The sequence below is a fragment of the Sphaerotilus sp. genome (assembly GCF_031429695.1).
GTDB lineage: Bacteria > Pseudomonadota > Gammaproteobacteria > Burkholderiales > Burkholderiaceae_C > Sphaerotilus.
Map to the genome: position 1 here is coordinate 1 of NZ_JANPAB010000030.1, position 55,930 is coordinate 55,930.

Annotated in this window: 53 protein-coding genes (1 of these 53 cut by a window edge); 23 read left to right on the forward strand and 30 right to left on the reverse strand. The window is 67.9% G+C overall.

What is annotated here, in order from left to right; all coding sequences use genetic code 11:
- Positions 1-385 precede the first annotated feature (385 nt).
- The 7 genes from RMP06_RS05645 to RMP06_RS05675 form a co-directional block, all read right to left on the reverse strand.
- Positions 386-2,479 carry a 3-hydroxyacyl-CoA dehydrogenase NAD-binding domain-containing protein gene (locus RMP06_RS05645; protein WP_310460796.1) on the reverse strand — a complete coding sequence of 698 codons (2,094 nt, stop codon included), beginning with the start codon at positions 2,477-2,479 and terminating at the stop codon, positions 386-388.
- Positions 2,480-2,617: 138 nt separating this feature from the next.
- Positions 2,618-3,313: an ABC transporter ATP-binding protein gene (locus RMP06_RS05650; RefSeq protein WP_310460797.1), complete on the reverse strand. Its 696-nt coding sequence runs from the start codon at positions 3,311-3,313 to the stop codon at positions 2,618-2,620.
- An 11-nt stretch (positions 3,314-3,324) separates the two neighbouring features.
- On the reverse strand, positions 3,325-4,083 hold the full coding sequence (locus tag RMP06_RS05655) for an ABC transporter ATP-binding protein (protein ID WP_310460798.1): 759 nt from the start codon (positions 4,081-4,083) through the stop codon (positions 3,325-3,327).
- 26 nt (positions 4,084-4,109) lie between these two features.
- Positions 4,110-5,435, reverse strand: a complete 1,326-nt coding sequence (locus tag RMP06_RS05660; protein ID WP_310460799.1) for a branched-chain amino acid ABC transporter permease — start codon at positions 5,433-5,435, stop codon at positions 4,110-4,112.
- Between the two features lie 3 nt (positions 5,436-5,438).
- Positions 5,439-6,416 (reverse strand): branched-chain amino acid ABC transporter permease, encoded by a 978-nt coding sequence (locus RMP06_RS05665; RefSeq protein WP_409050112.1) that lies wholly within the window; start codon positions 6,414-6,416, stop codon positions 5,439-5,441.
- Positions 6,417-6,492: 76 nt separating this feature from the next.
- Positions 6,493-7,728, reverse strand: a complete 1,236-nt coding sequence (locus tag RMP06_RS05670; RefSeq protein WP_310460886.1) for a branched-chain amino acid ABC transporter substrate-binding protein — start codon at positions 7,726-7,728, stop codon at positions 6,493-6,495.
- A 136-nt stretch (positions 7,729-7,864) separates the two neighbouring features.
- A complete protein-coding gene (locus tag RMP06_RS05675) occupies positions 7,865-9,517 on the reverse strand; it encodes a 3-(methylthio)propionyl-CoA ligase (RefSeq protein ID WP_310460801.1) in 1,653 nt (550 codons plus the stop codon).
- A 65-nt stretch (positions 9,518-9,582) separates the two neighbouring features.
- Here RMP06_RS05675 and RMP06_RS05680 point away from each other — a divergent pair, with 65 nt between their 5' ends.
- Genes RMP06_RS05680 through RMP06_RS05700 form a run of 5 tightly spaced genes read left to right on the forward strand, consistent with a single transcriptional unit; the run spans position 9,583 to position 13,291 of the window.
- Positions 9,583-11,139: a protein adenylyltransferase SelO gene (locus RMP06_RS05680; protein WP_409050109.1), complete on the forward strand. Its 1,557-nt coding sequence runs from the start codon at positions 9,583-9,585 to the stop codon at positions 11,137-11,139.
- A gap of 15 nt (positions 11,140-11,154) precedes the next feature.
- Positions 11,155-11,547 (forward strand): peptide-methionine (R)-S-oxide reductase MsrB, encoded by a 393-nt coding sequence (gene msrB / locus RMP06_RS05685; RefSeq protein WP_310460803.1) that lies wholly within the window; start codon positions 11,155-11,157, stop codon positions 11,545-11,547.
- A complete protein-coding gene (locus RMP06_RS05690) occupies positions 11,544-12,170 on the forward strand; it encodes a septation protein A (protein WP_310460804.1) in 627 nt (208 codons plus the stop codon). The genes msrB and RMP06_RS05690 overlap by 4 nt, the downstream gene beginning before the upstream one ends.
- A 2-nt stretch (positions 12,171-12,172) precedes the next feature.
- Positions 12,173-12,448, forward strand: coding sequence for a BolA family protein (locus tag RMP06_RS05695; protein WP_310460805.1), 276 nt, complete (start codon positions 12,173-12,175; stop codon positions 12,446-12,448).
- Between the two features lie 36 nt (positions 12,449-12,484).
- Entirely contained in the window at positions 12,485-13,291 is an 807-nt protein-coding gene (locus tag RMP06_RS05700) for a peptidylprolyl isomerase (RefSeq protein WP_310460806.1), read from the forward strand.
- Here the strand turns inward: RMP06_RS05700 and RMP06_RS05705 are convergent.
- Complete coding sequence (locus RMP06_RS05705) at positions 13,270-14,013, reverse strand: heparan-alpha-glucosaminide N-acetyltransferase (protein WP_310460807.1); 744 nt, start codon at positions 14,011-14,013, stop codon at positions 13,270-13,272. The two genes, RMP06_RS05700 and RMP06_RS05705, sit on opposite strands and share 22 nt — an antisense overlap.
- 48 nt (positions 14,014-14,061) lie before the next feature.
- Between RMP06_RS05705 and RMP06_RS05710 the strand changes: the two genes are divergently transcribed.
- The 4 genes from RMP06_RS05710 (at position 14,062) to RMP06_RS05725 (ending at position 17,697) form a co-directional block, all read left to right on the forward strand.
- Positions 14,062-14,562 carry a thioesterase family protein gene (locus tag RMP06_RS05710; protein ID WP_310460808.1) on the forward strand — a complete coding sequence of 167 codons (501 nt, stop codon included), beginning with the start codon at positions 14,062-14,064 and terminating at the stop codon, positions 14,560-14,562.
- Between the two features lie 11 nt (positions 14,563-14,573).
- Positions 14,574-15,575 (forward strand): 2-dehydropantoate 2-reductase, encoded by a 1,002-nt coding sequence (locus RMP06_RS05715; RefSeq protein WP_310460809.1) that lies wholly within the window; start codon positions 14,574-14,576, stop codon positions 15,573-15,575.
- Between the two features lie 92 nt (positions 15,576-15,667).
- Entirely contained in the window at positions 15,668-16,711 is a 1,044-nt protein-coding gene (locus tag RMP06_RS05720; RefSeq protein ID WP_310460810.1) for a glycosyltransferase family 2 protein, read from the forward strand.
- Entirely contained in the window at positions 16,711-17,697 is a 987-nt protein-coding gene (locus RMP06_RS05725) for an ATP-grasp fold amidoligase family protein (RefSeq protein ID WP_310460811.1), read from the forward strand. The genes RMP06_RS05720 and RMP06_RS05725 overlap by 1 nt, the downstream gene beginning before the upstream one ends.
- On the opposite strand, the gene RMP06_RS05730 is transcribed toward RMP06_RS05725, so the two are convergent.
- Together RMP06_RS05730 and alaS are read right to left on the reverse strand one after the other, a co-directional pair.
- Positions 17,633-18,139, reverse strand: a complete 507-nt coding sequence (locus tag RMP06_RS05730) for a hypothetical protein (RefSeq protein ID WP_310460812.1) — start codon at positions 18,137-18,139, stop codon at positions 17,633-17,635. The two genes, RMP06_RS05725 and RMP06_RS05730, sit on opposite strands and share 65 nt — an antisense overlap.
- 3 nt (positions 18,140-18,142) lie before the next feature.
- Complete coding sequence (gene alaS, locus RMP06_RS05735; RefSeq protein ID WP_310460813.1) at positions 18,143-20,797, reverse strand: alanine--tRNA ligase; 2,655 nt, start codon at positions 20,795-20,797, stop codon at positions 18,143-18,145.
- Positions 20,798-20,924: 127 nt separating this feature from the next.
- Between alaS and gabT the strand changes: the two genes are divergently transcribed.
- Complete coding sequence (gene gabT, locus RMP06_RS05740; RefSeq protein WP_310460814.1) at positions 20,925-22,229, forward strand: 4-aminobutyrate--2-oxoglutarate transaminase; 1,305 nt, start codon at positions 20,925-20,927, stop codon at positions 22,227-22,229.
- Positions 22,230-22,422: 193 nt separating this feature from the next.
- On the opposite strand, the gene RMP06_RS05745 is transcribed toward gabT, so the two are convergent.
- The 5 genes from RMP06_RS05745 to RMP06_RS05765 form a co-directional block, all read right to left on the reverse strand.
- Complete coding sequence (locus RMP06_RS05745) at positions 22,423-25,245, reverse strand: Hsp70 family protein (protein WP_310460815.1); 2,823 nt, start codon at positions 25,243-25,245, stop codon at positions 22,423-22,425.
- The gene (locus RMP06_RS05750) at positions 25,245-27,098 is read right to left on the reverse strand and encodes an Hsp70 family protein (RefSeq protein ID WP_310460816.1); all 1,854 of its coding nucleotides are present in this window, start codon (positions 27,096-27,098) and stop codon (positions 25,245-25,247) included. Before RMP06_RS05750 ends, RMP06_RS05745 begins: the two co-directional genes overlap by 1 nt.
- Positions 27,095-27,670, reverse strand: a complete 576-nt coding sequence (locus RMP06_RS05755; RefSeq protein WP_310460817.1) for a DUF2760 domain-containing protein — start codon at positions 27,668-27,670, stop codon at positions 27,095-27,097. The genes RMP06_RS05750 and RMP06_RS05755 overlap by 4 nt, the downstream gene beginning before the upstream one ends.
- Positions 27,671-27,858: 188 nt before the next feature.
- Entirely contained in the window at positions 27,859-28,077 is a 219-nt protein-coding gene (locus RMP06_RS05760) for a hypothetical protein (protein ID WP_310460818.1), read from the reverse strand.
- A 149-nt stretch (positions 28,078-28,226) separates the two neighbouring features.
- On the reverse strand, positions 28,227-28,826 hold the full coding sequence (locus RMP06_RS05765) for an IMPACT family protein (RefSeq protein ID WP_310460819.1): 600 nt from the start codon (positions 28,824-28,826) through the stop codon (positions 28,227-28,229).
- 186 nt (positions 28,827-29,012) lie between these two features.
- On the opposite strand from RMP06_RS05765, the gene RMP06_RS05770 reads away from it, so the two are divergent.
- Together RMP06_RS05770 and RMP06_RS05775 are read left to right on the forward strand one after the other, a co-directional pair.
- Entirely contained in the window at positions 29,013-29,675 is a 663-nt protein-coding gene (locus RMP06_RS05770) for a GNAT family N-acetyltransferase (RefSeq protein ID WP_310460820.1), read from the forward strand.
- An 82-nt stretch (positions 29,676-29,757) separates the two neighbouring features.
- On the forward strand, positions 29,758-32,022 hold the full coding sequence (locus RMP06_RS05775) for an SEL1-like repeat protein (RefSeq protein WP_310460821.1): 2,265 nt from the start codon (positions 29,758-29,760) through the stop codon (positions 32,020-32,022).
- 5 nt (positions 32,023-32,027) lie between these two features.
- Here the strand turns inward: RMP06_RS05775 and RMP06_RS05780 are convergent, their stop codons facing one another.
- Positions 32,028-33,035 (reverse strand): M14 family metallopeptidase, encoded by a 1,008-nt coding sequence (locus tag RMP06_RS05780; protein WP_310460822.1) that lies wholly within the window; start codon positions 33,033-33,035, stop codon positions 32,028-32,030.
- Between the two features lie 209 nt (positions 33,036-33,244).
- On the opposite strand from RMP06_RS05780, the gene RMP06_RS05785 reads away from it, so the two are divergent.
- Genes RMP06_RS05785 through otnK form a run of 4 tightly spaced genes read left to right on the forward strand, consistent with a single transcriptional unit; the run spans position 33,245 to position 37,638 of the window.
- Positions 33,245-34,639 (forward strand): ethanolamine ammonia-lyase subunit EutB, encoded by a 1,395-nt coding sequence (locus tag RMP06_RS05785; RefSeq protein WP_310460823.1) that lies wholly within the window; start codon positions 33,245-33,247, stop codon positions 34,637-34,639.
- Positions 34,636-35,436 (forward strand): ethanolamine ammonia-lyase subunit EutC, encoded by an 801-nt coding sequence (eutC, locus tag RMP06_RS05790; protein ID WP_310460824.1) that lies wholly within the window; start codon positions 34,636-34,638, stop codon positions 35,434-35,436. Before RMP06_RS05785 ends, eutC begins: the two co-directional genes overlap by 4 nt.
- A complete protein-coding gene (gene ltnD, locus RMP06_RS05795; protein ID WP_310460825.1) occupies positions 35,429-36,331 on the forward strand; it encodes an L-threonate dehydrogenase in 903 nt (300 codons plus the stop codon). Before eutC ends, ltnD begins: the two co-directional genes overlap by 8 nt.
- Before the next feature lie 8 nt (positions 36,332-36,339).
- Positions 36,340-37,638 (forward strand): 3-oxo-tetronate kinase, encoded by a 1,299-nt coding sequence (gene otnK / locus RMP06_RS05800; protein WP_310460826.1) that lies wholly within the window; start codon positions 36,340-36,342, stop codon positions 37,636-37,638.
- An 81-nt stretch (positions 37,639-37,719) separates the two neighbouring features.
- Here the strand turns inward: otnK and RMP06_RS05805 are convergent, their stop codons facing one another.
- From RMP06_RS05805 to RMP06_RS05820, 4 genes are all read right to left on the reverse strand, one after another.
- Positions 37,720-38,136: a type II toxin-antitoxin system VapC family toxin gene (locus RMP06_RS05805; protein WP_310460827.1), complete on the reverse strand. Its 417-nt coding sequence runs from the start codon at positions 38,134-38,136 to the stop codon at positions 37,720-37,722.
- On the reverse strand, positions 38,133-38,384 hold the full coding sequence (locus RMP06_RS05810; RefSeq protein ID WP_310460828.1) for an antitoxin: 252 nt from the start codon (positions 38,382-38,384) through the stop codon (positions 38,133-38,135). The genes RMP06_RS05805 and RMP06_RS05810 overlap by 4 nt, the downstream gene beginning before the upstream one ends.
- A 103-nt stretch (positions 38,385-38,487) precedes the next feature.
- The gene (locus tag RMP06_RS05815; RefSeq protein WP_310460829.1) at positions 38,488-38,970 is read right to left on the reverse strand and encodes an RES family NAD+ phosphorylase; all 483 of its coding nucleotides are present in this window, start codon (positions 38,968-38,970) and stop codon (positions 38,488-38,490) included.
- Entirely contained in the window at positions 38,967-39,278 is a 312-nt protein-coding gene (locus RMP06_RS05820; RefSeq protein ID WP_310460830.1) for an antitoxin Xre/MbcA/ParS toxin-binding domain-containing protein, read from the reverse strand. Before RMP06_RS05820 ends, RMP06_RS05815 begins: the two co-directional genes overlap by 4 nt.
- A gap of 36 nt (positions 39,279-39,314) precedes the next feature.
- Between RMP06_RS05820 and RMP06_RS05825 the strand changes: the two genes are divergently transcribed.
- The 3 genes from RMP06_RS05825 to otnI are packed head-to-tail and all read left to right on the forward strand — an operon-like array spanning position 39,315 to position 41,902.
- The gene (locus RMP06_RS05825; protein WP_310460831.1) at positions 39,315-39,971 is read left to right on the forward strand and encodes a class II aldolase/adducin family protein; all 657 of its coding nucleotides are present in this window, start codon (positions 39,315-39,317) and stop codon (positions 39,969-39,971) included.
- 2 nt (positions 39,972-39,973) lie between these two features.
- Positions 39,974-40,984 (forward strand): alpha/beta fold hydrolase, encoded by a 1,011-nt coding sequence (locus RMP06_RS05830; RefSeq protein WP_310460832.1) that lies wholly within the window; start codon positions 39,974-39,976, stop codon positions 40,982-40,984.
- 33 nt (positions 40,985-41,017) lie between these two features.
- The gene (otnI, locus tag RMP06_RS05835; RefSeq protein WP_310460833.1) at positions 41,018-41,902 is read left to right on the forward strand and encodes a 2-oxo-tetronate isomerase; all 885 of its coding nucleotides are present in this window, start codon (positions 41,018-41,020) and stop codon (positions 41,900-41,902) included.
- Here the strand turns inward: otnI and RMP06_RS05840 are convergent.
- Positions 41,815-42,414 (reverse strand): FMN-dependent NADH-azoreductase, encoded by a 600-nt coding sequence (locus RMP06_RS05840; protein WP_310460834.1) that lies wholly within the window; start codon positions 42,412-42,414, stop codon positions 41,815-41,817. The genes otnI and RMP06_RS05840 overlap by 88 nt on opposite strands.
- Positions 42,415-42,505: 91 nt before the next feature.
- Between RMP06_RS05840 and RMP06_RS05845 the strand changes: the two genes are divergently transcribed.
- Positions 42,506-43,468, forward strand: coding sequence for a LysR family transcriptional regulator (locus RMP06_RS05845; RefSeq protein ID WP_310460835.1), 963 nt, complete (start codon positions 42,506-42,508; stop codon positions 43,466-43,468).
- On the opposite strand, the gene RMP06_RS05850 is transcribed toward RMP06_RS05845, so the two are convergent.
- Complete coding sequence (locus tag RMP06_RS05850; protein ID WP_310460836.1) at positions 43,461-43,949, reverse strand: CreA family protein; 489 nt, start codon at positions 43,947-43,949, stop codon at positions 43,461-43,463. The genes RMP06_RS05845 and RMP06_RS05850 overlap by 8 nt on opposite strands.
- Before the next feature lie 32 nt (positions 43,950-43,981).
- Between RMP06_RS05850 and RMP06_RS05855 the strand changes: the two genes are divergently transcribed.
- Positions 43,982-44,953: a hydroxymethylglutaryl-CoA lyase gene (locus tag RMP06_RS05855; protein ID WP_310460887.1), complete on the forward strand. Its 972-nt coding sequence runs from the start codon at positions 43,982-43,984 to the stop codon at positions 44,951-44,953.
- On the opposite strand, the gene RMP06_RS05860 is transcribed toward RMP06_RS05855, so the two are convergent.
- From RMP06_RS05860 to RMP06_RS05875, 4 genes are read right to left on the reverse strand one after another with little or no spacing between them, the layout of a single operon-like run.
- Positions 44,954-46,951, reverse strand: coding sequence for a S9 family peptidase (locus RMP06_RS05860; protein ID WP_310460837.1), 1,998 nt, complete (start codon positions 46,949-46,951; stop codon positions 44,954-44,956).
- A 19-nt stretch (positions 46,952-46,970) separates the two neighbouring features.
- Positions 46,971-47,855, reverse strand: coding sequence for an S-formylglutathione hydrolase (gene fghA / locus RMP06_RS05865; RefSeq protein ID WP_310460838.1), 885 nt, complete (start codon positions 47,853-47,855; stop codon positions 46,971-46,973).
- Positions 47,856-47,857: 2 nt separating this feature from the next.
- Positions 47,858-48,976 carry an S-(hydroxymethyl)glutathione dehydrogenase/class III alcohol dehydrogenase gene (locus RMP06_RS05870; RefSeq protein WP_310460839.1) on the reverse strand — a complete coding sequence of 373 codons (1,119 nt, stop codon included), beginning with the start codon at positions 48,974-48,976 and terminating at the stop codon, positions 47,858-47,860.
- Positions 48,977-49,035: 59 nt separating this feature from the next.
- A complete protein-coding gene (locus RMP06_RS05875) occupies positions 49,036-50,460 on the reverse strand; it encodes a hypothetical protein (RefSeq protein WP_310460840.1) in 1,425 nt (474 codons plus the stop codon).
- Between the two features lie 88 nt (positions 50,461-50,548).
- On the opposite strand from RMP06_RS05875, the gene RMP06_RS05880 reads away from it, so the two are divergent.
- Positions 50,549-51,310 (forward strand): SDR family oxidoreductase, encoded by a 762-nt coding sequence (locus RMP06_RS05880; RefSeq protein ID WP_310460841.1) that lies wholly within the window; start codon positions 50,549-50,551, stop codon positions 51,308-51,310.
- 222 nt (positions 51,311-51,532) lie between these two features.
- On the opposite strand, the gene RMP06_RS05885 is transcribed toward RMP06_RS05880, so the two are convergent.
- The 3 genes from RMP06_RS05885 to RMP06_RS05895 form a co-directional block, all read right to left on the reverse strand.
- A complete protein-coding gene (locus RMP06_RS05885; RefSeq protein ID WP_310460842.1) occupies positions 51,533-52,603 on the reverse strand; it encodes a zinc-binding metallopeptidase family protein in 1,071 nt (356 codons plus the stop codon).
- 4 nt (positions 52,604-52,607) lie between these two features.
- Entirely contained in the window at positions 52,608-52,772 is a 165-nt protein-coding gene (locus RMP06_RS05890; RefSeq protein WP_310460843.1) for a DUF1328 domain-containing protein, read from the reverse strand.
- Positions 52,773-52,945: 173 nt separating this feature from the next.
- Positions 52,946-54,328, reverse strand: a complete 1,383-nt coding sequence (locus tag RMP06_RS05895; protein ID WP_310460844.1) for a CHASE3 domain-containing protein — start codon at positions 54,326-54,328, stop codon at positions 52,946-52,948.
- A 211-nt stretch (positions 54,329-54,539) separates the two neighbouring features.
- Here RMP06_RS05895 and RMP06_RS05900 point away from each other — a divergent pair, with 211 nt between their 5' ends.
- On the forward strand, positions 54,540-54,686 hold the full coding sequence (locus RMP06_RS05900) for a hypothetical protein (RefSeq protein ID WP_310460845.1): 147 nt from the start codon (positions 54,540-54,542) through the stop codon (positions 54,684-54,686).
- A gap of 34 nt (positions 54,687-54,720) precedes the next feature.
- On the opposite strand, the gene RMP06_RS05905 is transcribed toward RMP06_RS05900, so the two are convergent.
- A protein-coding gene (locus RMP06_RS05905) for a B12-binding domain-containing radical SAM protein (RefSeq protein ID WP_310460846.1) crosses the window boundary here: on the reverse strand, positions 54,721-55,930 show its 3' portion. The gene runs 716 nt beyond the window's last position; the window shows 1,210 of its 1,926 coding nt (coding positions 717-1,926); the start codon falls outside the window, past its right edge — the gene reads right to left on this strand; the stop codon is at positions 54,721-54,723.

Genomic DNA, 55,930 nt, shown 5'->3' on the forward strand with positions numbered 1-55,930 from the left:
GCGACCCCCTGGCTCTCAGCGCCTTCGTGTAGGGCGACCAGTTCTTCGTCGTGTACTTCTTCTTCGCCGGCTTGCTCATCCCGTCAGCCTACCTCACCGCTCGACCACCGGCCGGCTGGGTGGGTTGTGCAACAAAGCCGACGCTAAGCAAAAGAGGTTCCCGAGCAATTCTGCTGAGTGGGAAGCCCTCATCACGGCGGCTCCAGGTGAAGATCGCCCGCTGACCTCCAGCGAAGAGACCGCCATGTCTGGCACGGTGGTCGTCCAGGGCGGTGGGTATGCAGCGGTGAAGTCAGTGCTGACCGAAAAACGGCCTAGCACCGACGTTCAAATGCCTCCGGGCCTTGCGCCACAGAGGCCATGAGCTGACGGCCTGACCGCTCCCTCAGCTAAAACTCTTTCCCTCCGCCACCAACCGCGCCAGCAGCGGCGCCGGCTGCCAGAACTCCCCGTCATCGAGCGGATTGCGCCCGAAGCGTTTCATCTCCTCGACCACGTTGAACAGCCCCTGCGTGTCGGCGTAGCACATCGGCCCGCCCCGGTGCAGCGGGAAGCCGTAGCCGGTCAGGTAGACCATGTCCACGTCGCTGGCCTTGCTGGCGATGCCCTCCTCCAGCAGCCGCGCCGCCTCGTTGACCAGCGCGTACACCAGCCGATGCACGATCTCGTCGTCGCCGATCTTGCGCGGCGCGATGCCCAGCGTGGCGCGGTGGTCGGCGATCATCTGCTCGACCAGCGAGCTGGGGATCGCGTCCCGCTTGCCCGGCTTGTAGTCGTACCAGCCCGCCCCCGTCTTCTGCCCGAATCGCCCGAGTTCGCACAGCAGGTCCGCCGTCTTGCTGTAACGCAGGTTCGGCTTCTCGGTGTAGCGCCGCTTGCGGATGTACCAGCCCACGTCGTTGCCCGCCAGATCGCCCATGCGGAAAGGACCCATCGCGAAGCCGAATTTCTCGGCCGCCCGATCGACCTGCGCCGGCGTGCAGCCCTCTTCCAGCAGGAAACCGGCCTGCCGCGAATACTGCTCGATCATGCGGTTGCCGATGAAGCCGTCGCACACACCCGAGACCACGCAGGTCTTCTTGATCTTCTTGCCCAGCGCCATCACGGTGGCCAGCACGTCCTTGGCCGTCTCCGCGCCACGCACGACTTCGAGCAGCTTCATCACGTTGGCGGGGCTGAAGAAGTGCGTGCCGATCACGTCCTGCGGGCGCTTCGTGAACGAGGCAATCTTGTTCACGTCGAGCGTCGAGGTGTTGGACGCCAGGATCGCGCCGGGCTTCATCACCGCGTCGAGCTGCTCGAAGACCGCGCGCTTGACCTCGATGTCCTCGAACACCGCCTCGATCACCATGTCCGCATCGCCGATCTCGGCATAGTGCAGCGTAGTGGTCAGCAGGGCCATGCGCTGCTCGTACTTGTCTGCCTTGAGCTTGCCCTTCTTGACCTGCGCCTCGTAGTTCTTGCGGATCGTGGCCACGCCCCGGTCCAGCGCCTCCTGCTTCATCTCCAGCATCACCACCGGGATGCCGGCGTTGAGGAAGTTCATGCTGATGCCGCCGCCCATCGTGCCGGCGCCGATCACGGCGATCTTGTTCAGCGGGCGCAGCGGCGTGCTGTCGGGCACATCGGCGATCTTGCTGGCGGCGCGTTCGGCGAAGAAGGCGTGGCGCAGCGCCTTGCACTCGGGCGTCATCATCAGCGCAACGAAGGCTTCGCGCTCGTAGACCATGCCGGCGTCGAACTTGGCTTTCACCGCCTGCTCGACACAATCGACGCAGCGGGCCGGCGCGGGGAAATTCTTCGCCATCGCCTTGACGGTGTTGCGGGCGAACTGAAAGTAGGCGTCGGATTCCGGGTGGACCGCCTTCAGGTTGCGCACCAGCGGCAGCGGGCGCACGGCGGCGATTTCCTCGGCAAAGGCCAGCGCGCCCGCGAGCAGGTCGCCGTCGATCATCCGGTCGATCAGCTTCTGCCCCGGCACCTGGGCCAGCACTTCGCTCTTCACCGGATCGCCCGTGACGATCATGTTCAGCGCGGTTTCCACGCCGAGCGCACGCGGCAGCCGCTGCGTGCCGCCCGCGCCGGGGACGAGGCCGATCTTCACCTCGGGCAGCGCGATGTTCGCCCCCGGTGCGGCGACGCGGTAATGGCAGCCGAGCGACAGCTCCAGCCCGCCGCCCATGCAGACGCTGTGGATCGCGGCGATCGTGGGTTTGCCGCAGTGTTCCAGCAGGCGGATCAGGCTGAGCAGGTTCGGCTCGGCGGTCGCTTTCGGCGAACCGAATTCCTTGATGTCGGCGCCGCCGGAAAACGCCTTGCCGGCGCCGGTGATGACGATGGCGGTCACGGCGGGGTCGGCGTCGGCCGCTTGCACATGGTTGGCGAAGGCGCGCCGCGTGTCGTAGCCGAGGCCGTTGACGGGCGGGTTGTCGAGCGTGATGACGGCGACGCTGCCGTGTCGGGCGCTATGGGCGGTCATGGGGTTCTCCTCGTGAGCAGTCAGATCAGGCTGCGGGCAGTCTAGAAGCCGGCCTCGCCCGCCGCCTGTCCTTTTGGAGACAACCCCCGGGCAAGCCCCATCAACACCTCGCAGTGAACGTAGCAGGGGTGGGGTGGCTCAAACCTCCAGCCACTCCTTGCGGACATAGGCATTCGCCTTCAGCTCCGCCGGAGTGCCCTCGAACACGATCCGCCCGTGTCCCATCAGCAGGCAGCGCTGCGACACCTCCAGCGCGATCGTCAGCTTCTGCTCCACCAGCAGCACGCTGATCCCCCGCCGCTGCAGCTCCCGCAGGTACTCGCCCACCAGTTCGACAATCTTCGGCGCCAGCCCTTCGGTCGGCTCGTCGATCATGATCAGGTCCGGATCGCCCATCAGCGTGCGGCACAGCGTGAGCATCTGCTGCTCACCGCCGGAGAGCACGCCAGCCTCGGTGTGCTGGCGTTCCTTGAGCCGCGGGAACATGGTGTACATGTCGTCGAAGGACCAGCGGCCGGATTTTCCCGCCACCTTCTGGCCGAGCATCAGGTTCTGATGCACCGTCAGCCTGGGGAAGATGTCGCGGTTCTCGGGCACATAGCCGATGCCGCGGTGGGCGATCTCGTAGGCCTTGCGCCCCAGGAGTTCCTCACCCTTCCAGCGCACGGAGCCTTGCCCGTCCACCAGCCCCATGATGGTCTTGACCGTGGTCGAGCGCCCCGAACCATTGCGCCCGAGCAGCGCGACGATCTCGCCGGGTTCGATGCGCAGCGACACGCCGTGCAGGACGTGGCTCTTGCCGTAGTAGGCGTGGAGGTTGTCGAGTTCGAGCATCTTGTCTGTCGTCAATGTCCCTGGGCGAGCACGGAGCCGAGGTACGCCTCCTGCACCCGCGGATTGGCGCGCACTGCCTCGGGTGTGTCGAAGGCGATCACCTCGCCGTAGACCAGCACGGCAATCCGATCCGCCAATCCGAAGACCACGCCCATGTCGTGTTCCACCGTCAGCAGCGTGCGCCCCTCGGTCACCTGCCGGATGAGCTGGATGAAGCGCGTCGTCTCGCTGCGACTCATGCCGGCGGTCGGCTCGTCCAGCAGCACGACCTGCGAGCCGCCCGCGATCGTCAGGCCGATCTCCAGCGCCCGCTGCTCGGCATAGGTCAGGTTCATCGCCAGCACGTCACGGCGCTTGTCGAGGTGGAGCTGGTGCAGCAGCTGGTCGGTGCGGTCGTTGGCGTCCTTCAGCTCAGACAGGAACTTCCAGAACGCATACCGGTAGCCCAGGCTCCACAGCACCGCACAGCGGATGTTCTCGAACACGCTCAGCTTCGGAAACAGGTTGCTGACCTGGAAACTGCGCGCCAGCCCCTTGCGGTTGATTTCATAGGGCTGCTGGCCGTCGATGCGCTCGCCGAACAGACGGATCTGGCCACTGGTGGGCGCCAGCCTGCCGCTGATGAGGTTGAACAGCGTGGACTTGCCGGCGCCGTTCGGGCCGATGATCGCTACCCGCTCGCCCTTGCGGACCTGGAGTTGCGCGCCGCGGATGATCTGCGTCTTGCCGAAGGACTTGTGGACGTTGTCGAGTTCGACCGCAAAGGGCATGACGGGCGCGGTGGATGAAGCGGTGCTCAGAGGGCCTCCCGGCGTTTGATTTCCTTCTCGATCTCGCCCTGGGTGTCGCCCCATTGGCGAGAAAATTCGCGCCGCGTCAGCTCGAACAGCCCGATGCCGACCAGCATCACGAACACCGCGCCAACCCAGGTGTTGACGCTCTCGGTGTCCAGCGTGGCACCAAGGTAGCGCAGTTTCGGCCCGAGCGCAGCGTTGAGCTGGCGGTGGTAGACCATCTCCACCATCGCACCGATGCCGATGAGCGCTGCGGCTCCCGTGCCGAACAGGCCGAGGTAGGCCGTCCACAACTGACGCAGCTTGCCGAAGGCCGCTACGCGCAGGTTCATCATGATCAGACTGGCCAGCCCGCCCGGCGCATACATCACCATGAACAGGAAGGCCAGGCCCAGGTAGAGCAGCCACGCCGTCGTCAGCTCCGACAGCAGCACCAGCGCGATCACCATCAGGATCGCGCCCAGGATCGGCCCGAAGAAGAAGGTCGCGCCACCGAGGAACACGAACAGCAGATAGGCACCCGAGCGGTGCGCCCCGACGACTTCCGCCGTCACGATCTCGAAGTTCAACGCCCCCAGCCCGCCGCCGACACCCGCGAAGAAGCCAGCGATCATGAAGGCGATGTAGCGGATGCGCTGCGTGCTGTAGCCGATGAACTCGACCCGCTCAGGGTTGTCGCGCACGGCGTTGAGCATGCGGCCCAGCGGTGTGCGGGTGAAGGCGTACATCAGCGCGGTGCAGACGAAGCAGTAGACCGCGATGAGGTAGTAGAGCTGGACCTGCGGGCCGAAGGTGATGCCCATCACTGGCTGGCCGACCACGCGGTTCGATGACACGCCGCCTTCGCCGCCGAAGAACTCCGGCACCATCAGCGACATCGACCAGACCAGCTCGCCGACACCCATCGTGATCATGGCGAAGGTCGTGCCGGCTTTCTTGGTGGACACATAACCCAGCAGCACGGCGAAGGCCAGCCCGCCCAGACCGCCGGCCAGCGGCACCAGACTCACCGGCAGACCGAGCGTGCCGGCGCCGACCTGGTTGAGCGCGTGGATGGCGAGGTACGAACCCAGTCCGGCGTAGACCGCATGGCCGAAACTGAGCATCCCGCCCTGCCCCAGCAGCATGTTGTAGGACAGGCAGATGATGATCGCCACGCCCATCTGCGACAGCATCGTCAGCGCGAACCCGGAGGTCCATAGCTTCGGCGCCACCAGCAGGATCAGCGCGAAGCCACCCCAGATGAGCCAGCGCCCGACGTTCCAGGGCTTGAAATGGAAGACAGCAGAAGTAGACGTAGACGTAGAAGCGGCAGAAGTGGCTGACATGGTTCAGCCCTCCCGCGTTCCGAGCAGCCCCTTGGGGCGGAAGATGAGGATGAGCACGAGCAGCAGGTAAGGCTGGATCGGCGCGGCCTGCGCCATCGTGATGCGCAGCAATGGCCAGCCAGGGGTGGAAGGCCCGATGCCGGCGCCGAAGAGTTGATTGAGGAGCGTGGCGAGCGAGCCATCGACCGTCAGCGGCAGCGTCTGCAGCAGCCCGACCAGGATCGAGCCAACAAAGGCCCCCGCCAGCGAGCCGATCCCGCCGACCACGACCACCACGAAGATGATGGTGCCCACCACCGCCGCCATCGACGGCTCGGTGATGAAGGTGATGCCGCCGATCACCCCCGCGAGCCCCGCCAGCGCACAACCGCTGCCGAACACCAGCATCAGCACGCGCGGCACGTTGTGGCCCAGCGCCTCGGCCATCTCCGGATGCGTCAACGCCGCCTGGATGACCAGCCCGATCCGGGTGCGCGTCAGCAGCGCCCACAGCGCCACCAGCATCAGCAGAGCCACGCCCATCATGAACACCCGCGTCATCGGAAACCGCGAGCAGCTCATCACCGCTGCTGCCGTGTTCTGGCACAGCTCGGCCGGCGCCTGCCCCCACACCATCCGCAGCCCATCCACCGAGGACTGCACCAGCGTGAACGCAGAACCCTGCAACTGCGTCGGTGGCGAGAACGGCACCGAGGTACGACCCCACACCAGTTGCACGACTTCCAGCAGCACGTAGGACAGGCCGAAGGTGATCAACAGCTCCGGGACGTGCCCGAACTTGTGGACCCGCCGCAGTGCCCCCCGCTCGAACAGCGCCCCCAGCCCGCCCACCACCAGCGGCGCAAGCACCAGCGCCGGCCAGAAACCGACCACACCGGTGAGCGCGTAGCCAACGTAGGCGCCGACCATGTAGAAGCTGGCATGCGCGAAGTTCAGCACGCCCATCATGCTGAAGATCAGCGTCAAGCCGGAACTGAGCATGAACAGCAGCAGCCCGGAGCTGAAGCCGTTCAGGAGGTTGATGGTGAGCTGGTCCACAGGGCGCGCAACGACAGGGTCAGGACGGGCGCTTCATCTGGCACGAGGTCGGCGTGCTCGCGACATACGGCTCGTAGGTCGCCACCGGCACCAGCGTGTAGCCTGTCTTTTCGGGGCTGTAGTTGTACTTCTTGTCCGTCTTCTGCCAGCGCGTGATGTAGAGCGTCTGCTGCATCTGGTGGTCGGTCTTGCGCATCTCCACGTCGCCGTTGAAGCTCTTGAACTTCAGCCCCTCCAGCGTGGCCGCCACCTTGACCGGATCGGTCGATTTCGCCTTGGCCATGGCCTCGCCGAGCGCGGTGTAGATGTGGATCACGCTGCCGGTGTAGAAGTCGGCGTCGAACTTCTTCTGGAACTCGTCGCGCCACTTTTCCATCTGGCCGGGCAGGAAGTAGTGGTTGTAGGAGACCTGGAAGACGCGGCCATCGCCCTGGGCACCGAGCGCGGTCGGGGTGCCGGTGACACCGGTGTAGTAGGTGAAGAACTTGGCGGTGAGACCGGCTTCGTTGGCCGCCTTCAGCAGCAGCGACAGGTCGGACCCCCAGTTGCCCGTGATCACGGTGTCGGCGCCGCTGGCCTTGATCTTGGCCACATACGGAGCGAAGTCGCGCACCTGAGCCAGCGGGTGCAGGTCTTCACCGACGAACTGCACGTCGGGCCGCTTGCGCGCCATGATCTCCTTGGCGTACTTGGCGACCTGCTGGCCGTGCGAGTAGTTCTGGTTCAGCAGGTAGACCTTCTGGACATCCTTCTGGTCCTTCATGAAGGTGGTCAGCGCCTCCATCTTCATGGAGGTGTCGGCGTCCATGCGGAAGTGCCAGTAGCTGCACTTGCTGTTGGTCAGGTCCGGGTCCACCGCCGAGTGGTTCAGGTAGATGACTTCCTTGCCGGGGTTGCGCTCGTTGTGCTTGTTGACGGCGTCGATCAGCGCGGCGGCCGCACCCGAGCCGTTGCCCTGCGTGACGTAGCGGATGCCCTGGTCGATCGCGGCCTTCAATGCGGTCAGCGACTCGGCCGGGCTGAGCTTGTTGTCGAAGGGAACGACTTCGAAATTCACGCCCGCCGGGTTGCCCGCGCCGCTGAACTTCTCGGCGAAGAAGCGGAAGCTGTTCACCTGGTTCTGCCCGACCGGCCCCATCAGACCGGTGAGCGGGTCAATCCACGCGATCTTGACCGTTTCGCCCTTCTGGGCGAAGGCGGCAGACGCACACAAGGTCATCGCGGCCAGGACAACTACCTTGGTTTGAAAACGCATCGTCATGTGGAAGTCTCCTTGCATTGCGCCGGTCCATCCGGCAGGGTGGCGAGATGGTGATGCAGCCGCGCCAAAGCCGCGTCAGGGACTACCACTAACGCCTGTCGCGGTCGAGACAAAGGGGCGGATCAGGAACTCAGGTAGTGGGCAGGACGTGGCCCTTGAACTGCTCGCGCAGCTTGAGCTTCTGGAGCTTGCCGGTGGCGGTATGCGGCAGCTCCTCGACGAACACCACGTCGTCCGGGATCTGCCACTTGGCGATGCGGCCGTCGTAGAACGCCAGCAGATCCTCCCGCGTGACCGACTGTCCGGCCTTGCGCACAACGATCAGCAGCGGGCGCTCGTCCCACTTCGGATGCGCGCAGGCAATGGCCGCGGCCTCCATCACCGCCGGATGCGCCATGGCGATGTTCTCCAGGTCGATCGAGCTGATCCACTCGCCGCCGGACTTGATGACGTCCTTGCTGCGGTCGGTGATCTGCATGAAGCCATCGGCGTCGATCGAGGCGACGTCACCGGTGGGGAACCAGTCCTGGCCGCCCAGCGACTGCAGCGGCGAGTCCGTGCGGCCCAGATAGCCATTGACCACCCACTGACCGCGCACCACCAGATCGCCCGTGCTGCGGCCGTCCCAGGGCTGCTCGGTACCATCGTCGCCGACGATGGCCATGTCGATGCCGTAGATCACGCGGCCCTGCTTCTCCAGCAAGCGGTGCTGTGCCTCGGCCGGCAGCGCTTTCTGCTTGGCCTTGAGCTTGGACAGCGTACCCAGCGGCGACAGCTCGGTCATGCCCCAGGCGTGGATCACCTCCAGCCCGAAATCGTCCTCCAGCGTGCGCATCATCGACGGCGGACAAGCCGAGCCACCGATCACCGTGCGCTTCAGCGTGGAGAGCTTCAGGTTGTTCGCCTTCATGTAGTTGATCGCGCCCAGCCACACCGTCGGCACCCCAGCGCTGAACGTCACCTGCTCCGACTCGAACAGGTCGTGCAGCGACTTGCCATCCAGGTGCGGCCCCGGAAACACCAGCTTGGCCCCGACCATTGCCGCGCTGTACGGCAGCCCCCAGGCATTGACGTGGAACATCGGCACCACCGGCAGGATCACATCCGCCGAGGAGCAGCCCATCGCGTCCGGCATGACCGAGGCGAAGGCGTGCAGCAGGGTCGAGCGGTGGCTGTAGACGGCGCCCTTGGGGTTGCCGGTGGTGCCGGAGGTGTAGCAGATGCTCGACGCGGACAGCTCGTCGAAGACGGGCCAGGCGTAGTCGCCGTTTTCCGCCTCGACCAGTTCCTCGTAGCACAGCAGGTTCGGGAGGCCGGTCTGCGCGGGCATGTGGGCGCGGTCGGTCATGACGATGAAGTGCTGCACGGACGGCATGTGCGCCGCGAGCTTTTCCACCAGCGGCAGGAAGGTCAGGTCGAAGCACAGCACCTTGTCCGCCGCGTCGGCCGCGATCCAGGCGATCTGCTCGGGGAACAGGCGCGGGTTGATGGTGTGGCAGACGAGCTGCGAGCCGGAGACGCCGTAGTAGATCTCGAAGTGGCGGTAGCCGTTCCAGGCGAGTGTGGCCACGCGGTCGCCGGCCTCGCAGCCCAGTCGGGCCAAGGCCTGCGCCACCTTGCGGCTGCGCAGCTCGGCGTCGCGGTAGGTATAGCGGTGCAAGTCGCCTTCGACGCGCTTGGAGACGATCTCGGTGTCGGCCGCGTGCCGGGCAGCATGGACCAGCAGCGAGGAAATCATCAGCGGCATCGTCATCATCTGTGCCATCAGGGGGCGGGTACTCATGTCGTCAAGTCTCCTGAGTCGGTGGTGGAACGCGGGCGAGCATCGCGCCGCCGGGGTGGACAAGCATGTCCCTGAAGCGACAGCCACGCAAGCCGCTGGCTACACTGCCGGCCATGATTCCCACCCTGTTCCACCCGAGCGCCCTGCTCTGGCTCAACCGCTATGCCGCCTTGGGCCGGCCTTTCGCCCACCACCAGCCGGGTCAGGCGCTGCCCGATCCGCGCTGGGTCGCCACCAGCGACGCGGCGGCGGCCGATCTGGGCTGGCCCGCGGACTGGTGGACGCAACCCGGTGCGCTGGCCGCGTTCAGCGCCGGCACAGCGTGGCCAGGGATGCAGACCGCCGCCACCGTCTACAGCGGTCACCAGTTCGGCGTCTGGGCGGGTCAGTTGGGCGATGGCCGGGCGCTGCTGCTCGGCGAGGTGGACGGCCCGAACGGCCCGCGCGAACTCCAGCTCAAGGGCAGCGGCATGACGCCCTACTCGCGCCGCGCCGACGGCCGGGCCGTGCTGCGCTCGTCGATTCGCGAGTTCCTGTGCTCGGAGGCGATGCACGCGCTGGGCATTCCGACGACGCGGGCGCTGGCGCTGGTGGCGTCGGATCTGCCGGTACGCCGCGAGACGGTGGAAACGGCCTCAGTCGTGACGCGCACGGCACCGAGTTTCCTGCGCTTCGGGCACTTCGAGCATTTCTGTCACCACGTTCGCGACGGTGATTTCAGCGCGCTGCGGCAGCTCGCCGACTTCGTGATCGACCACCACTGTCCACAGTGCCGCGACGCCACACAGCCGGTTGCCGCGCTGCTGGCCGAAGTGGCCCAGCGCACAGCGGTGATGATCGCCGGGTGGCAGGCGGTCGGTTTCTGCCACGGCGTGATGAACACCGACAACCTGAGCGTGCTCGGGCTGACGATCGACTACGGGCCGTTCGGTTTCCTCGACGGCTTCGACCCGATGCACATCTGCAACCACTCGGACGACCAGGGCCGCTACGCCTATGCCCGCCAGCCGCAGGTGGCCTACTGGAATCTGCACGCGCTGGCGCAGGCGCTGGTGCCGCTGATCGAGGGCGATGACGAGCAGGTGAAGGACGTGCTCACCGAGGCGCTTTCGCACTACCCCGACGCATTCACCCATCAACTCGGCCAGCGCATGCGCGCCAAGCTCGGCTTGTCCACTGAACAGGACGGCGATCAGGCCCTCATCGACGATCTGATGCGCCTGATGGCCCGCCACCAGACCGACTACACGCTGACCTGGCGCCTGCTGGCCGACCACCGGATCGGCGTTTCCGGCCCTGTGGCACCGGAACCCGTGCGCGACCTGTTCCTCGACGGCGAAGGATTCGACGCCTGGGTCGAACGCTACGACATCCGCCTGCGCGCCGAAGCCAGCGTGGACGCGGAACGCCAGCAGCGCATGCGGGCGGTCAATCCGCGCTTTGTGCTGCGCAACCACCTCGCCGAAACGGCCATCCGGCAAGCCGAGGCCGGTGACTACAGCGAAGTGGTGCGCTTGCACCAGGTCCTGACTTACCCGTTCGACGAGCAGCCGGAGCACGCCGACTACGCCCGCCTGCCGCCTGCCTGGGCCAGCTCGCTCGAAATTTCCTGTTCGTCCTGATCCGCGGAGCCTTCCATGACCTACCCGATCACCAAGACCGACGCCGAGTGGCGCGCCCTGCTCGACAGCACCCAGTTCGCCGTCACCCGCCAGTCCGCCACCGAACGTGCCTTCAGCGGCAAATACTGGAACCACTGGGCCGACGGCACCTACCGCTGCGTCTGCTGCGAGGCGCTGCTGTTCGATGCCGGCACCAAGTTCGATGCTGGCTGCGGCTGGCCGAGCTTCAGCGCCGAGATCGCACAAGGGCGCATCGAGCGCGTCACGGACCGCAGCCACGGCATGGTGCGGGTGGAGGTCAGGTGCCAACAATGTGGCGCCCACCTCGGCCACGTCTTCGATGACGGGCCGCAACCCTCAGGCGAGCGGTACTGCATCAATTCGGCTTCGATAAACTTCAGTCCATGAAAATAATCCTCGATTTCCTGCCCATCGTCCTGTTCTTCCTGACTTACAACCAGGCAGAAAAACGCGCCGACGAGGCTGCCGCACTCGCCACCGACTGGTTTGGTTTCCTGGTGGCCGGGGGTGCGGTCGGCGCCAAGGAAGCGCCGGTGCTGCTGGCCACCGTGGTCGTCATCCTCGCCACCTTCGCGCAGGTGCTCTACCTGAAACTGCGCGGCCAGAAGGTCGACACGATGCTGTGGGTCAGCCTCGGGCTGGTCACGGTCATGGGCGGCGCCACCATCTATTTCCACAACGACACCTTCATCAAGTGGAAACCGAGCGTGCTGTACTGGGTCATGGCGGCGGCCTTCTGGCTCAGCCCGATCCTGGCCAACAAGAATCTGCTGAAGCTCATGATGGGCGAGCAAGTCGATCTGCCGGCATTTGCCTGGCGTAATCTGAACTTGGCGTGGATCGCGTTTTTCAGCTTCATGGGCGTGCTCAACCTCTGGGTCGCCTACCACTACGACACCAGCACCTGGGTCTCGTTCAAGTCGTTCGGCGGCATGGGCCTGATGTTCGTGTTCATGGTCGCTCAAGGTTTCTACCTGACGCGCCACCTAAAGTCACCGGACGGAGAGTGAACATGCACGCCAACCAAACCGCTGGCGTCACCGCCATCGCCGTCGAGCAGGCGATACAGCAGCGCCTGAACCCCGTTGGTCTGGAGGTCATTGACGAAAGTCACCTCCATGCCGGGCATGCCGGAGCGGCGTCCGGACGGCATTTCCGGGTCCGCATCCGCTCGGAACGGTTCGCCGGAATGACCCGAATTGCCCGACATCGGCTTGTGTATGATGCCGTCGCCGAGTTGATCCCCCAGGGCATCCATGCGTTGGCCATCGAAGCCGAAATCGCCTGAATGTCCTCCCACTGACGCTAAAAGGTCCCTTATTCCATGAAGAAGCTCTCGTTCGCCATGTCCGCCGTCGCCCTCGCGGCTGCCTTGCTGCCGGCGCTGGCCTCGGCCCAGAACATCGCCATCGTCAACGGCAAGGCGGTGCCCAAGGCGCGCTTCGAATCGTTCATGACCCAGGTCACCAAGCAAGGCAACCAGCCCCGCACGCCGGAGCTGGAACAGCAGGTCAAGGACGAACTCGTGCTGCGCGAAATCTTTGTGCAGGAAGCCGAAACCCGCGGCCTGCAGCGCAGCGAGGAATACCGCAGCCAGATGGACGTGGCCCGCCAGAGCCTGCTGATCCGCGAGCTGTTCAACGACTTCCAGAAGAAGAACGCTGTCTCCGACGCCGAACTGAAGACCGAGTACGACAAGCTCAAGGGCACCACGGGCGGCAGCGAATACCGCGCGCGCCACATCCTGGTCGAGAAGGAAGACGAGGCCAAGGCCCTGATCGCCCAGCTCAAGGCCGGCGCCAAGTTCGAGGACCTGGCCAAGGCCAACTCCAAGGATCCGGGTTCGGCACCGAACGGCGGTGACCTGGACTGGGCCGCCCCAGGCAACTTCGTCCCCGAGTTCTCGCAGGCCATGGTGAAGCTCGACAAGGGCAAGTTCACCGAAACCGCGGTGAAGAGCCAGTTCGGCTACCACATCATCCTGCTCGAAGACTCGCGTACCGCCACCTTCCCGAGCATGGAAGAGGTCAAGCCCCAGCTCTCGCAGCGCCTGCAACAGGCCAAGATGAACAAGTTCCGCGAAGACCTGAAGGCCAAGGCCAAGACCGACTACAAGTTCGGCGCGCAGTAAGTCCAGGCCAGCACCACGCCGATCAACACCGGCTGGTGCAGCATGTAATAACTCAGCGACCACCGCCCGAGCCGCGCCAGCGGCTGCAGTCCCGCCGGCAGGCGGCCCTGCAACACCACCGGGCGGTGTGTCAGCAGCCAGTGGCCCACCGCCAGCCCCTGGGCGACCACCCCCAGCCACGGTAGCAGCGGCACATAGTCCTCCGTGATCGGCTTGCGGGTCACCAGCCCCACCCAGTTGGTCCAGCGCGTGTCGAACACCGGATGCGCCACCCACTGCGACAGCCCGAGTGCAGCCGCCCCTACCAGCAGCCAGCCCCAAGCCGGTAGCCGCACGAAGCGCACGACCAGCAGCATCACCGCCACCGCGTGCAGCACACCAAAGCTGATCCAGCTTTGCGGAAACATCACCACCGACCCCACGCTCACCAGCACCGCGCAGCCCGCCACCCGCATCCATCGGCGCCAGAACCGACCGTCCTCCACCCCTTGCGTCTGCGCGACCGCCTGCGACAGCCCGACACAGCTCAGGAACAGGGTGACGATGGCCATGCGCTGCAGCGTCCAGAGCGGATCGGCGTAGAAATTCTGGTGCGGAATCAGGTGGAACTGGTTCAGGTCGAAACTGAAATGGAACACGGTCATCCAGACCATCGCCAGGCCGCGCAGGGCGTCGAGCCGGTCCAGGCGATCCGGTGGTGCAAGTCGAGCGGGGAACGTCATGCATGTGACGATAGCGCAGACCCTCTGCCCGCTACCATCCCGGGCACCATGATCCACACCTCTCACGCCCTGCCTTCCCGGCGCCGCAGCGCCGAAGAACAAGCCCGCTTCCACCAGGCCATCACCGAACTCTGGGAGCAGCGCATCACCTTCAACACCGTGCTCGGGCTGAAGATCGAATCGCTCGACCCGGCCACACCGCGTCTGCGATTCGAGATGCGCCCCGAGCTGGTCGGCCATTTCCTGTACGGCCGCCTGCACGGTGGCGTGATCTCCGCCGCGCTCGACGCGATGGGTGGCTTCGCTCTCACCACCGCCATCGGTGAAAAGCATCCCGACGAGTCCACCGACCAGGTCCTGCACCGCTTCGGCCGCATGGGCACGATCGACCTGCGCATCGACTACCTGCGTCAGGGCATCGGCAAGCACTTCATCGCCACTGCCGAGGTGACACGGCTGGGCGGACGGGTCGGCTCGACACAGATGCGTCTGCACAATGACGAGGGTGTGCTGATCGCCACCGGGGCGGCCGCCTACATCGTGAGTTGACTGGGGTTGACATGAAGAACATCTGCATCATCGGCGCCGGTTCGATCGGCGGTTTCATTGGCACCCGGCTGGCCGCTGCCGGCCAGACCACCGTGAGCGCCATGGCCCGCGGTGCCACGCTGGACGCGCTGCGGTCCCACGGATGGCGCTTGCGCCAGGGGGATTCGGTGGTGCAGGCACCCGTGGCGGCTGCGTCGGAGCACGCATCCGACCTCGGCGTTCAAGACCTGGTCATCATCGCCGTCAAGGGGCCTGCACTGTCCCAGGTCGCCCGCCAGATCAGCCCGCTGCTCGGGCCTGAAACGGTCGTGCTGCCCGCCATGAACGGCGTGCCATGGTGGTTCATCGAAGGCCAGACTGAGCTAGGCGATGCACCGCTGGACAGCGTCGATCCGGGCGGTGCCATCCGGGAGGCGATTCCGCTGTACCGCGTGCTGGGTTGCGTCGTGCACGCCAGCACGGCCTCACCCGAACCGGGTCTGGTCCAGCACCGCATGGGGCAAGGGCTGATCGTCGGTGAACCACTCGGCGGGCACTCCGAGCGGTCGGCATGGGTCGCGGAGCTGCTTGGCGCGGCGGGGTTCGAGGTCACGCACTCGGCTGATGTGCGGGCGGACATCTGGTACAAGCTCTGGGGCAATCTGACGATGAATCCCATCTCGGCCCTGACTGGCGCCACCATCGACCGCGTGCTGGCCGACCCGCTGACCCGCCAGTTCTGCACCGACGCGATGGCCGAAGCGGCACTGATCGGCGAACGCATTGGCTGCCACATCGCACAACGCCCCGAAGACCGGCACCTGATCACCGCCAGGCTCGGCGCGTTCAAGACCTCGATGCTCCAGGACGTCGAGGCGGGACGCCCGATCGAGCTGGACGCCATCGTCACCGCTGTGCGGGAAATCGGCCAGCGTGTCCAGTTGCCGACGCCGCAGATCGATGTGTTGCTGGGCTTGACCCGGCTCTTCGCACGTGGCCGCGGGCTGTATCCGGATGACAGCGCCGGCACCTGAACCCCTTCGTTCAGGCGCCCCCCTGTGCCCGAGACGCGGGAGCACCCTGCGCAGACCAAAACAGTATCCTTGTGTAACTACTGGTTTTTGGTATGCGCATCTCCATCCTCATCAACAACTTCAATTACGCCCGCTACCTCGGTGCCGCGATCGACAGCGCACTCGCCCAATCCGGTTCGGCGCTGGACGCAGAAGTCGAGGTGATCGTCTGCGATGACGCTTCCACCGATGGGTCCAGGGAGGTGATGGCGCGCTACGGATCACGCATCCAGACCTGGCACAGCCAGGAGAACCGTGGCCAAGCCTCCGCCATGAACGCCGGACTGGCGCTCAGCACAGGCGAGTGGGTGCTGTTCCTGGATTCCGATGACCTGCTGGAGCCGGACGCGCTGGCCACCTGCCTGCCGTTGATGGCCGAGGGGGTCGCCAAGATCCAGTTCCAGTTGCAGTGCATCACGCAGGATGGCAGCCCCATGGGACGCCAGATTCCCTACCTGCTGCACGATGGTGACGTACGACCATTGATCGAGCGCTTCGGCACCTATGGCGGCCCGCCGTCCAGCGGAAACCTCTACCGGCGCTCCGCGATCGAGCGCTACTTTCCGCTGGACGAGCCCGCCTGGCGCCGTGCAGCCGACACTCCGCCGTTCCTGCTGAGTGCCTTCAACGGCCGCATTGTCAGCGCGCCGCGCCCGCTGGGTTCCTACCGCATCCACTCGTCGGCGAACCGCGCGCGCGGCTGCTTCGGCAACATCTCCGCCCGCCATGGCGACATGCTGCGCATCGAAGCGCACCGCCGCGCCACGACGCTGGCGCTGCTGGCGCGCCAGGACGGCATCGACATGGCCAGCCCGCCACTGCACGCGCCGTGGAACCTGCGCAGCCGTGCCCTGTCCCTGCGCACCGAGCCGGAGCGTCATCCCTATCCAGGCGACACCCTCGCCTCGCTGATGCGGATGCAGGCCGACTCGCTCGCCGCCTGCCCCGGCTACACCTGGCACGAGCGCCGCGCCGCCCAGCTCTGGCTGCTGGCTGTACTGCTGGTGCCGACGTCGTGGGCGACCCGGATGGCCATTTCGAATACCTCCAGCCGCATCCGGCGCTGGTTCCGACAACTTCGTACCCACCTGGCCTGATGCCCACGATGCTGTCCCCTGCTCCGGTCCGCTTGCCGTCCCGGATACGGCATCTGGTGTCGCGCCTGCTGGGCATCCGCCGACCCGACCTGCTGCTGGCGCGGCGCTTCGGTGCGTGGCTGTCCGACCGGCGGTACCTGACCATCGGCTATCGCCTGTACTTCGGCGAATGGCCGGACTACGACCATCCCCGCACGGTCAACGAGCACATCCAGGCCTACATGCTGCGTTGCCGCTCGCCGCTGCTGCACATCGCCGCCGACAAGGCACTCACCCGCGAGCATGTGGCGCGCACCATCGGCCCACGGTACCTCGTGCCAGCGCTGGGCCTGTGGCCAGCTGTTGCCAGCATTCCGATCGAGACCTTGCCTCGCCCGTGCGTGCTCAAGCCGACGGTGGGCAGCGGCCAGGTGTTGTTTCTGCGATCGGGCGAGAAGGTCAACCTGTGCCAGACCCGCCTGACGTTGCAGCGCTGGCTGGACACCGAATACAGCCGCATGAACCGCGAATGGTGCTACGACCGACTGCACGGCAAGATCATCGCCGAGACCCTGCTGATGGATGAACACGGTGGCGTACCGGCGGACTACAAGCTGTATGTGATCGGCGGCGCGGTGCGCTTCATCCAGGTGGACCGCGGCCGTTTCTGCCACCACACGCGCAATCTGTACGACACGGACTGGCGGTTGCTGCCCGCCCGGCTGTCGCTGGAGAACCATGCACCGGACACGCGCCCGGACTGCCTCGCCGAGATGGTCGACATCACGCTGCAACTGGCGTGCTGTTTCGAGTTCCTGCGGGTGGACTGCTACGTCGTCGGCGGCCGGCTCTATGTGGGCGAGCTGACCAACTACCCCGGCGCCGGCTTCGAGCGCTTCATTCCCCACGCTTTCGCGCTGGAACTAGGCGCTCACTGGCCGATCAGCGGCCTGACGCAGGCGGAGAAAATTTCGCCTCGACCCAAGCCAGCGCCGAAGCCCCATTGAGCTTGAACGCTGGCGAAACGCGGACCTTGGCCAGCTCGCCCCCATCGGCATCAAAAGCGCTCAGCGTCGCGTTCGGTTCGAACTCGTCCGGCACGACGTCCAGCGTCACCAGCACCCGGCCGTTGTCCGTCGAGACGTAGGCGCTCTTGTGCAGCATCGCGTGGAGCTGCTGCTCGTGGCGGCGCAACACCTCCGAGGCCGTCTTCACCCAGGTGTTGAACGCCGCCATGTCCAGCGGTTTCGGGTTCTTCTTGTCGCGGCCCATGGTCCACGGGGCAACCAGTGCCGGCTCGGATTCGCCGTGGCGGGTCATCGCCACGGCCCAGCCCTCGTCGTCCTCGTTCTTCATGACGCGGGCGGTCCAGACCTCGTCGCGCCACAGGCGCGGTGACTGGATCGGCGCAAAGGGATCGACTTCTTCGGTGTCAGGCGCTTCAGTCATGCCTCAGACCCGCTCCGCCACCCAGCCGCGCACGCTCGCCAGCGCACCTGCCAGCTTGCTCGCCTCGGTACCGCCGGCCATCGCCATGTCTGGCTTGCCACCGCCCTTGCCTCCGACCTGCTGCGCCACGAAGTTGACCAGCTCGCCGGCCTTGACCTTGCCAATCGAGTCGGCGGTGACGCCGGCCGCGATCTGCACCTTGTTGCCATCGACCGCCGCCAGCACGATCGCCGCCGTCTTCAGCTTGTTCTTGAGCTGGTCCATCGTCGTGCGCAGCGTGGCCGCGTCCGCACCTTCGAGTACAGCGGCCAGCACCTTCAGTCCATTCAGGTCGATGGCCTGCGCGACCAGCGCGTCACCTTGGTTCGACGCCAGCTTGCCCTTGAGCGCAATGACTTCCTTCTCCAGCGCGCGCAGCTGGTCCTGCAGGCTGCCGATGCGGGCCGTGACCTCGCTCGGCGCCGCCTTGAGCGCACCTGCCACATTGTTCACCGTGGTTTCCAGGCTCTGCAGATAGGCCAGCGCGTTGTCGCCCGTCACCGCCTCGACCCGGCGGATGCCGGCCGCGACACCCGACTCGGCCACGATCTTGAACACGCCGATGTCGCCCGTGCGCCGCACATGCACACCGCCGCAGAGTTCCTTGCTGGAGCCGATGGTCTGCACGCGCACGGTCTCGCCGTACTTCTCGCCGAACAGCATCATCGCGCCGGATTTCTGTGCGTCGTCGAGCGCCATCACCTCGGCGTTGGCGGCAGCGTTGGCGAGGATTTCGGCGTTGACGAGCACCTCGACTTGCCGGATTTCCGCGTCGGTCATCGGGGCGTTGTGCGCAAAGTCGAAACGGGTGCGGTCGGCCGTGACCTGCGAGCCCTTCTGCTGCACATGCGTGCCGAGCACTTCGCGCAGCGCCTTGTGCATCAGATGGGTCGCGCTGTGGTTGCGCACGATCTTCACGCGCAGCTCGGCGTCCACCTTGGCGGCGAACGTGTCGCCGACCTTGACCGCGCCTTCGGCGATGCGGCCGTGGTGGCCGAACACATCGGCCTGGATCTTGAACGTGTCTTCGACGACCACACGGGTCGTGCCGTTGCGCAGCTCGCCCGTGTCACCGGCTTGGCCGCCGCTTTCGGCGTAGAACGGGGTGTGATCGAGCACGATCACGGCGTCATCGCCAGCGTCTGCCTGCTCGACCTGGCTGCCGTCCACATAGACCGCAACGACCTTGGACGTTTCGCAGGCGAGGTGTTCGTAGCCGTGGAACGCGGTCGGCACGCCGCTGTACGACAGGCCGGCCGCCATCTTGAACTTGCCGGCGGCGCGGGCCTGGTCGCGCTGGCGGTTCATCGCAGCCTCGAAACCCGCTTGGTCCACCGTCACGCCACGCTCACGGCACACGTCGGCGGTCAGGTCCACCGGGAAGCCGTAGGTGTCGTGCAGCTTGAAGGCGGTGTCACCATCGATCTGCTTCGCACCCGATGCCTCGACCGCGGCCAGCGCGCTGTCCAGGATTTCCATGCCGTTGGCGATGGTCTGGAAGAACCGCTCTTCCTCCTGCTTCAGCACGCTGAAGATGCGGTCGGCGTTCTGGCGCAGTTCCGGGTAGGCCTCGCCCATCTGCACGGCCAGCGGATGCACCAGCGTGTGGAAGAACGGGGCACGGGCGCCGAGCTTGTAGCCGTGGCGGATGGCGCGGCGAGCAATGCGGCGCAGCACGAAGCCGCGGCCGGCGTTGCCCGGGATGACGCCATCGGCCACCGTGAACGCGCAGGCGCGGATGTGGTCGGCGATGACCTTCAGGCTCGGGCTGCTCGCATCGCAGCCAGCGCTGCCATCGGTCACGCCTGCAGCGAAATCCACCGCGCTCTTGGCGGCGGCCAGCAGCGCGACGAACAGGTCGATCTCGTAGTTCGAATGCACGTGCTGCAGCACCGCGGTGATGCGCTCCAGGCCCATGCCGGTGTCCACCGAGGGCTTGGGCAGCTTGTGCATCACACCGTTTTCGGTGCGGTTGTACTGCATGAAGACGTTGTTCCAGATCTCGATGTAGCGGTCACCGTCTTCGTTCGGGCTGCCCGGAGGACCGCCCGCCACGTCTTCCCCGTGGTCAAAGAAAATCTCGGTGCAGGGTCCGCACGGGCCGGTGTCGCCCATCATCCAGAAGTTGTCGGACAGGTAGCGTCCGCCCTTGTTGTCACCGATCCGGACGATGCGCTCGGCCGGTACACCGACGACCTTGTTCCAGATGTCGTAAGCCTCGTCGTCCTCCGAGTAGACGGTGACCCAGAGCTTGTCCTTCGGCAGCTTGAAGCGCTCGGTCAGCAGCTCCCAGGCGTAGCTGATCGCGTCGTGCTTGAAGTAGTCGCCGAAGCTGAAGTTGCCCAGCATCTCGAAGAACGTGTGGTGGCGCGCGGTGTAGCCGACGTTGTCGAGATCGTTGTGCTTGCCGCCGGCGCGGATGCACTTCTGGCTGGTAGTGGCACGGCTGTACGGGCGCTTGTCGAAGCCCAGGAACACGTCCTTGAACTGGTTCATGCCCGCGTTGGTGAACAGCAGCGTCGGATCGTCGCCCGGCACGACCGGTGACGAGGCCACGATCTGGTGCCCCTTGGACTCGAAGAAGTTCAGGAAGGTGGCGCGAATCTCTGAGGCTTTCATTCCGGTGCTTTCGACTCTAAGTGCTTGATGCAGCAAAACTTTCGATTATAGGAGTGTGCAGGGGTGCTGCACTCGCAGGGGGAACTGACTAGAGTAGCGTTGCGACCCGCATGTTCCGGAGCCTCGAATGCCACACGATCCCGCCCGCACCAACGCCGCCCTGATGGCCCGCCGCCGCGCCGCTCTGCCCGCCGGGCTGGGGCAAGCGCATGAAATGTTCGTCGATCGGGCAGAAAACGCCGAGGTCTGGGATGTCGAGGGACGGCGGCTGATCGACTTCGCCGGGGGCATCGCCGTGCTGAACACCGGGCATCGCCACCCCGCCGTGATCGAGGCGGTCAAGGCGCAGCTCGACCGTGCGACGCACACCTGCTTCCAGGTGTTGGCCTACGAGTCGTATGTCGAGCTGGCCGAGCGGCTGAACGCGATGGCGCCGGGGAACTTTCCGAAGAAGAGCTTTTTCATGACCACGGGCGCCGAGGCGGTGGAGAACGCCGTGAAGGTCGCCCGGGCCTACACGAAGCGTTCGGCCGTGATCGCGTTCGGTGGTGGGTTCCACGGCCGCACGATGATGGGCATGGCGCTGACGGGCAAGGTCGCGCCGTACAAGGTCGGCTTCGGCCCCTTCCCTGCCGAGGTTTACCACGCCAAGTTTCCCTGTGCGCTGCACGGTGTGAGCGTGGCGGACGCGATGGCGTCGATCGAGGCGCTGTTCAAGTACGACGTGGAAGCCTTGCGGGTCGCGGCGATCATCATCGAGCCGGTGCAAGGCGAAGGCGGCTTCTACGTCGCGCCGATCGAGTTCGTGCAGGCGCTCCGGGCCTTGTGCGACCAGCACGGCATCCTGCTGATCGCCGACGAGGTGCAGACCGGCGCAGGCCGCACGGGCACCTGGCTGACGTGTGACCAGTGGTTCGCGCAGGCGGGTGTGGCGCCGGACATCATCACGATGGCGAAATCGCTCGCGGGCGGGTTCCCGTTGTCGGCGGTGATTGGCCGGGCCGAGGTGATGGATGCCGCCGCACCGGGCGGCCTGGGCGGCACCTACGCGGGCAGTCCGCTGGCATGTGCTGCGGCGCTGGCGGTGATGGACATTTTCGACACCGGCGGACTGATGGAGCGTGGTCGCGTGGTCGGCGAGCGCCTGATGAACGGTCTGCGCGAAATCGCGACCCGCCACGCCACGATCGGCGACGTGCGCGGCCTCGGGGCCATGGTGGCGGTCGAGCTGTTCAAGGGCGGTGATGTGCACCAGCCGGACGCGGACCGGGTGAAACGTGTGGTCACGGAAGCTGCTCGGCGTGGGCTCGTGCTGCTGTCGTGCGGCGTCTATGGCAATGTGATTCGGATCCTGGTTCCATTGACGGCGTCCGATGCCCTGCTTGATGAAGGGCTGGTGATCCTGTCTGCTTCGTTCGACGCAACGACCTGATCGGCTGCCAAGTTTTTTTTTCTAGACCTCCGGCTTGCCGGGGGGCTCACTTGTGGAGGTTCCTAGGGTGGGTGGAGCTTGATGGTTTTCTTTCCGATTAAACTAATGCTTTGCCGTTAGTATTTAAATTGCAGTTTTTAGACCTTGCCGTGCGCAAAGTGCAGCGCTGCCAGGGGCTGTGTGGGTCGCAGAGCTACTCCACCAGGACCAACCCCGCCGGCAACGACTCCCCGAACAGTGCCCGCTCATCCGCTGCATCGCGCTGCACCACCTCGCGCACCATCGCCGACCAGCTCGGCGCCGCGCCGCAGCCAGCCAGCCGCGCCAGCACCTGCGCACGGCGGTCTGGATCAAGGTCGCGCACGCGGTCGCCGGTCATGCAGGCGAGTTGGGCTGCGGCGAAGGCGGCCATGCGCTGGCGCTTCCAGTCGAGCGCGAGCAGCGCGTCTATCCAGCGCGCCGCGATCTCTGCCGGCACGACGCTGTGGGCGCTGCCGTGGAAGGGCTGGCGGACACCGAGGCGGCCGAGCGCCCACAGGCGCAGCCCGTCGCGCTCGGGAGTGGCTTGGGCGACGGCGGCACCGCCCACGGTGAAGGGCTGCAGCAGCCAGTCGCCGACCTCGGCCTTGTGTTCGGGCGGGATGCGCTCCAGCGCAGCGACCAGGTGGACCATGTCGTCGTGGCCACCCTTGACGAGGCCTGGCGGCTTGGGCGGCAGCGGCGCACCGGGGTGTTCCGCTGCTTGCAGGTTGTAGCCGAAATCGTCGAGCAGCCGCAGCTGCGCCGCCTCGGGCAGACCGCCTGCCACCCGCCGCCACAGCGTCCACCACTGCGCGGCGACCTGCGGATCGGTGCGGTGTTCAGCGCCAGCGTCGAAGATCGTCCAGACCTGCTCCACCCGCCACGCGTCCAGCGGATCGCCAAAACCCGGCCGCAGGCACCAGCCGGTCAAGTTGAGCCAGAGCCGCTCGTGGTCGGCGGAACGCCGGCGGCCGCGGGCGCGCTGCCACAGCACGTCGAACAGCCGGCGCGCCAGCGGGCGGGACCAGCGGTCCCGGTCGCCGAGCAGGTGGTCAAGCTGCACGCGCAGGCCCTTGATTTCCTTGGGCAACAGCTTCTGAGTCTTGGCGCCGAAAACGCGGTCGAGCAGCGCGATCGCCTCGGGCAGCCGTGGGGCGATCTGTGCGTCCGTCTGCACCGATGCAAGAACAGTCGTGCTACCTGCCGCACCCACCACGGAGCGGAGCTGGAATTCGAGCTGCCAGTGCTGCGCCGGGTTCTCGACACTGACGCAGCGCACGTCGAGCGTGCCGACTTCAGCGAGCGTGGCGTCCAGCCGGACGGGCAGGTCGCGGCGGCCCGCCGCAGCGCAGGTCGAAGGGATGACCGTGGCGATGGGCGGCAGGGCGTGCAGCGCATCGGCAGCGAGCATGCGCACCTCGCCTGCAGCGGGCGGCGCGCCGGTCTCGGTCGTCGAGGTCGCCAGATGGAAGCGCACGGGCTGGCCCAGGCGCAGCGAGAAGGTGCGTTCGGCCAGCGCCAGCGTGCGGCCTGGCTCGCTGCCGCGGGGCAACAGGCACACGGCACGGACCGGGGTGGCCTCATCAACGGTCGCCTCGTCCAGCAACAGGAACACGCTGCGCGCCGCCCCGCCGCCGATGCGCGGCGCCCGTCCCTGCCGCGCCAGCGCGTGCGCCACGGCGCCACGGGCGACCGCCACGTCCGGGTTGTCGTTGTGCAGCAGGCGCGGCGCATCGCCGCCACGCCAGTCGGCCAGCGTCTGCATCAGCCGCTCGGCCAACGCGTCGGCGCGGAACACACCGCCGTTGAGCAGCACCGCGTCCGGCAGCAACTCGCCCGGTGCCAGATGGTGCTGCAGAAAGCTGGCGAGCTGGCGCGTGATGGCCGCGTCGCTGGCATACGGCAGACCGAACTCGACCAGGCCACCCCGCGCCCGCCGCACGGTCTCGTGGCGCCCGACACGCGGGAAGAAGCCATCAACCAGCAGCGTCCGGACCTCGTCACGCTGCAGCACCGCCGACTGCGCCCGCCCGATCAGCTGAGTGCCACCGCCGAGCAGTGTCACCGTGGCCTGCTCGGGAGCGTCCGCGGCGAGCAACTGCTCCTTGGCAACACGGCAGCGGGCGATCAACTGCGACAGCCGGACGCTCGACAAGCGCACAGCATTGCCGCACGCCGCCTCGGCCATGCGCCGCTCGACGAGGTGCGCAAGCGCCAGGTCCATGTTGTCACCGCCCAGCATCAGGTGCTGGCCGACGGCGCTGCGGCGCAGGCTCGGCAAACCGCCCGGCCGGTCTGGCGGTCCCACGTCAATCAGCGAAAAGTCGGTCGTCCCGCCGCCCACGTCACACACCAGCACGCGCCGCACACCGTCCAGCGCCACGGCCAGCGTCTCGCGGTGGCGGAACAGCCAGTCCTGAAACGCGGCCTGCGGCTCCTCGACGAGTGTCAGCGTCGGCAGACCCGCCAGCCGCGCGGCCTGCAGCGTCAACGCCCGGGCCGCCTCGTCGAACGATGCCGGCACGGTGAGCACGACGGTCTGCGCTTCGAGCGGCGCGTCGGGGTGTTCACGGTTCCAGGCTGAGCGGACGTGGGCGAGGTAGGACGCACTGGCTTCGACCGGCGAGACCTTGCCGGCGCTGTCGTCCGCACCCCACGGCAGGATGGGCGCGAGCCGGTCGGCGTTCGGGTGCGACAGCCAGCTCTTGGCGCTGCTGACCAGCCGGCCGGGCACCTGCGCGCCAAGTTGGCGAGCGAGGTGGCCGACGATGGGAGCGGATGCAGCCGTGTGGTCCGGCAGCTCGCCCGGTGCCGGGTGGTAGCGCACGGAGGGCAGCAGCGGGCGGGCCGACCACTCACCGGGTGCCGTCCACTGGGCGATGTCGAACAACGTGATCTCGGTGCCGCCCGCGCCAGCGCTGGCCACCACGGTGTGGGTGGTGCCGAGGTCGATGCCGACGAGGTACAGACCCAGACCCTGGCGCTGGCCCGCCATCAACCGGCCGAGGACTGGCCCCGCATGTCAAACTCGACCTTCCAGCGCTCGGTGCCACCGATCGGGACGGCGGCGAGTTCGAGCGTGCCGGCCTCGGTGACGCCCGCATGCAGCGTCACCGCGACGACCTCGCCCGGCGTGCGGCCCTGAGCGGGCAGCGTGGCCTGGATCTCGCCGATGTCGTGGAGTTCGTCGGGCGACCAGACGTCGAGCAGTGTGCCCGCCACATCCTGGCGCCGCACGGACGAGCCGAGGAAACGGAACTGCACCGGTGTGCCGATCACCAGTCCGAACGGCTGCGCGTCGAGCGCGACGTCGCTGCCCTCCTCCATGCCGAACGGTGCGACGCACAGCGCCTGCATGGGCGCTTCCATACCGGGCACGGCCGGCATCGACGATTCGACCGTGACGTAATACGCCTGTGCCGTGCCGCCCCGGATCCGCACGCCGCGCCCGCGCCGCACGTGGCCGTAATACGCCGCGCCACGCGCCACGGCCAGATCGAGGTCGGCACCGTCGAGCTGGCGCGCAGCAGGCGCGCCTTCTTCGGCGAGCCAGGCGTTGAGCGTGTCCAGCGTGCGCTGCGCCAGCGGCCCAGCGCGGAAGACGCCACCGTTGAACAGCACGGCGGTCGGGTGCAGGAACGTGGCCTCCGCCGGTTGAGGCAACGCGAGGCCGTCCAGTTCCGCCAGTGCGCCGACCTGCCGTCCCAGGAACGCAGCGAGGTGGCGGCTGATCGCGGCGTCCTGCGCATACGGCAAGCCGAGCTGCGTCAGGCCGATGCGCGGTTTCTGCACTGGCCGCGCCGACGACCGCACCTGCGGGAAAAACCCCTCCAGGATGACCGCGCTGACCTCGGCTCGGGTCAGCTCGGTGCGGATCGAGCCGCCGATCAGTCTGGAGCCGCGGCTTGGCACGACGAGCGGTTGCGTCAGCGCGTCCGGGTCGGACAGCAGCACTTCCTTGGCAGCGCGGCAGGCCAGCGTCAGCGCCCGCATCTGCCACGGATCGAGCGCCTTGCCCTCGACGGCGAGCTTGCGCGCCACCGTGTGCGCCAGCGCGAGATCCATGTTGTCGCCGCCAAGCAGGATGTGGTCACCGACCGCCACGCGGGTCAGCTCCAGAGTGCCATCGCGCTCCAGCACCGCCATCAGCGAGAAATCACTCGTGCCGCCACCGACGTCCACCACCAGGATCACGTCACCCGGCTTGACCGCCTTGCGCCATCCACCTTGGCTGTTCTGGATCCAGCTATACAGCGCCGACTGCGGCTCTTCCAGCAGCGTGATCGCGCCGTAACCCGCGGCGCGGGCGGCCTCGGCGGTCAGCTCGCGGGCGGCGGGGTCGAACGACGCTGGGATCGTCACGGTGACGGTCTGCGCGTCGAACGGCGCCTCCGGATGCGCGTGGTTCCAGGCTTCCCGCAGATGCGCCAGGTAGCGCCGCGAGGCCTCCAGCGGCGACACCCGGGCGATCTCGGACGGTGCGTCGGCAGGCAGGAGGGCGCCACGTCGATCGACACCTGGGTGGCACAGCCAGCTCTTGGCGCTCGACACGAGGCGGATCGGCGTGGTGGCGCCGCGCTGGCGGGCCAGCGTGCCGACCGAGCCGCCCCGCTCCTCGCCCCACGGCAGGCTCAGGTCGCCCGCGGCGAGTTCGTCGCCATGCGGCAGGTACAGAAAGGACGGCAGCAGGTCGCGGGAGTCGACCGTGCCCGGCGCCGTCACCTGCGGCACCGACAGCACGCCGTGGACCGTCTCATCCCCGTCGCTGGTCGCCAGATCGACCCAGGCGAGCGCGCAGTGCGTGGTGCCCAGGTCGATGCCCAGGCTGTAGCGGGGGCCGGCGCTCACAGCTCGACCTCGGCCTGCGCGAGGATGGACGCGTCGTGGTGTTCGGCGCGCTGCGGCAGCCGCACCTCGGTGACACGCCAGCCGCGGTGGCTGAGCGTGCCAGTGAACGGGGCATGGCCGACGACGTTGCCGGTCATGCGGACCGCGCTGGCATCAAAGCCGGCGGGCAGCGTGATGCGGCGGCCTTCTTCTTCGGTGCGCACAGGGACCAGCGTGAAATGGGCGGCCAGCACCTTGCGACAGCCTTCGTGGACGAGGCGGGCCGCGGCGCCGACATCGGCGTCGGCGTGGCTGGTCAGGTCTTCCTGAACAAAATCGATCAGACGGGCTTCGCGCTGGAACAGGCCAAGCAACTGCAGCGCGGCGTCAGGCGTCGCCTCCTTCAAGGTGATGACCTGCGGCGACGGGGCCACGGGGACCGGTGCAGGCGCAGCGGCTGGCGCAGCGACCAAGGGCTCGTCAGCCGCGAGGCAACGCCGCGCCAGCTCGCCACTGAACAGCACGCTGAACGCCATCGACAGGCGGCGCAGGAAGGACGGCGTCGGGCTGGAAGAACGGTTGGGACTCGGCATCGGAACACTCGTCACTCTGGATGAACAGCAGGACCGGTCTGCAGCAACAGACGACATGGCGCCCGAAGCTGCAACAACCGGAAAGACAACCGGCGGATTCTATCGACGAGGGGCAAATGGACCGAGGGTTTCTCCGAGTGGCGACTGGCAGAGCGGCGGCGGCGCGCGGAAGACGCCTCTTGATTGCGTCAGCGGGCGTTGGCGCGTCGTTCCGCGCCGAGACAGGACGGCGCGCAAACAAGTTGCTGCCGGCCCAGGATCGCCTTGCTGTGCAGCAACTCGCGCGCACGCACCTTGCCGCAGACCGAGCAGGTCCATGCCTGCGGGTCGAACTGACCATCCGGTCCAACGGGCTGGGGCGGCGCCTCCCGTGGCGGCAGGTCGGACAGAAGTGCGGGGCGGCTCATCGAAAGCCTTTCACGCCGCCACCGACTGGCGACGTCTTCAAGACAGGATTCTTCATACACTGCACCCTCCGATTGGTGATTTATTTCACTCTTTATACATTCTTATGGTCAGGTGTACCAGTGCGTAACAGCAAGGCATCAGATGCAGTTCATTCGGCGATCGTCTCCTTGCGCCAACCGATCCGGCCCTGGGTGACATTGGAGAGCCGAACCACGAAGCGCGGTACATCGACCTGGGGCAGGCTGAAATCGAATTCAACCTGGCTGCCATGGCGCACCGCACCCAGCACCGCACCCGCCACCGCCAACTCACGCCGCACCAGTCCTTCCAGCGCATAGGGCACCTCGCAACCCAGCGCGCCCATGCGCTGCAGCGGCACCTTGGCGGCGCCCAGCAGCGCCTGCGCCACCGTGTCGGTATAGGCCCGCACCAGCCCACCAGCGCCCAATTTCACCCCACCGAAGTAGCGCACCACGGTGGCCAGCACACCCTCCAGGTCCTGGTGACGCAGCACCTCCAGCATCGGCCGCCCTGCCGTACCGCCCGGCTCTCCATCATCGACGGCCGCCGACTGCCCACCCGCCATCAGTGCCCAGCAGACATGGCGTGCACCCGGGTGGGCCTGCCAGAGCGCATCGACCACCGCCTGCGCCGCTGCGCGGTTGGCCACAGGTTGCACACAGCCAATGAAACGGCTCTTCTTGAGGATGACTTCGCTGTGAACCGGGGTGGCGAGGGTACTGGGCATGGGGTTGCCATCGTAGCGACACGGCGACGGCAGAACAGCCGCCGGGTCCCGCGCGGTAGTTCCACACGGGACCAGGAGATCTTGCTGCATCTTCCGCCAGCGCCCCCTCACCCGCGGTGTACCCACAGGTACCGATTTGGATAGCATCAGTCAGGTTTGAATCCTGCCACTATTTTCACAACCACCATGCTGCTGTCCGACACCACACACCCGCTGGAGATGCCCGACCGGCCAGCGCCAGCCATGGCCCCCGTCCACCCGCTTTCCGCACAGGCCTCACGGTCGCTGGCCGAGCAGGTCGTGATCGAGCCCGCCGGGCTGCGCGACTGGTACAGCATCTGCGAGATGGTCGCCCGGAACTTCCCGCTGGAGACCGAGCAGAACCTGGGCTATTGGCTCTGCCACCAGTTGCCGTATTTCCGCGTCGCCCGCCTGGGAGACAAGGTGGTCGGCTTCCTGCACGCGCAGCCACGCCGGGACACCGGCACGCTGTGGGTGAACATGCTGGCGGTGGACGAACGGTATCGACAGCGCGGCCTGGCACACCGGATGGTGGAACACCTCGATTCGATCTGCCGGGACTGGCGGTGCCAGCGCGTCGGTCTGCAGTGCCTCACCTTGAACGTCGCCGCACTCAATCTGTACGAATGCCACGGCTACGCGCGCCTGGGAGAATCCACCACGGAACTGGGCCTGCACGTCGTCAGCCACGTCAAGACGCTGCCGGTCACGGATGCGCCGCGCAGCTGCCCGCGTCCGCCCATGGCGCTAGACGGGCGTCCGCTGCGGCTGCTCTACCGGCTGTTCTATCTCACCTGGTTTCGCAGCCGTTCGCCGATGTCACACTGAATCACTTCGGCCCGGGTCCGCGCCTTTGTTGTGTAATCTTTCCATTCATGGGTCAGATGGCGAACACGGGTAGAGGTTTTGGATGTCGAGTGTGCGGGGGCAGGAAGCAGGACGGCGGCGGCGCGTTGCCGAGGTGATCGGCGCGCAGCTTGCGCCAATCACCCGCTTCAAGGGCACGGATCTCAAGGAGCTGGCACCGGACCACGACAGCAGCGCCGAGCTGATCGTCACCACGCGCCAGCGCGTCGATCTGGACATCGAATGCGCCAGCCACAGCGGCCGCCTGCCAGCCGGCATCGCCGTGCGCCCGGATGTCGCGGCGATGAACACGGAGCTGCAGCAGCGCCTGGCCACTGCCGAGTCGGGCGCCACGGCCAGGATCCAGCACTGGGCCACCGAGGAGCCCGGCCGTTACCGGCGCCTGCTGTCTGGCGGCGCGCTGTTCAGCAGCCATCTGAACGAGACCCTTGGCACCGAGTGGGGCTGTACCACCTGCGCGCAGCGCGGCCGGCTCGCCTGCAGCGCGTGTGTCGGCAGCGGCGAGCAGACTTGCCCGGATTGCCAGGGCCGCCGACGCTGCGCGTGTCGCCAATGCCGGGGTCTAGGTCGCCTGGCCTGCGGCGCCTGTGACGGGCGAGGTCTGGTCAAGGCGACAACACCACCCGCGGCGGTCGACACGGCTGAAGTGCCCGCCGAGACCGAGACACTGGTGCCGTGCGCCGCCTGCAGCCAGGGCTGGCTGAACTGCACCGCCTGCGCCAGGCAGGGAGAGCAGGACTGCGCCCGCTGCGCGGCCTCCGGCCGCATCGTCTGCCCCGACTGCGCGGGTCAACAGGAGCTGGACTGCCCGGACTGCAACGCCACCGGCTGGCACCACCGGTGGGGCCGTCTGCGCGAGCGGCTCGAAGTCGAGGACCTTCTGGAGCTGCACCACCCCGATCCCGCCGTCGCCGAGGCCATCGCGGCGCGCTGTCGGGACATCCCCACCCTGAACGAATCCTGCACGCTCGAACAGGTGCGCTACACGACGGCGCCTCTCGCGGTGCAGGCCGTGCAGCGCCTGAAACTGCCAGTGCGGCAAGCCCGGCTGCAGGTGGCGGGACAGCCGATGCAATTCATTGCGCTCGGCCCGGCGCTGGACATCGTCGACCACCAGCAGATCGCCGCCGTGCTGCTCGCGCACGACCTCACCACGCTGGAGAAAAACACGGCCGGCAGCGGGCGCCACCTGGGCGAGGCGCTGCAGCGTTTCCTGCAGTCACCGCTGAACCGCGACATTGCAGCGCGCACCGCCTTGTCCGAAATCGCGCGGCTGCACCCCGGCATGGTCGACGAGGCCTACCAGATACGCGCACGTCAAGCGGCCCAGCGCGCAATCGAGCGCCTGTGGTTGCAGCAGGTCTGGCGACCGCGGCTGTTCTGCCTCACCGGCATCGGGGTGGTCGCCGCGCTGGCCGTGGTGCTGGGCAGCCCGCGCGTGGAACTGGCGTCCGCAACAGCCCTGGCGGTCGGCACGGGCGTTGTCGCCTGGACGATCGCCGACTGGCAGGCCCGCCGTGGTCTGGCACGGTCACTGCAGATTCCGCATGGCGACCGCCTGCTGCGCCCCCTGCGGCAGTCGACCGCTCTGCGGCACTGGCAGCTCAAGTCGCTGGCCGCGGCCGTGCTGGTGGCGCTGGCGAGCGCGGGCGGCATGACACGCCTGCCCCTGGTTCGCCAGCACACGGAGCAGGCCCAGGCGGCCTCCGCACTGGCGCAGCAGCTGGACGCCTGGCTGGTCAGCGAAGGCAAGGACTATCGGCTGCGGCACTATCCCGCCGCCACTGCGCTCGCCCAAGCCGCCGAGCAGACGCCGTCCGACCCGCGCGCCCGGCTGGTCCGCGCCTGGCAATTGCTGCTGGGTACGGACGGCGTGACCCCCGACCCGCGCGCAGCGGAGCGCCTGCTGGAGGGCCTGGCCAACGAGCCCCCGCTCGCCAGTGCCACGGTGATCGCCCAAGCGAGGGCCACGCTGTGGCTGAACAGCCGTTCGGCACCCAAACTGCAGGCGGCGGCCAGCGCGCTCGAAGCCCTGCCGGACCCCCAGCAACCCGAGGCGCTCTACACCCTCGCCCTGGTTCAGCTCACCCCGGCGTTTTCAGCGCGCGTGGGCGGTCTGCAAGCGGGGCTGGCCACCTTGCAGCAGGCCGCGGACCTCGGCCACGCCAGCGCCTGCTTCGAGCTGGGCCGGCGCCTGGCCAGCGGTGCGGGCCTGCGCCGGGATCTGGTCGGTGCGCGGCGTTATCTCGGGTATGCCGAGGCGAAGGGCGTGCCGGGGGCGGCACAGGCGGCTGCGGCCATCCGCTGAGCCGGTCAGAGCACCCGATCGCTGGCCCGCGCCAGATAGAACCACTCCTGCCCGACCTGCGCCCGCGGGTTGGGGAACACGATCCAGCCATCGACCTCGGACACCACCGGGCGCCCGTCGTCCCGGTGGCCCAGCACCTCCCCCGCCCGCACCGGATCGAAGCTCGCCCACTCGCGGCTGAAGTGGTCGCCGGCGTGCTCGCAGTCGATCACATCGAACAGGCACATGACCGTGTGCGGCGTCGGTGTAGGAGCGGCACCCCCACCCACCTCGCCGTCCTCCGGCATCTCCTCCGCCATGCCCACCATGCCCAGCAACCTCAAGGTGCGCAACACGGCCAGCCGCGCCACCACCGGCGCCTGCGGATCACCGTGCTGACCGCATTCGAGCGTGACGCCGTAGCCGCCACAGGCGCGCATGTACTCGGTCGTGCCGACGCCGAACTGGGGGTCGGGGGCCGCCCGCGCCACGGTGACGGGGTGGGCGCGGCGCCGCTCGACGCCGTGCGCGTAGGTCTCCAGCCAGCCCTCCACCACCAGCGCTGGCCCCAGTGCGGCGGCCAGCGCAGCTTCGGCCTGCGCGTGGGCGAAAGGTTCGAGCAGGCCCTGGTTGTCGTGCGGCCCGACCATCACGAACGGCGCGCCGGCGGTGTGGAAAGAGTGCAGGTCCAGCAGCACCTCATGCGCCTGCAGCAACGGACAGAGCACACGGGCGACCCGGTCCTCGAAGTCCTGCGGGATGGCGGGCGGCACCAGCTTGCGGTTGAGGTTGCGCTCGCCTTCGCGGGCGTGGCCGCGGTAGGCCAGCGGGTTGGTGACCGGCACCAGCGTGAGCTGTCCGCGCAGCAGGGTCAGATGGCCCCGGTCCAGCGCCTCGATCACGCTGTGCAGCGCCTGCGTGCCGCAGGTCTCGTTGCCGTGTACCGCGCCGAGCACGATGAGCCGTGGCCCGGGCTGCAGGCCGAGGTACTGGTGGACACGCAGGGTGGTCGGGTGGTCAGTGGAGCGGGTCATGCCCGGGAGCATAGCCGCGGCGGCCCCTGGCACAGGCTCCCCATCTTCCCTTGGTCCGGCACGGCAACGCACACGGTTTGGTTATCCCCCGCACCTGTGCATAACCCTGGGGACAAGCTGTGGTTGAATGCGCCAAGTACTTGTCACTGTGTGACTTTTGTTGGAATGCTCTTTCTTTGAGCAGCGCCGCGGAGCAGACCTGGAGCGCCATGCCCTACACCCACACCCTCGGCGGCCACGTCTGGCAGTTCGCCGATCTGGTCACCCTGATGGCGCGGGCCACACCGCTGCGCTCCGGTGATGTGCTGGCCGGTGTCGCCGCACACACCGCCGAAGAGCGCATGGCCGCCCGCATGGCGCTGGCAGACCTGCCGCTCAAGACCTTCCTGAACGAGGCGTTGGTCCCCTACGAGACCGACGAGGTCACGCGGCTGATCCTCGACACCCACGACGCCGCCGCCTTCGCCGAGATCGCCCACCTCACCGTGGGCGACTTCCGCGACTGGTTGCTCGGCGACGCCGCCGACGAGGTGACGCTGGCCCGCGTGCGCCGCGGCATCACGCCGGAGATGGCCGCCGCGGTGAGCAAGCTCATGCGCAACCAGGATTTGATCCTCGTGGCGCGCAAATGCCGCGTCATCACCCGCTTCCGCAACACCCTCGGCCTGCCCGGTCGGATGGCGATGCGCCTGCAGCCCAACCACCCGACCGACGACCCGCGCGCCATCGCCGTCTCCATGCTCGACGGCCTGCTCTACGGCGCAGGCGACGCAGTGATCGGCATCAACCCGGCGGGCGATGGGCAGAGGGCGCTGACGGACCTGCTGCGGCTGGTGGACGGGGTGATCCAGCGCTTCGAGATCCCGACGCAGTCCTGCGTGCTCACCCACGTCACGAACCAGATCCAGGCCATCGAGCACGGCGCGCCAGTCGATCTGGTCTTCCAGTCCATCGCCGGCACCGAGGCCGCCAACCGCAGCTTCGGCATCGACCTGGCCCTGCTGCGCGAGGCGCGGGAAGCCGCGCTCAGCCTGAAGCGCGGCACCCTCGGCGACAACGTGATGTATTTCGAGACCGGCCAGGGCTCGGCGCTGTCGGCCAACGCCCACCACGGCGTGGACCAGCAGACCTGCGAAGCGCGTGCCCACGGCGTTGCCCGCGCCTTCGACCCGCTGATCTGCAACACCGTGGTCGGATTCATCGGGCCGGAGTACCTGTTCGATGGCAGGCAGATCATCCGCGCCGGGCTGGAGGACCATTTCTGCGGCAAGCTGCTGGGGCTGCCGATCGGCTGCGATGTCTGCTACACCAACCACGCCGAGGCCGACTCGGACGACATGGACACGCTGATGACGCTGCTCGGCGTGGCCGGCGTCACCTTCCTGATCGGCGTGCCCGGCGCGGACGACGTGATGCTCAACTACCAGAGCACCTCGTTCCACGACGCGCTCTACCTGCGCGAGGTGCTCGGCTTGAAACGGGCACCGGAGTTCGAGGCGTGGCTGGCGCGCATGGGCATCACGGACGCTGCGGGGCGGGTGCTGCCCGTCGCGTCTGGCCATGCCTTGCTGACGCACATGGCGCACATGGAACACCTCGGATGAGCGACCCGAACGCCCTCACCACGCCCGACCCCTGGGCCTGTCTGCGGGCGCTGACACCGGCCCGCGTCGGACTGGGTCGCGCCGGATCGAGCCTGCCGACGCGCGAGCTGCTGGCGTTCGGCGCCGCCCACGCGCAAGCCCGCGACGCCGTCCACCTGCCGCTGGACGCCGACGCGCTGTGCATGCAAATCGAAACCCTCGGCCTGCCTACGCTGCGCGTTCGCAGCGCTGCGCCAGACCGGGCCACCTACCTGCTGCGCCCGGACCTCGGGCGCCGGCTGGAGCGAGACAGCGCCGTGCAGCTCGACGCCCACGGCCCAGCAGGAGCCGAGACCGACCTCCTGCTCGTGGTCGGCGACGGGCTGTCGTCTGCAGCGGTCCAGCGCCAGGCCGTGCCGCTGATCGAAGCGCTGGTCCGCCAGCGGCCGGACGGCTGGCGACTCGGCCCGGTCGTCATCGCCACGCAGGCCCGCGTGGCGCTGGGCGATGACATCGGCCAGCGGCTGGCGGCGCCAATGGTCGCGGTGCTGATCGGCGAGCGGCCGGGGCTGAGTTCGCCGGACAGCCTGGGCGTCTACCTGACCCATGCGCCGCGCGTCGGCCGCACGGATGCGGAGCGCAACTGCCTGTCGAACGTGCGCGCCGAAGGGCTGCAGCATGCGGAGGCGGCGCGCAAGCTGTGGTGGCTGGTGCAAGCGGCGCGGCAACTGCAGCTCACCGGGGTGGGCTTGAAAGACCACAGCGACCTGTGTGACATTTACCACCCCATCCTTTCCAGGAGACCCTTCCATGAATGACTTTCCCATCGGTGTGATCGGCCTGGGCGCGATGGGCCGAGGCATGGCCGCCTCGCTGCGCCGCGCCGGCTACCGCGTCCATGTCTGCGATGTGCGCCCTGAAGCCGCGCAAGCCTTCGCCGAGGAAGGCGGCATCGCCTGCAGCAGCCCGGCCGAGGTCGCGGCGCACTGCGAGGTCGTCGTCAGCGTGGTGGTCAACGCCGCGCAGACCGAGTCGGTGCTGTTCGGCGATGGCGGCGCGGCGGCAGCGATGCGGCCGGGCAGCGTGTTCATCATGTGCTCGACCGTGGACCCGAACTGGTCCGTCGCGCTGGAAGGCAGGCTGGCAGCACTGGGCATGCTGTACCTGGACGCACCGATCTCCGGTGGTGCCGCCAAGGCCGCGTCGGGCCAGATGACGATGATGACCTCCGGCTCGCCCGACGCCTATGCCAAGGTCGGCAGCGCGCTCGACGCGATGGCGGCCAAGGTCTACAAGCTCGGCGACCGGGCGGGCAACGGCAGCAAGGTGAAGATCATCAACCAGTTGCTCGCCGGGGTTCACATCGCCGCAGCGGCCGAGGCGATGGCGCTGGGCTTGCGCGAAGGGGTGGACGCCGCGGCGCTGTACGAGGTGATCACCAACAGCGCGGGCAACAGCTGGATGTTCGAGAACCGGATGGCGCATGTGCTCGCTGCCGACTACACGCCGCTGTCGGCGGTGGACATCTTCGTGAAGGATCTCGGCCTCGTGCTCGACACGGCGCGGGCGACCAAGTTCCCGCTGCCGCTGTCGGCGACGGCGCACCAGATATTCATGCAGGCGTCCACCGCCGGGTTCGGGCGCGAGGACGATTCGGCCGTGATCAAGATCTTCCCTGGCATCACGCTGCCGCAAGCCGAGCCGAAGCCATGACCCTCCCCATGAACCGCCGCCCCGTGCCCTTGCTGGGCTGCATCGCCGACGATTTCACCGGCGCGACCGACCTCGCCAACAACCTCGTCCGCAGCGGGATGCGCACGGTGCAGACCATCGGCGTGCCAGCCGACGCCGAAGCGCGGGTGGATGCCGACGCGATCGTGGTCGCGCTGAAGTCGCGCACCATGGCCGCGGACGAGGCGGTCGCGCAGTCGCTGGCGGCGCTGCGCTGGCTGCAGGCGCAGGGGGTCGAGCAGGTGTATTTCAAATACTGCTCCACCTTCGACTCGACCCCGGCGGGCAACATCGGCCCGGTGACGGACGCCCTGCTCGACGCGCTGCACGGTCCCGGCCAGGGCTTCACCATCGCCTGCCCCGCTTTCCCGGACAACCAGCGCACGGTGTTCAAGGGCCACCTGTTCGTCGGCGACGTGCTGCTGTCGGACAGCGGGATGCGGCATCACCCGCTGACGCCGATGACCGATGCCAACCTCGTGCGCGTGCTGCAGGCGCAGACGCGGCGGCGGGTCGGGCTGGTCGATCAGGCGGTCGTGGCGCGGGGGGCGGAGGCCATCGCGCAGCGGTTCCGCGACCTGCAGGCCGAGGGCGTGGGCATCGCGGTGGTGGATGCGGTGAGCAACGCTGATTTGTTCCGCATCGGTCAGGCGCTGGCCGGGATGCCGCTGGTGACGGCCGGCTCCGGCATCGCGATTGGCCTGCCGCAGAACTGGCAGACCTCGGGTGAGGCCGCCGATCAACTGCCGCCAGCCACCGGGCACCAGGCCGTGGTGTCGGGTAGCTGCTCTGTGGCGACCAATGCGCAGGTGCAGCATTTCCGGGCGCAAGGCCGACCCGCGTTTGCCGTGAATCCGCTGGAGATCGCCGCCGGGGTCGATGTAGTGGGGCAGGCGCTGGACTGGGCCGCGCCGCTGCTGGCGCAAGGGCCAGGACAAGGGCCGGTGCTGGTCTACGCCACGGCAGACGCAGAAGCCGTCCGCGCCGTGCAGGCACAGCTCGGTGTGGCCGAAGCGGGCGCGCTGGTGGAACACACGCTGTCGCGCATCGCGGCGGGCCTCGTGCAGGCCGGCGTGCGGCAACTGGTCGTTGCGGGCGGGGAAACGTCCGGCGCGGTCGTGCAGGCGCTGGGCGTCACGCAGATGGCGATCGGGCCGCAGATCGATCCGGGGGTGCCGTGGACGGCGGTGGCTTCGCCGCTGTGTCCAGGGGAGGTGGTGCATGTGGCGCTGAAGTCGGGGAACTTCGGGAGTGGGGACTTCTTCAGCAAGGCGTTTGCGCGGCTTTGAGTCGGTGCGGCGAATAGGGCGAGCATTCACCGCAAAACATGCGGTGAATAGCCAACAAGCTGAAGCGGCAGGCGGGTCGGATCAGTCGATCAGCCAGTCTTCCACCACCAGCCCTGGCACCCGCTTGAACTCTCGTGTGTTGTGCGTCACCAGCACCAGTCCCCGTGAACGCGCATGGGCGGCGATCCACAGGTCGTTGCCGCCGATTGGCGTTCCGCTGCGCTCCAGGGCGGCGCGGATGTCGGCGTAGTGGCGGTCAGCCTCGCCATCGATTGGCAGCACCGTGATCGTCGCCAGCAGTGCGTTGACTCGGTCGGTCAACGCCGGCGAACCCTTGCGCTCGGCGCCGAAGCGCATCTCGGCGGCGACGATGATGCTGGTGCAGACCGCCTCGTCGCCTGCGGTCGCCAGCCGTTGCAGCAGGTCAGGCGAGACCGGCCGACGCATCAATGCAGAGAGCGTGTTGGTGTCGAGCAGCCATTCCAGCCCGGCGGTCATTCGAACAGCTCCCCGCGCTCCTGCGGCGGCGGGTCGTCGATGTCAGGAAAGTCGTCCACGGGTGGCAGTGACTCCCACTGGCGCACCAGATCCAGCAGGCGATGGCGGCGCACCGGGGTCAGGATCAGGCTGTCACCCTCGCGGCGGATCGTCACCTCGGTGCCATCGATCTCGAATTCGCGGGGGATGCGGATGGCCTGGTTGGCGCCGTTGCGGAAGACGGCGATGCGGCGGATGGGGTCAGGCATGGGGCACCTTCAAAAAGCATATGCCATAGCATATGCTCTTACTGGTGAATTGCCCAGTCAGCGAAGCCGGATGCCTGGACTGATGATTCGCCTCCCAGACCCCTCAAGCCCCAAACAGCCGCGGATCAAACCGAAACGGATACCGCTCGATGCTCACCCGGATGGCACCGTACTGTGGATGCGCCGGGTTGATGAGCAGGTTGCGCTCCGCTGGCTCGGTGTACGACGGCACCCACAGCCCCAGACTCGACCCCGCACTGGCCCACGCCATCCCCAGCGCCTGCGTACCCGCTTCATCCTCGCGCCAGTCCGGCGACAAACCCAGCGCCTGCGCCTCCAGAAAAACAGCATCGTGCGGCAGGTCGAGCCGCATGAGCGCCTGATTCCGAGGATTCGCGCCGTTGCAGTGAACACGCTTTTCCAGTTGGCACAGCGCCCGGCTCGATCCGGCGTACACCACGGGATGCCGCCCTCGGGTGTGCCACCGGCCGTTGCCCAGCGTCGAGCCATGTCCCAGGCTGGCCAGCACCGCCGCCACGGCCAGCGTTGAATCAGCGCAATCGCCGATCCGCCAGACTGTCGTCAAACCACACCGCCGTACTGGATCGCCAGCAGGATGTCCTTGACGCGCTGCGCACCGTAGGAGGTTCTGGCGGACTCCAGCGGGGTTTCGCCGTCGAGCATCGGATGGGGCCGGCGCAGCCACTGCGACGCTTCCGCTTCCGACTCGAATGTGTCCGCCGCCATCTGATCGAGTTCGAGCAGCCGCAGGACACTCTCGGCCGAATGCATCGGCAGCAACTGGCCCTTGGTGGCCCGGCGGTTCGCAGTGCTGCGGTCCAGGTGGATGATGCCGATTCGAACAGCCCGATTCGCATGGCAGACTGCCCGCACACGCCCACTCTAGCCGCCTCCCCCGGAAAGCTCCCCATGCCCGATACCGCCCTGCTGCGCGCCGAGATCTGCCGCGTCGGCGCCTCGCTGTTCACCCGAGGCTACGTCCACGCCAGCGCCGGCAACATCAGCGTGCGCACCGACGACGGCGGTTTCCTGATCACGCCGACCGACGCCTGCCTGGGCACGCTGTCGCCCGAGCGGCTGGCCTGCGTCAACGCGGACGGCGTGCAGACCAGCGGCGACCGCGCCTCGAAGACACTCGCGCTGCACCGCCGCATCTACGCCGCCGATCCGGAGGCCCGCTGCGTCATCCACACGCACTCGACCCACCTCGTCGCGCTGACGCTGGCCGGCGTCTGGCACCCGGACGACATCGTGCCGCCGATCACGCCGTACTTCGTGATGAAGGTTGGCCACGTCCCGCTGATCCCCTACCACCGCCCCGGTGACCCGGCCGCCGCCGCCCTCGTCGCTGAGCGAATCACGGCCAGCCGCGTCGCCGGCACCCCGCTGCGCGCCGTGATGCTCGACCGCCTCGGCCCCAACGTCTGGCACCGCAGCCCGGCCGAAGCCAGCGCCGTGCTCGAAGAGCTGGAGGAGACCGCGCGGCTGTGGCTGCTGACCCGCCCCGCCCCGCTCACCGACGCGCAGATCGACGAGTTGCGACAGCATTTCGGCGCACGCTGGTAACGATGGCCCACCTCCCGTACCCGATCACCAAGGGCCACTGGCTGGCGCCCGAGGTGCGGTTCCACACGGGCGAGGTGATGCCGACGCTGCGCATGGCGTACACCACCTTGGGGAACCCGGACGGCGAGCCGGTGCTCGTGCTGCATGGCACCAACGGCAGCGCGGCCAGCCTGCTCACCCCGGCGTTCGCGGGCGCGCTGTTCGGCCCCGGCCAGCCGCTGGACGCCCGCCACCACCGCCTCATCCTGCCCGACGCGATCGGTGCGGGCGCGTCGGCCAAGCCCTCCGACGGCCTGCGCACCGCCTTTCCGCGCTACCACTACGGCGACATGGTGGACGCCCAGCACCGGCTGCTGACGGAGCACCTCGGCGTGTACCACCTGCGGGCGGTGATCGGCTACTCGATGGGCGGGACGCACGCCTGGCTCTGGGCGCAGCGGCACCCGCAGTGCATGGACGCCATCGTGCCACTGGCTGCGTTGCCGGCCGCGATGTCGGGGCGCAACTGGATGCTGCGGCGGCTGCTCATCGAGGCAATCCGCAGCGATCCCGAGTGGCAAGGCGGCCACTACACCCGCCAGCCGCGCAGCCTGCAGTGGGCGTCGGCGTTCCATGCAGTGGCGACCAACGGCGGCTGCCAAGGTTGGCAGAAACTGGCGCCGTCCCGAGACAGGGCCGATGCGCTGGTGGAACAGCGGCTGAACGCTCCGTTCCTCGGCGACGCCAACGACCACCTCTACCAGTGGGACGCCGCCCGCGACTACGACCCAACGCCGGACCTGGAGCGCATCGAGGCCGCCGTGCTCGCCATCAACTCCGCGGACGACGAGCGCAACCCGCCCGAGCTGGGCCTGCTCGACGCCGCGATGAAGCGCCTGCGGCACGGCCGCGCCCTGCTCCTCCCCGGCAGCCCCGACACCACGGGCCACAGCACCGTGCTGCAGGCCGCCCGCTGGACCCCAGCGTTCGCCGACTTCCTGGCCCAGGTGCCGCGGCGGACATCCCCTTCCTGACTTCTGACGCTTGACGCGAGAACCCACCCTGCCATGCCCCGCTTCGCCGCCAACCTGTCGATGCTCTACAACGAGCACGCCTTCCTCGACCGCTTCGCCGCCGCCGCTGCGGATGGCTTCGAGGCCGTCGAATACCTGTTCCCCTATGCCTTCGAGGCGGCCGACATCGCCCAACGGCTGGCCGACCACGGATTGCAACAGGTGCTGTTCAACGCGCCGCCGGGTGACTGGGACGCGGGCGAGCGGGGCATTGCCTGCCTGCCGGGGCGCGAGGCCGAGTTCCGCGACGGGTTCGAGCGGGCGCTGGTCTACGCCGACGCACTCGACTGCCCGCGCATCCACGTCATGGCTGGGCTTGCGCCGCAAGGCGTGGAGCGTGCGCAACTGCAGGCGATCTACGAAGGCAACCTCGCCTGGGCCGCCGGGCAAGCCGCCGCCGCGGGACGGGCGGTGCTGATCGAGCCGATCAATTCACGCGACATGCCCGGCTACTTCCTGAACCGCCAGGACGAGGCGCACCGCATCGTGCAGGCGATCGGCGCCGCGAACCTGCAGGTGCAGTTCGACCTCTACCACTGCCAGATCGTCGAAGGCGACGTGGCGATGAAGCTGCGCCAGTCCCTGCCCACCGGGCGCGTCGGGCACCTGCAGATCGCCAGCGTGCCGATGCGCCATGAGCCGGACCTCGGCGAGCTGAACTACCCGTACCTGTTCGGCGTGATCGACGAGGTGTCGGCGGCCTGCGGCTGGCAGGGCTGGGTGGGCTGCGAGTACCGACCCGCCCGCGGTGCGGTGGCGGGCGGCACGTCGGACGGGCTGGGCTGGCTGAATCAGGCCAGCGCGGCGTTCAGGTCGGCTTCTGCCTCGGCGAAACCCTTGGCGACAGCATCGGCGCCCATTGCCAGACCTTCCGCGTAGATGAAACGCACGTCGGTCAGGCCCAGAAAGCCCAGCACGCTCTTCAGGTACGGCACCTGCGAGTCGTTCGGCGTATCGCGGTAGAGGCCGCCGCGGGCCAGTGCGACATACACCGTCTTGCCCTTGAGCAGGCCTTCCGGGCCGGTGGCGGTGTAGCGGAAGGTCACGCCGGCCCGGGCGATGGCGTCGATCCAGCTCTTGAGCTGCACCGGCACGCCGAAGTTGTACATCGGCACACCCAGCACGATGGTGTCATGGGCCTGGATCTCGGCGATCAGTACATCGTCGAGCGCGACGCGGGCGGCCTGCTCCGGGCTGCGGGCATCGGCCGGGGTGAACAGCGCGCCCAGTGCGGCCTCGTCCAGCAGCGGATGCGGCGTCACGGCGAGGTCACGCAGCGTCAGGGTCGCGCCGGGATTGGCGGCTTGCAGGCGGGCGGTGACCTGATTGGCCACGCGGGTCGAATTCGCGCCGTCGCGGCGGGCACTGGCGTTGATCTGGAGGATGTTCATGGCGGTGTCCACAGTTTGGAGGAGATGACTGCACTTTAAGCGTCACCAATCTGCGGTGGAATCCGCCTGAATGGATATGATTGTTCCAATCATGGAACAATCCAAGCTCTCCACGGACGCCGCAATCGACCCAAACGACCTGCTCATCTTCGCCCGCGTGGCCGAGCTGGGCAGCTTCAGCCGCGCCGCCGACCAGCTCGGTTTGCCCAAATCGACCGTCTCGCGCCGGCTGGCCGGGCTGGAACAGCGGGTCGGCGAGCGCCTGCTGCTGCGCACGACACGGCGCCAGACCCTCACCGAGTTCGGCACGCAACTGCTGGAACACGCCCAGCAGGTGGCGGCCGAGGTGGCGGCCGTCACAGCCCTGAGTGCCCACCGGCAGGCCGAGCCGAGCGGCCGGCTGCGCGTGTCGATGCCGAGCGATTTTGCCAACCTGCTGCTGGTCGATGCGCTGGCGGCGTTTGTCGCTCGGCACCCGGCGATCTCGCTGGAGCTGGACCTCTCGCCGCGGCGGGTCGATCTGCTGGGCGAGGGCTTCGATCTGGTAGTGCGGATCGGCGACCTGCCCGATGACGGGCTGCTGGTGGCGCGCCGGCTGGCGGTGTTCCCCTCCGGCCTGTATGCCGCGCCAAGTTATCTGGCTGAACGGGCGGAGCCGATGGAGCCGGCCGATCTGGCCGCGCACCAGGCCGTGCGCAACCAGGGCAGCAACGGCGAGCCGGCTCCCTGGACGCTGATGCGCGACACGCAACGCTGGCAAGGTGTGCCGCCCGGCCGGGTCGGCGCCAATTCGCCCGAGCTGCTGATCCGGCTGGCACGCGCTGGTGCCGGCATCGCTGCAGTGCCGGACTATTTTGCGCAATCCGATGTACGCCAGGGGCGGCTGCAGCGTGTGCTGCCGGCGTGGTGCCTGCCAAGTCCGACGGCGTGGGTGGTGTTTCCGGGCCGGCGGTTGATGCCCGCCAAGACGCGGGTGTTCATCGACATGCTGCTGGCCGCGCTCGGCGGCGCGGATCAGCCGCCTGCGTCACCGCCCGCATCGCCGCTTACTTGACCGGAATCGGCTTGCCGACCGGCACCGCGGTGATGCTGTTCTTGGGCGAACCGTCGAGCAGCTTTTCCGAGTAGGTCATGTAGACCAGCGACTGCCGCTTCGCATCGACCACGCGCACGATGCGCAGCCGCTTGAACAGGATCGACAGCCGCTCGCTGAACACCTCGTCCTGCTGCGGCAGCGGCTGCTTGATGCGGATCTCACCGACCTGGCGGCAGGCGATGGAGGCATCCGACTTGTCGGTGGCGAGTCCGACAGCGCCGGTGATGCCGCCCGTCTTGGCCCGCGAGACGAAGCAGGTGACGCCCTCGACCAGCGGGTCGTCGTAGGCTTCGATGACGATCTTGTGGTTCGGGCCGATCAGCTTGAAGGCGGTGCTGACTTCGCCGAGGGTTTCAGCATGCGCAGGCAAAGCGAACGTGGCGGCCAGCACCAGCGCGGACAGGGCACCGCGGCCAAGGAAGGAGGTAGGTTTCTGCATGGACCGAGATGATGAACGAAAATCGTGGCGCCATGCACGCCCATCCCAAAGCCCCTGCCCCGCCCGCCGCACCCGCGGTCCTCCCCACCGTCCTCATCAGCGAAGTCGGCCCCCGCGACGGCTTGCAGAGCGTGCAGGCCGTGATGCCGACTGCGTACAAGCTGGCCTGGATCGACGCGCTGCACACCAGCGGTCTGCGCGAGATCGAGGTCGGCTCCTTCGTGCCAGCGCGCGCGCTGCCGCAGATGGCCGATGTCGCCGACGTGGTGCGCCATGCGACCGCCCTGCCCGGCTGGGTCGTGATGGCGCTGGTGCCGAACCTGCGGGGCGCGGAGGCGGCGCTGGCGGCCGGCGTCCACAAGCTGACGATCCCCGTCTCGGCCAGCGAGGCGCATTCGCTCGCCAACGTGCGCCGCAGCCGGGTCGAGATGGTGGCGGTGGTGCGCGAGATCGTGGCGCTGCGGGATGCGGTGGCGCCGGGCGTGCCGATCGAGATCGGCATGTCCACGGCGTTCGGCTGCACGCTCCAGGGCGCCGTGGCGGACGACGAGGTGGTCTGGCTGGCCGAGCAGCTCGCGGCAGCGGGCGTGGACGAGATCGGGCTGTCCGACACGACCGGCATGGCGAACCCGGCCCAGGTGCGGCGGCTGTTCCAGCGGGTGCGCGCTGCGGTCGGCGACAAGACCGGCTCGGCGCATATGCACAACACCCGCGGGCTGGGGCTGGCGAACTGCCTCGCCGCCTACGACGTGGGCGTGCGGACGTTTGATGCGTCGCTCGGCGGGCTGGGCGGCTGTCCCTATGCGCCGGGGGCGTCGGGGAATGTGGTGACCGAGGATCTGGTGTTCATGTTCGAGGCGATGGGCGTGGACACCGGGGTGAACCTCGGGCGGCTGATCGCGGCAAGGGAGGCGCTGAAGGCAGGGCTGCCGGGGGAGGCGCTGTACGGGATGACGCCGGAGGCGGGGCTGCCCAAGGGATTTGCCGGGCGCCGCACCGCCTGATCAGAACGCCCAGGCCGCCAACTCGAAGTAGTCGAATCCCCCGCTGCGCCCACCCAGGCACGCCCCGAGGAAGTCCTCGACCCGCCGCTCTGCCCGCAGCCGCTGCCCCCAGCTCCACGAGCGCGACAGGTGCCCCGCCCCGGACAGCAGCAGGTAGTCCACGGGCTGCTCCCGCGCCTGCATCGCGTTGACCACCATGTCCGACTGGTCCTGCCGCACACGCACGTCGTTGGTGGTCTGGATCACCAGCAGCGGCTTGGTGATCGCCGCCGTGCGGTGGACCGGTGATTTGGCTTTCATCACCTCGCGCTCGGACGGGACCGCCGGATTGCCGACGTAGCGGTGCCAGATCTGCATGTTCGGCTCCCAGTACGGCGGCACGTTCTCCACCAGCGACACCAGGTCCGACACGCCCACCGTGTCGACGCCGCAGGCGAACCGCTCGGGCGTGAACGTCAGCCCCACCAGCGTCGCGTAGCCGCCGTAGCTCGCGCCCATGATCGCCACGCGCTGCGGATCGGCCACGCCCTGCGCCACCGCCCAGTCCACCGCATCGAGCAGGTCATCGTGCATCTTGCCGGCGAACTCGCCGATGGCCGCGAGCTGGTGGCGCCGGCCGTAGCCGGTCGAGCCGCGGTAGTTGACCTGCAGCACCGCGTAGCCCCGGTTGGCGAGGAACTGCGTGCTGCCCAGGCCGTTGTCCCAGTAGTCCCGCGCCCACGGCCCGCCATGGACGTGCAGCACCATCGGCCCCGGCGGACGCCGCTCATGACCGGGCGGCAGCGTGAGGTAGCCATACAGCGGCAGGCCATCGCGCGCCGTGAACTGCACCGGCCGCGTCACGCCGAGCTGTCCGGGGTAGGCGTTGGCGGTGCCCTGCCCCAGCTCGGTCGTGCGGCCCGTGCGGCGGTCGAGCAGCAGGTAACGGCGCTCGGTGTCGGTGTCCGCCAGCACCGTCAGCAGGCGCCCGTCCTGGCTGATGCTGAGCAAGCCCAGCCGGCGCGGACGCTCGGGAAAGAAGCGGTCGAGATCCCGCGCCCACTCGGCATCCAGCGGGTAGATGCGCTGGTGGCCGGGATGGGACAAGGCCGCTAGCGGCTCGCGGGTCTGCGGGAGCAGCCAGACCCAGTCGATGTCCACGTCCGGATCGTCCTGGATCACCCGCTGCTGCCCGGTGCCCACGTCCAGATGCACCAGCGCCCGCCGCTCGCGCCCCTGGTTGGTGACGAGGTAGAAGCCGCGCCGCTGCGCATCCGGCCCGACCACCGTGACGAGGTCATCGGTGTGCCAGCGCAGCACCTCGCGGGCCTCGGCGATATCGGTGAACGAGGCGTGCAGGCTGACCACCTCACCCTGCTTGCGCACGACGCCCACCACCTGCCCCGCCCGGTCGGTCACGACGCCGAGCGCATCGCCGGGATTACGCTGCACCAGCGTTTCCTTGCCCGTCTCGATGTGCAGCCGGTAGAGGTCGAACAGCCGCCGGTCGCGCCGGTTGTGCAGCACCAGCACGTGTTTCGGATCGTCCTCCAGCATCTGGTGCAGATGCACCGCCACGCCCGGAAACGGCGTCAGATCCCGCGCCCGCGGCTCGCTCGCCAGCGTGTCGAGCGCCATGAGGTGGTAGTTCTCGTTGCCACCCTGGTCGCGGCTGAACAGCACATGCCGGCTGTCCTGCGCCCACCGGAAACCCCCCAGGCCCAACGCCACCACGCGGTCCACGCCCGTCGGCTGGCCGTCCGCATCGACCGGGCGGACGAACAGCGCCGGACCGGTGCCGTACACACCGATCCAGCCGAGCTGCCCGCCATCCGGCGAGAGCTGGTAGTCGCCGGCCGAGCGTTTGTTGGCGAAAAAATCGCGGGCAGGGATCAGCGGAGGCAGCGTGTCGCCTTGCAAGGCGGCGTGCTTCGGTGCGACGGCACAGCCGGCTTGCAACACGACCAGCAGCCACGGAAGACACCAGTTCAGCCAACGGGAACGGGCAATGGTCCGCATGAAAACCTTTCAGGTGCTGTCAAGTGGAAGGGGCGCGCAAGGCCCGCGCGTGGTGCGCCACATGGTCATCCACCACGCTGGCGATGAAGTAGTAGCCGTGGTCATACCCCGTGTGCCGCCGCAATGTCAGCGGCTGGCCGACCGACGCACACGCCGCCTCGAACGCATCCGGATGCAACTGCTCGGCCAGGAACTTGTCCGCCAGCCCCTGGTCGATCAGGATGCCTTCGGGGTACGGCGCCCCGTCCTGCCGCGCCATCAGCACGCTGGCGTCGTGGTCGCCCCAGGTCGATTTGTCTTGCCCAAGGTAGCCGGTGAACGCCTTGTGGCCCCACGGGCACTGCGTCGGCGCACAGATCGGCGCGAACGCCGACACGCTCGCGAACCGGCCCGGATGCCGCAGCGCCAGCGTCAGCGCGCCGTGGCCACCCATCGAGTGCCCGGAAATGCCCAGTCGCGTGCCATCCAGCCCGCACTGCGCCACCACCGCCGGGATCAGCTCGCGCAGCAGGTGGCTTTCCATGCGCCAGTGGCCGGCCCACGGGGGCTGCGTGGCGTCCAGGTAGAAACCCGCGCCGACGCCGAAATCCCAGTGGTCCGCTTCACCGATCACGCCGGCGCCTCGCGGGCTGGTGTCGGGCATCAGCAGCGCCAGCCCGTGTGCCGCCGCAGCGCGCTGGGCGCCAGCCTTCATCGTGAAGGTCTCTTCGGTGCAGGTCAGCCCGGCCAGAAAGATCAGCAGCGGCACGGCCTCACCTGCCAGCGCCTGCTTCGGCAGGAACAGCGCGAACCGCATCGGCAGGCCAATCTCCCGCGACGCATGGCGATAGAACCGCTGCACGCCGCCGAAGCAGCCGTGTTCGCTGACGAGTTCCAGCCCGTCTAAAGTGGTCGCGGGCACCATGCTCAGAACTCCACCACGGAGCGGATCGACTCACCGCTCTTCATCAGATCGAAGCCGCGGTTGATGTCCTCCAGCTTCAGCTTGTGGGTGATGAGGTCGTCGATGTTGAGCTTGCCATCCATGTACCAGTCCACGATCTTCGGCACGTCGGTGCGTCCGCGGGCGCCGCCGAACGCCGAGCCTTCCCACTTGCGGCCGGTGACGAGCTGGAACGGCCGGGTCGAGATCTCGGCGCCGGCTTCGGCCACGCCGATGATGATGCTGCGGCCCCAGCCCTTGTGCGTGCATTCGAGCGCCTGCCGCATCACCTTGGTGTTGCCGATGCACTCGAAGCTGTAATCGGCGCCACCGTCGGTGAGCTGCACGATGGCGTCCACGAGGTTGCCGCCCGCCGCCTCGATGTCCTTCGGGTTCAGGAAGTGCGTCATGCCGAACTTGCGGGCCATCGCCTCGCGCGCCGGGTTCAGGTCCACGCCGATGATCTTGTCGGCGCCGACCATCTTCGCGCCCTGGACCACGTTCAGCCCGATGCCGCCCAGCCCGAAGACGACGACGTTCGCCCCCGCCTCGACCTTGGCCGTGAACAGCACCGCGCCCACGCCGGTCGTCACGCCGCAGCCGATGTAGCAGACCTTGTCGAACGGCGCGTCCGGGCGGATCTTGGCCAGTGCGATCTCGGGCACCACGATGTAGTTGCTGAAGGTGGACGTGCCCATGTAGTGCAGGATGGGCTGGCCGTTCAGGCTGAAGCGGCTGGTGGCGTCGGGCATCAAACCCTTGCCCTGCGTGCCCCGGATGAGCTGGCACAGGTTGGTCTTGCGGCTCAGGCAGAACTTGCACTGGCGGCACTCGGGCGTGTAGAGCGGGATGACGTGGTCGTCCTTGCGCAGCGAGGTGACGCCGGGGCCGACATCGACGACCACGCCCGCGCCTTCGTGGCCGAGGATGGCCGGGAACAGCCCTTCCGGATCGGCGCCCGAGAGCGTGTAGTAGTCGGTGTGGCAGATCCCGGTGGCCTTGATCTCGACGAGCACCTCGCCGAACTTCGGCCCTTCGAGGTCCACGGTTTCGATGGTCAGGGGCTGGCCTGCTTGCCAGGCGACGGCGGCGCGGGTTTTCATGGCGGCGGTTCTCCAGGGTGGAAAAGGGATCCGGAGAAGATACATCGCAATTCGGTCCATCACGGCTTGGCCGCGCCTCCTTTGCGAACCGTCCAGCCGCTCGTCTGCATCGTCACCCAGCCACCGGCACGCAGGTTCGCGGGAAGGTCGGTGATCTCGATCTGGGTGCCATCCAGATTGAGCCAGGCCCCGACGTGCAGACCCGGGGGCAGCGCCTGCAGGAGCGTGTCACGCACATCCAGGTTCCCGGCGACGAACAGCCCCGTCGGCAGCGACCGGAACGGCGCCCCGCGCAGGTGGAGCGGGCCATGGATGCGCAGCATCCCCTCGGGCAGCGCACTCACCTGGGTGTGCGAGAGGTCCAGACCACCGCCCACCTGCAAGCCCTGCGGCAACGCTCGAACCTGGGTGCGTGCGATCACCAGCCGGCCGCCGACCACCAGGGCCTCGGGCAACGCCTCGATCAGCGTCCCGCCGAGGCACAAGCTGCCCCCGACGCTGAAACCGGCCGGCAGCGACCGGATCGGCAGACCACTCGCGTCGAGCGAGCCACGCACCACCAGGTCATCGGGCAATGTGTCGATCTGCGTTTTCACGAGACACAGGTCACCTCCCACCACCAGACCCGCCGGCAGCGACCGGATCGGCATGCCCCGCAGGTCCAGGTCCCCGCCCACCGACAGGCCGGCAGGCAAGGCCGTGATCAGGGTCCCTTGAACATGCAGATCTCCTCCGACGCTCAGCCCTGGCGGCAATGCCGCCACCGCCGTGTCGGTCAGATTCAGCGACCCGAACACCTGCAAACCTTCGGGCAATCGGACGACCAAGGTACCGCCAAGATTTAGGCTATCCCGCACCACCAGCCCCTCGGGCAGGTGCTCCACGAGCGTTTCGAGCAGGTCCAGCGAACCTTCGACCACCAGGCCGGCCGGCAGCTCACACATCGGCGTCAACCCCAGATCCAGCAATCCGCCCACCCGCACGCCGGGTGGCAGTCGGCTCACCTTCGTGCCCCGCAGGTCGAGGCGGCCTTCGACCGTCAGATGCTCAGGCAAGGCTTGCAGCGGCGTGTGGGACAGGTCCAGATCACCCCGGATCACCAAGCGCTCGGGCAGGGACTCGATCCGGGACAGGCTCAGGTCGAGATCGCCACCGATGTTCAGTCCTGCCGGCAGCGAACGCAGCCGGGTACCGGTCAGGCAGACCCTGCCGTCCACCTGCAGATCCGCCGGCAAGTCCTCGATCTGCAAGCCGGAGGCCAACAGGTTGCCAGTCACCCGCAGCCGCAACGGCAGGTGGCGAATCGACGAACCGCGCAACTGGAGGTTGCCCCGAACCTCCAGGCCGTCGGGCAGCCACTGGATCGCGCAGTATTCCAGATCCAGCGTGTCCCGGACCAGCCAACCCGTCGCGGTGCGGGTCATCTCGTCGCCCATTTCGAGGATCAAGTCATCCAGATCCTCCGTCATGTCATCCGGTTCCATGGGTACCTCCAGGTCAGGGCTTCGTGTGATCCGACTCTAGCCGGACCCCGGTGCTGCAGCCATCCCGGCCACCCCATAGACTGTCGCCATGAACCTGACTTCCCCCACCACCACCCTCCTCGTCACCGGCGGCAGCCGCGGCATCGGCGCCGCAGTGGCACGGCTGGCCGCCCGACAGGGCCACACCGTCTGCCTGAGCTACCACCAGCAGCGCGAACAGGCCGAGGCGCTCGTCGCGCAGATCCGCGCCGAGGGCGGCCATGCGCTGGCGGTGCAGGCCGATGTCGCGGTCGAGGCGGACGTGCTGCGGCTGTTCGAGCGCCTCGACGCCGAACCCGGGCGGCTGGTCGGGCTGGTCAACAACGCCGGCATGCTGGAGCGGCAGGCGCGCGTGATCGACATGGACGCCGCCCGGCTGCGGCGCGTGTTCGACACCAACGTCGTCGGCAGCTTCCTCTGTGCGCGGGAAGCGGTGCGGCGGATGTCCACGGCGCGGGGTGGCACGGGCGGTGCCATCGTCAACCTGTCCTCGCGGGCCGCCCGGCTGGGGTCACCGGGCGAGTTCGTCGATTACGCGGCGTCCAAGGGCGCCATCGACAGCTTCACCATTGGCCTGGCGCGTGAGGTGGCCGCCGAGGGCATCCGCGTCAACGCGGTCGCCCCGGGGTTGATCGAGACCGAGATCCACGCCAGCAGCGGCGAACCGGGGCGGGTCGAGCGGCTCAAGGCCGGCGTGCCGATGCAGCGTGGCGGGCATCCCGATGAGGTGGCGCGGGCCGTGTTGTGGCTGCTGTCGGCCGAGGCGTCCTACATCACGGGGACGGTGCTGGACGTGTCGGGCGGACGCTGAGGCTCAGGCCGAATTCCCTGCCGCAAGCTGCTCGCCCAGCGCGGTATCGATCCCTTTGGCCGTCACGTAGGCAGGCCGGGTGACCAGCCGGGCCGCGTAGTCCTCGAACTAGGGCCGGTGGGTGTAGAGGACAAGGTCGCACCAGGCATCATCGATGAGCGGCATGGTCAGGCTCCGGTAGAGGTCGGTGGAAATCGATGATAGCCAGACCTCGCCGGTCGCTCAGGAATTGCGCTGCTCCGCGCCCCGCAGCAGCTTGGCGGCGGTGGACATTTTCAGGACCACCTGCGACGGCATGAGGAAGGGGTAGCTGTCCGCCACGCCGATGCTCCGGTTGATGGCGTTCAGGAATTGCGCCACGGGGAGCCACTGGAACAGCAGCAGATCGCTCCAGGACTGGGCGTAGAGCAGGTCCGCGGACGGCTGGGACGTGGCGACCGGACTGGACAGCGACAGTCCCCATGCCTGTGCCGTCTCGACCGCGTCCTGCACCAGCAGCACATGGGCGCAGGTCTCGGCCCAGTCCTCGTGGGGATGCGAGCTGGCGTAGACGCTGATGTGGTGCTGGGCCCAGTCCGCCGGTGGACCGTCCGCGTGGTGACGGGCCAAGGCCTGACCATAGTCGGCCCGCTCGTCACCGAACACCTCGCGAAAGAGGCCGGTCGCTTCGCTGTCGGTCTCGATCCATCGGTACTGCAGGTAGTGGCTGGTTTCGTGGCGCACGTGACCCAGCAGAGTGCGCCAAGGCTCTCCGAAGTCGGACCGGACCGACTCGCGGTGCACGCTGTCGGCCTCGTCCAGGCTCAGGATGATCGTTCCACGGTCGTGACCCGTCATCACCGGCGGCTGGCACGGTTGAGACGCCAGGAAGTGGAAGGCCAGACCGAGACCGTCGCCGGGATCCTTCTTGGGCTCGGGCTTCAACCCGATCCGCAGGAGGCCATAGACCAGGCGGCGCTTGGCCTGCTCGTATTCGGCCCACATCTGGCGGTGACCCGCGACGCTCAGGTCCGGCCGCGTCAAGGTGAGCCGGCAACTCTGGCAGAGCTGTTGCGGATCGTTGTCCGTGACCATCCAGTTGCAGGCGGAATACGCGAGGCGGGTGCGGCAGGGCTGCATCGGCGGGCCAGCGTCCCCCGGAAGCCGCCCCGGTACGTCAGGGACACCTGGCAGATCGAAGGCCATCATCTGCATGCCCACGGGGTCAAACCCCAGGGTGGCACCGCAGTTCAGGCACTCGGTGTTTTCGAAGAAGAGGCTGTGCTGGCACTTCGGGCAGGTGTAAGGGCGCATGAATTCAGCCCTTGCGCATGAGCCCCATCAGGAAGGAAATGGCGGCGAAGACCAGGAACACGAGGAACAGGATCTTGGCGATGCCGGCCGCACCGGCGGCGAGGCCGCCAAAGCCGAGCACGGCGGCGATCAGGGCGATGACCAGGAATACGACGGTGTAGTGCAGCATGGTGACTCCTGTGCGAAGGGGGCCTTGAGGCTCCGGGAGGGGTGAGCGCGGCGTGGTGCGTGGGAGTTGCCGCGGTGGATCCACTTTAGGAGTCCCCCTGTCCGCTGGGAGGCAGACCGCGCCCCGGTGCGGTGTCGGATCGAGAGGGGCGTGGTCGTAGGTACCGTCCTACCCTACCCCTGCGCCATGCGGGGCAGACTCGCCTTCAGCTCGGTGCCTTGCCCGGCGCGGGAGGCAATGTCCAGCCGGCCGTTCTCGGATTCGACACGGAAACGCATGCCGCGCAGTCCGTGACTCCCGACGCGGGTCCGGGCCAGGTCGAAGCCCACGCCGTCGTCCTGCACGCGCACGCACACCCGCCCCGGCTCCGCCTCGTTGCACAATTCCACCTGCACGGTCGTGGCGTGGGCGTACTTGACGATGTTGGTCAGCGCCTCCTGCACCACCCGGTAGACCGTGAGATCGGCGCTGGATGACAGGCTGGCGGGTTCGAACCGGGTCTGGATGTCCAGGCCGGAGCGTTCCTTGACCTCCTCGCACAGGATCTCCAGAGCGGGGATCAGCCCCAGCGTGCTGAGGGTGGAGGGCCGGAGATCCTCGATGATGCGGCGCTTGAGGGCAATGCCGCTGTTGAGCGTGTCCGTCAGATGCGACAGGCAGGGCACCAGATCGGGCAAGGTCTGCTGCAGCTTCGGCCGGATGCGGGCTGCGTCGAGCTTGGCGGTGGTGAGCAGCGCGCCCAGCTCGTCGTGCAGCTCGCGTGCCAGGTGCGCGCGCTCGTCTTCGCGTGCGGTCTGGAGGTGCCGGGCCAGTTCCGTGAGGTCGCCGGTGCGCCGCAGGACTTCCGCTTCGAGCCGGTCACGCTCCTCCACGATCTCGGCTTGCCGCTGGACACGCTGCCGCTCCAGTTCACGCCCCTGCCGCACGAACAACGTCAGCACCAGCAGACTGATGAGCGTCATGGCGGCCACCCCGATCCGGCTCATCCACAGCGTCTCGTAGACGTTCTTCAGCCCGGACGCAATGCGGGCGTTTTCGTGCTGCACCAGTGCATCGGCCGCGACACGGATCTGGTCCATGAGATCCCGGCCGATGCCCGAGCGCACGATGTCCAGCGCCACAGAGGACTTTCCAGCCGCGTGCAGGCGCAACACTTCGTCCATCTCCCCGAACCGGGAGTCCACCAGCCGCGCCAGATCCAGGCGCCTGGCTTCACCCTCGGCATCGTGGAGTGCGGCGTACAGCCGTTTCATCTCCGTCAGTGCCCGCAGGACATCCTCGTGTGCGCGGACATAGGGCGCCATGTACTCGGCACCGCCGACGAGCAGGTACCCCCGCTTGCCCGATTCCGCGTCCGAGATGCGCTGGAGCATCTGCAGGGCCTGGACCCGGACTTGTCCCTTGAGGACGAGCTGGTCGAGTTGCCCGGCGGATTCCCGGTAGGACAGCTCACTGATGCCCAGCATCAGGGTGGCCACCAGCACCGCGGCCGGGACCGGGACCGACAGCCCGAGCAGAAGTGGGCGTTTCAGCACCCCAGAAATGGCATTCCACATGGCCTGCACTATGCCGGATATCACGAAACACCGAAAAATGACCGATGTTCCGCGTGGGCATCACGCACCAGTGCGCCGCTCCGTGTAGGACATGTCTGACAAGTGCGCGCGCGGGTGTCCCATCGCGCCAGACAGAAGGGCTGTCTATATTGACGGCAGGCCCTTCATCCGGACGTCCGGACGTCCGGATGGACCTCTCCAGGAGATCGCCATGTCCTGCCCGCGATGGATTCCCTATGTGCTTGTGGTCGCGATGTCGCTGTTGGTGTCGCTGTACCAGCCGGTGGATGTCCCGCAGCACGCGCCGCACGGCAGCGTCGCGCCGCTGGAATTCATTTCGCTCGGCTTGATCCGCTGAGGATTCCCCGGCTCCGTCAGCGCGGGCCTCAGCGTCAGCCCGCCCGCACCGCCAGCGCCTTCCCGATCCGATTCCGCCCCACCGACGTTTTCGGCACCTTGACCTTGAGATGCCCGAACCACGCCCGCACGTCCTCGTCCAGCCCGATCCCGTGCATGTAGTTGTAGAGCGCCTTCTTCAGCCCCACGCCCAGCGCGTCGTGGTCGGTGCCGGTCGGGTCGATGAAGCCGACATCGTTCTGCGCGAAGGTCACCGGCGGCAGCGGGCGCAGCTTCACGCCGTACTCCGCCGGGTTCAGCCCCACGGGGGAATGCACCGTGCAGGCGAAGCGGTGGAAAAACCCGCTCTGGATGCAGCCGTGTTCGAACAACTGGCGCACGTACTCCAGCGCATCGACCGTGTCCTGCACCGTCTGCGTCGGGAAGCCGTACATCAGGTAGGCGTGGACCAGGATGCCCGCGTCGCTGAAGCCCTTGGTCACCCGCGCCACCTGATCGACCGAGACGCCCTTCTTCATCAGCGTCAGCAGCCGGTCGGACGCGACTTCCAGCCCGCCCGACATCGCGATGCAGCCGCTGTCGGCGAGTTCCTGGCACAGCTCGGGCGTGAAGGTCTTCTCGAAGCGGATGTTGCCCCACCACGAGATCTGCACGTCGCGGCGCTGCAGCTCGGCGGCCAGCGTCTTCAGCGCCTTGGGCGGCGCGGCCTCATCGACAAAGTGGAAGCCGGTCTGGCCGGTTTCGGCGACGATGGCCTCGATGCGGTCCACCAGCGTCTCGGCGGTGGCCGTCTCGTAGCGCGAGATGTAGTCCAGGCTCACGTCGCAGAAGCTGCACTTCTTCCAGTAGCAGCCATGCGCCACCGTCAGCTTGTTCCAGCGCCCGTCACTCCACAGCCGGTTCATCGGGTTGAGCATGTCGAGCAGCGACAGGTACTTGTCCAGCGGCAGGCCGTCCCAGGTCGGCGTACCCACCTCGGAGAACGGCACGTCCGGCTCGACAAAGTTGATGTAGCGCACGAGGCCGGTGTCCGCGTCCCGCACGAAGGTGCGCACGAGGCGTTGCCGTGATCGCTTGCCGTTCAGATGCTCCAGCAGCGCCAGCAGCGGGCGCTCGCCGCTGTCGAGCATCACGTAGTCGATGTGGTCGAACACGCGCGGCTCGGCGAGTTCGCGCAGCTCCGTGTTGACGAAGCCGCCACCCAGGGCCACGACGATCGTCGGATCGACCGCCTTGACCGCCTGC

Coding starts and splice junctions, on each gene's coding strand:
- RMP06_RS05645 (WP_310460796.1), bottom strand. CDS start 2,479: ATGACCGCCCATAGCGCCCGACACGGCAGCGTCGCCGTCATCACGCTC.
- RMP06_RS05650 (WP_310460797.1), bottom strand. CDS start 3,313: ATGCTCGAACTCGACAACCTCCACGCCTACTACGGCAAGAGCCACGTC.
- RMP06_RS05655 (WP_310460798.1), bottom strand. CDS start 4,083: ATGCCCTTTGCGGTCGAACTCGACAACGTCCACAAGTCCTTCGGCAAG.
- RMP06_RS05660 (WP_310460799.1), bottom strand. CDS start 5,435: ATGTCAGCCACTTCTGCCGCTTCTACGTCTACGTCTACTTCTGCTGTC.
- RMP06_RS05665 (WP_409050112.1), bottom strand. CDS start 6,416: ATGCTCAGTTCCGGCTTGACGCTGATCTTCAGCATGATGGGCGTGCTG.
- RMP06_RS05670 (WP_310460886.1), bottom strand. CDS start 7,728: ATGCGTTTTCAAACCAAGGTAGTTGTCCTGGCCGCGATGACCTTGTGT.
- RMP06_RS05675 (WP_310460801.1), bottom strand. CDS start 9,517: ATGAGTACCCGCCCCCTGATGGCACAGATGATGACGATGCCGCTGATG.
- RMP06_RS05680 (WP_409050109.1), top strand. CDS start 9,583: ATGTCCCTGAAGCGACAGCCACGCAAGCCGCTGGCTACACTGCCGGCC.
- msrB (WP_310460803.1), top strand. CDS start 11,155: ATGACCTACCCGATCACCAAGACCGACGCCGAGTGGCGCGCCCTGCTC.
- RMP06_RS05690 (WP_310460804.1), top strand. CDS start 11,544: ATGAAAATAATCCTCGATTTCCTGCCCATCGTCCTGTTCTTCCTGACT.
- RMP06_RS05695 (WP_310460805.1), top strand. CDS start 12,173: ATGCACGCCAACCAAACCGCTGGCGTCACCGCCATCGCCGTCGAGCAG.
- RMP06_RS05700 (WP_310460806.1), top strand. CDS start 12,485: ATGAAGAAGCTCTCGTTCGCCATGTCCGCCGTCGCCCTCGCGGCTGCC.
- RMP06_RS05705 (WP_310460807.1), bottom strand. CDS start 14,013: ATGACGTTCCCCGCTCGACTTGCACCACCGGATCGCCTGGACCGGCTC.
- RMP06_RS05710 (WP_310460808.1), top strand. CDS start 14,062: ATGATCCACACCTCTCACGCCCTGCCTTCCCGGCGCCGCAGCGCCGAA.
- RMP06_RS05715 (WP_310460809.1), top strand. CDS start 14,574: ATGAAGAACATCTGCATCATCGGCGCCGGTTCGATCGGCGGTTTCATT.
- RMP06_RS05720 (WP_310460810.1), top strand. CDS start 15,668: ATGCGCATCTCCATCCTCATCAACAACTTCAATTACGCCCGCTACCTC.
- RMP06_RS05725 (WP_310460811.1), top strand. CDS start 16,711: ATGCCCACGATGCTGTCCCCTGCTCCGGTCCGCTTGCCGTCCCGGATA.
- RMP06_RS05730 (WP_310460812.1), bottom strand. CDS start 18,139: ATGACTGAAGCGCCTGACACCGAAGAAGTCGATCCCTTTGCGCCGATC.
- alaS (WP_310460813.1), bottom strand. CDS start 20,797: ATGAAAGCCTCAGAGATTCGCGCCACCTTCCTGAACTTCTTCGAGTCC.
- gabT (WP_310460814.1), top strand. CDS start 20,925: ATGCCACACGATCCCGCCCGCACCAACGCCGCCCTGATGGCCCGCCGC.
- RMP06_RS05745 (WP_310460815.1), bottom strand. CDS start 25,245: ATGGCGGGCCAGCGCCAGGGTCTGGGTCTGTACCTCGTCGGCATCGAC.
- RMP06_RS05755 (WP_310460817.1), bottom strand. CDS start 27,670: ATGCCGAGTCCCAACCGTTCTTCCAGCCCGACGCCGTCCTTCCTGCGC.
- RMP06_RS05760 (WP_310460818.1), bottom strand. CDS start 28,077: ATGAGCCGCCCCGCACTTCTGTCCGACCTGCCGCCACGGGAGGCGCCG.
- RMP06_RS05765 (WP_310460819.1), bottom strand. CDS start 28,826: ATGCCCAGTACCCTCGCCACCCCGGTTCACAGCGAAGTCATCCTCAAG.
- RMP06_RS05770 (WP_310460820.1), top strand. CDS start 29,013: ATGCTGCTGTCCGACACCACACACCCGCTGGAGATGCCCGACCGGCCA.
- RMP06_RS05775 (WP_310460821.1), top strand. CDS start 29,758: ATGTCGAGTGTGCGGGGGCAGGAAGCAGGACGGCGGCGGCGCGTTGCC.
- RMP06_RS05780 (WP_310460822.1), bottom strand. CDS start 33,035: ATGACCCGCTCCACTGACCACCCGACCACCCTGCGTGTCCACCAGTAC.
- RMP06_RS05785 (WP_310460823.1), top strand. CDS start 33,245: ATGCCCTACACCCACACCCTCGGCGGCCACGTCTGGCAGTTCGCCGAT.
- eutC (WP_310460824.1), top strand. CDS start 34,636: ATGAGCGACCCGAACGCCCTCACCACGCCCGACCCCTGGGCCTGTCTG.
- ltnD (WP_310460825.1), top strand. CDS start 35,429: ATGAATGACTTTCCCATCGGTGTGATCGGCCTGGGCGCGATGGGCCGA.
- otnK (WP_310460826.1), top strand. CDS start 36,340: ATGAACCGCCGCCCCGTGCCCTTGCTGGGCTGCATCGCCGACGATTTC.
- RMP06_RS05805 (WP_310460827.1), bottom strand. CDS start 38,136: ATGACCGCCGGGCTGGAATGGCTGCTCGACACCAACACGCTCTCTGCA.
- RMP06_RS05810 (WP_310460828.1), bottom strand. CDS start 38,384: ATGCCTGACCCCATCCGCCGCATCGCCGTCTTCCGCAACGGCGCCAAC.
- RMP06_RS05825 (WP_310460831.1), top strand. CDS start 39,315: ATGCCCGATACCGCCCTGCTGCGCGCCGAGATCTGCCGCGTCGGCGCC.
- RMP06_RS05830 (WP_310460832.1), top strand. CDS start 39,974: ATGGCCCACCTCCCGTACCCGATCACCAAGGGCCACTGGCTGGCGCCC.
- otnI (WP_310460833.1), top strand. CDS start 41,018: ATGCCCCGCTTCGCCGCCAACCTGTCGATGCTCTACAACGAGCACGCC.
- RMP06_RS05840 (WP_310460834.1), bottom strand. CDS start 42,414: ATGAACATCCTCCAGATCAACGCCAGTGCCCGCCGCGACGGCGCGAAT.
- RMP06_RS05845 (WP_310460835.1), top strand. CDS start 42,506: ATGGAACAATCCAAGCTCTCCACGGACGCCGCAATCGACCCAAACGAC.
- RMP06_RS05850 (WP_310460836.1), bottom strand. CDS start 43,949: ATGCAGAAACCTACCTCCTTCCTTGGCCGCGGTGCCCTGTCCGCGCTG.
- RMP06_RS05855 (WP_310460887.1), top strand. CDS start 43,982: ATGCACGCCCATCCCAAAGCCCCTGCCCCGCCCGCCGCACCCGCGGTC.
- RMP06_RS05860 (WP_310460837.1), bottom strand. CDS start 46,951: ATGCGGACCATTGCCCGTTCCCGTTGGCTGAACTGGTGTCTTCCGTGG.
- fghA (WP_310460838.1), bottom strand. CDS start 47,855: ATGGTGCCCGCGACCACTTTAGACGGGCTGGAACTCGTCAGCGAACAC.
- RMP06_RS05870 (WP_310460839.1), bottom strand. CDS start 48,976: ATGAAAACCCGCGCCGCCGTCGCCTGGCAAGCAGGCCAGCCCCTGACC.
- RMP06_RS05875 (WP_310460840.1), bottom strand. CDS start 50,460: ATGGAACCGGATGACATGACGGAGGATCTGGATGACTTGATCCTCGAA.
- RMP06_RS05880 (WP_310460841.1), top strand. CDS start 50,549: ATGAACCTGACTTCCCCCACCACCACCCTCCTCGTCACCGGCGGCAGC.
- RMP06_RS05885 (WP_310460842.1), bottom strand. CDS start 52,603: ATGCGCCCTTACACCTGCCCGAAGTGCCAGCACAGCCTCTTCTTCGAA.
- RMP06_RS05890 (WP_310460843.1), bottom strand. CDS start 52,772: ATGCTGCACTACACCGTCGTATTCCTGGTCATCGCCCTGATCGCCGCC.
- RMP06_RS05895 (WP_310460844.1), bottom strand. CDS start 54,328: ATGTGGAATGCCATTTCTGGGGTGCTGAAACGCCCACTTCTGCTCGGG.
- RMP06_RS05900 (WP_310460845.1), top strand. CDS start 54,540: ATGTCCTGCCCGCGATGGATTCCCTATGTGCTTGTGGTCGCGATGTCG.